At 41.5% G+C, this 49,637-nt stretch carries 32 protein-coding genes, 1 rRNA gene, 1 pseudogene and 1 CRISPR repeat array; of the genes and pseudogenes, 6 read left to right on the top strand and 28 right to left on the bottom strand.

Features of this window, described 5'->3' with window-relative positions:
• Window positions 1-419: ribosomal RNA gene (locus V5G28_RS26105) — 16S ribosomal RNA — on the bottom strand; the annotation flags it as partial.
• 646 nt (window positions 420-1,065) lie between these two features.
• Here V5G28_RS26105 and V5G28_RS26100 point away from each other — a divergent pair.
• Window positions 1,066-1,921: pseudogene (locus tag V5G28_RS26100) on the top strand (IS1634 family transposase); the annotation flags it as partial.
• Window positions 1,922-1,938: 17 nt separating this feature from the next.
• A CRISPR array of direct repeats spans window positions 1,939-3,359; the repeat unit is 37 nt; unit sequence GTTTCAATCCCTAATAGGGAGTTAATGAAATTTCAAC.
• A 212-nt stretch (window positions 3,360-3,571) separates the two neighbouring features.
• Here the strand turns inward: V5G28_RS26100 and cas2 are convergent.
• The 9 genes from cas2 to V5G28_RS26055 form a co-directional block, all read right to left on the bottom strand.
• On the bottom strand, window positions 3,572-3,859 hold the full coding sequence (gene cas2, locus V5G28_RS26095) for a CRISPR-associated endonuclease Cas2 (protein WP_332988368.1): 288 nt from the start codon (window positions 3,857-3,859) through the stop codon (window positions 3,572-3,574).
• Window positions 3,860-4,119: 260 nt separating this feature from the next.
• Window positions 4,120-5,046, bottom strand: coding sequence for a type I-D CRISPR-associated endonuclease Cas1d (gene cas1d / locus V5G28_RS26090; protein ID WP_332988367.1), 927 nt, complete (start codon window positions 5,044-5,046; stop codon window positions 4,120-4,122).
• Between the two features lie 53 nt (window positions 5,047-5,099).
• Window positions 5,100-5,705, bottom strand: coding sequence for a CRISPR-associated protein Cas4 (gene cas4 / locus V5G28_RS26085; RefSeq protein WP_332988370.1), 606 nt, complete (start codon window positions 5,703-5,705; stop codon window positions 5,100-5,102).
• Window positions 5,706-5,825: 120 nt separating this feature from the next.
• Complete coding sequence (cas6, locus tag V5G28_RS26080; protein WP_332988365.1) at window positions 5,826-6,656, bottom strand: CRISPR-associated endoribonuclease Cas6; 831 nt, start codon at window positions 6,654-6,656, stop codon at window positions 5,826-5,828.
• Window positions 6,646-9,399, bottom strand: coding sequence for a CRISPR-associated helicase Cas3' (gene cas3 / locus V5G28_RS26075; protein ID WP_332988363.1), 2,754 nt, complete (start codon window positions 9,397-9,399; stop codon window positions 6,646-6,648). The genes cas6 and cas3 overlap by 11 nt, the downstream gene beginning before the upstream one ends.
• A complete protein-coding gene (locus V5G28_RS26070; RefSeq protein WP_336231340.1) occupies window positions 9,392-10,177 on the bottom strand; it encodes a hypothetical protein in 786 nt (261 codons plus the stop codon). The genes cas3 and V5G28_RS26070 overlap by 8 nt, the downstream gene beginning before the upstream one ends.
• Before the next feature lie 42 nt (window positions 10,178-10,219).
• A complete protein-coding gene (locus tag V5G28_RS26065) occupies window positions 10,220-11,101 on the bottom strand; it encodes a hypothetical protein (protein WP_332988359.1) in 882 nt (293 codons plus the stop codon).
• Complete coding sequence (locus V5G28_RS26060) at window positions 11,098-13,557, bottom strand: hypothetical protein (protein ID WP_332988357.1); 2,460 nt, start codon at window positions 13,555-13,557, stop codon at window positions 11,098-11,100. The genes V5G28_RS26065 and V5G28_RS26060 overlap by 4 nt, the downstream gene beginning before the upstream one ends.
• Window positions 13,558-13,572: 15 nt before the next feature.
• Window positions 13,573-13,821 (bottom strand): DUF433 domain-containing protein, encoded by a 249-nt coding sequence (locus tag V5G28_RS26055; RefSeq protein WP_332988356.1) that lies wholly within the window; start codon window positions 13,819-13,821, stop codon window positions 13,573-13,575.
• Between the two features lie 390 nt (window positions 13,822-14,211).
• Between V5G28_RS26055 and V5G28_RS26050 the strand changes: the two genes are divergently transcribed.
• Window positions 14,212-15,072: a helix-turn-helix transcriptional regulator gene (locus V5G28_RS26050; RefSeq protein ID WP_332988354.1), complete on the top strand. Its 861-nt coding sequence runs from the start codon at window positions 14,212-14,214 to the stop codon at window positions 15,070-15,072.
• A 123-nt stretch (window positions 15,073-15,195) separates the two neighbouring features.
• Here V5G28_RS26050 and V5G28_RS26045 read toward each other — a convergent pair whose 3' ends face one another.
• The 7 genes from V5G28_RS26045 to V5G28_RS26015 form a co-directional block, all read right to left on the bottom strand.
• Entirely contained in the window at window positions 15,196-15,771 is a 576-nt protein-coding gene (locus V5G28_RS26045; RefSeq protein ID WP_332988352.1) for a Uma2 family endonuclease, read from the bottom strand.
• Between the two features lie 69 nt (window positions 15,772-15,840).
• On the bottom strand, window positions 15,841-16,155 hold the full coding sequence (locus V5G28_RS26040; RefSeq protein ID WP_332988350.1) for a hypothetical protein: 315 nt from the start codon (window positions 16,153-16,155) through the stop codon (window positions 15,841-15,843).
• A 418-nt stretch (window positions 16,156-16,573) separates the two neighbouring features.
• Entirely contained in the window at window positions 16,574-18,535 is a 1,962-nt protein-coding gene (locus tag V5G28_RS26035) for an Hsp70 family protein (protein ID WP_332988348.1), read from the bottom strand.
• A gap of 227 nt (window positions 18,536-18,762) precedes the next feature.
• Window positions 18,763-19,806 (bottom strand): hypothetical protein, encoded by a 1,044-nt coding sequence (locus V5G28_RS26030; protein WP_332988346.1) that lies wholly within the window; start codon window positions 19,804-19,806, stop codon window positions 18,763-18,765.
• 649 nt (window positions 19,807-20,455) lie between these two features.
• A complete protein-coding gene (locus V5G28_RS26025; protein WP_332988344.1) occupies window positions 20,456-24,049 on the bottom strand; it encodes a PAS domain S-box protein in 3,594 nt (1,197 codons plus the stop codon).
• Between the two features lie 251 nt (window positions 24,050-24,300).
• Window positions 24,301-26,145, bottom strand: coding sequence for a tetratricopeptide repeat protein (locus V5G28_RS26020; RefSeq protein WP_332988342.1), 1,845 nt, complete (start codon window positions 26,143-26,145; stop codon window positions 24,301-24,303).
• 135 nt (window positions 26,146-26,280) lie between these two features.
• The gene (locus V5G28_RS26015; RefSeq protein WP_332988340.1) at window positions 26,281-29,097 is read right to left on the bottom strand and encodes a hybrid sensor histidine kinase/response regulator; all 2,817 of its coding nucleotides are present in this window, start codon (window positions 29,095-29,097) and stop codon (window positions 26,281-26,283) included.
• Window positions 29,098-29,405: 308 nt separating this feature from the next.
• Between V5G28_RS26015 and V5G28_RS26010 the strand changes: the two genes are divergently transcribed.
• Window positions 29,406-30,941, top strand: coding sequence for a DEAD/DEAH box helicase family protein (locus V5G28_RS26010; RefSeq protein ID WP_332988338.1), 1,536 nt, complete (start codon window positions 29,406-29,408; stop codon window positions 30,939-30,941).
• A 56-nt stretch (window positions 30,942-30,997) separates the two neighbouring features.
• Entirely contained in the window at window positions 30,998-32,212 is a 1,215-nt protein-coding gene (locus tag V5G28_RS26005; protein ID WP_332988336.1) for a DUF790 family protein, read from the top strand.
• Between the two features lie 311 nt (window positions 32,213-32,523).
• Here the strand turns inward: V5G28_RS26005 and V5G28_RS26000 are convergent, their stop codons facing one another.
• On the bottom strand, window positions 32,524-33,213 hold the full coding sequence (locus V5G28_RS26000) for a phosphoribosyltransferase (protein ID WP_332988333.1): 690 nt from the start codon (window positions 33,211-33,213) through the stop codon (window positions 32,524-32,526).
• Window positions 33,214-33,825: 612 nt separating this feature from the next.
• Here V5G28_RS26000 and V5G28_RS25995 point away from each other — a divergent pair.
• Window positions 33,826-34,104: a carboxypeptidase-like regulatory domain-containing protein gene (locus V5G28_RS25995; protein WP_332988331.1), complete on the top strand. Its 279-nt coding sequence runs from the start codon at window positions 33,826-33,828 to the stop codon at window positions 34,102-34,104.
• Between the two features lie 94 nt (window positions 34,105-34,198).
• On the top strand, window positions 34,199-34,345 hold the full coding sequence (locus V5G28_RS25990; protein WP_332988372.1) for a hypothetical protein: 147 nt from the start codon (window positions 34,199-34,201) through the stop codon (window positions 34,343-34,345).
• 184 nt (window positions 34,346-34,529) lie between these two features.
• Here V5G28_RS25990 and V5G28_RS25985 read toward each other — a convergent pair whose 3' ends face one another.
• From V5G28_RS25985 to V5G28_RS25940, 10 genes are all read right to left on the bottom strand, one after another.
• A complete protein-coding gene (locus V5G28_RS25985; RefSeq protein ID WP_332988328.1) occupies window positions 34,530-40,331 on the bottom strand; it encodes an AAA family ATPase in 5,802 nt (1,933 codons plus the stop codon).
• 313 nt (window positions 40,332-40,644) lie between these two features.
• Complete coding sequence (locus V5G28_RS25980) at window positions 40,645-40,884, bottom strand: hypothetical protein (protein WP_332988326.1); 240 nt, start codon at window positions 40,882-40,884, stop codon at window positions 40,645-40,647.
• A 2-nt stretch (window positions 40,885-40,886) separates the two neighbouring features.
• Complete coding sequence (locus V5G28_RS25975) at window positions 40,887-41,675, bottom strand: hypothetical protein (protein WP_332988324.1); 789 nt, start codon at window positions 41,673-41,675, stop codon at window positions 40,887-40,889.
• A gap of 83 nt (window positions 41,676-41,758) precedes the next feature.
• Window positions 41,759-42,835 carry a hypothetical protein gene (locus tag V5G28_RS25970; RefSeq protein ID WP_332988322.1) on the bottom strand — a complete coding sequence of 359 codons (1,077 nt, stop codon included), beginning with the start codon at window positions 42,833-42,835 and terminating at the stop codon, window positions 41,759-41,761.
• Window positions 42,836-42,850: 15 nt separating this feature from the next.
• Complete coding sequence (locus V5G28_RS25965) at window positions 42,851-43,939, bottom strand: amidohydrolase family protein (RefSeq protein WP_332988321.1); 1,089 nt, start codon at window positions 43,937-43,939, stop codon at window positions 42,851-42,853.
• Window positions 43,940-44,071: 132 nt separating this feature from the next.
• A complete protein-coding gene (locus tag V5G28_RS25960) occupies window positions 44,072-44,224 on the bottom strand; it encodes a hypothetical protein (RefSeq protein ID WP_332988318.1) in 153 nt (50 codons plus the stop codon).
• A 397-nt stretch (window positions 44,225-44,621) separates the two neighbouring features.
• Complete coding sequence (locus V5G28_RS25955) at window positions 44,622-44,804, bottom strand: NAD(P)-binding protein (protein WP_332988316.1); 183 nt, start codon at window positions 44,802-44,804, stop codon at window positions 44,622-44,624.
• A 324-nt stretch (window positions 44,805-45,128) separates the two neighbouring features.
• Complete coding sequence (locus tag V5G28_RS25950; protein WP_332988314.1) at window positions 45,129-45,356, bottom strand: transposase family protein; 228 nt, start codon at window positions 45,354-45,356, stop codon at window positions 45,129-45,131.
• 611 nt (window positions 45,357-45,967) lie between these two features.
• The gene (locus tag V5G28_RS25945; protein ID WP_332988311.1) at window positions 45,968-46,405 is read right to left on the bottom strand and encodes a beta/gamma crystallin domain-containing protein; all 438 of its coding nucleotides are present in this window, start codon (window positions 46,403-46,405) and stop codon (window positions 45,968-45,970) included.
• Window positions 46,406-46,871: 466 nt separating this feature from the next.
• Window positions 46,872-49,178 carry a TOMM precursor leader peptide-binding protein gene (locus V5G28_RS25940; protein WP_332988308.1) on the bottom strand — a complete coding sequence of 769 codons (2,307 nt, stop codon included), beginning with the start codon at window positions 49,176-49,178 and terminating at the stop codon, window positions 46,872-46,874.
• Window positions 49,179-49,637 lie beyond the last annotated feature (459 nt).

Raw genomic sequence — 49,637 nt, 5'->3', positions numbered from 1 at the left:
TTCTTCCCTGAGAAAAGAGGTTTACAACCCAAGAGCCTTCCTCCCTCACGCGGTATTGCTCCGTCAGGCTTTCGCCCATTGCGGAAAATTCCCCACTGCTGCCTCCCGTAGGAGTCTGGGCCGTGTCTCAGTCCCAGTGTGGCTGATCATCCTCTCAGACCAGCTACTGATCGTCGCCTAGGTGCGCTCTTACCACACCTACTAGCTAATCAGACGCGAGCTCATCTTCAGGTGATAAATCTTTCACCCAAGGGCACATCCGGTATTAGCAGCCGTTTCCAACTGTTGTCCCGAACCTGAAGCCAGATTCTCACGCGTTACTCACCCGTCCGCCACTAGCTCCGAAGAGCCCGTTCGACTTGCATGTGTTAAGCATACCGCCAGCGTTCATCCTGAGCCAGGATCAAACTCTCCGTTTTGTTTTGAGTTTTCCTAAGCTCCCGGAAATAAATTTCCGAAATCTTTCCTTCGTTTTTTTTGTCTTCGGGTTCTCCCCGTTGACTTCATTATCTTTGACGAGGATTTTTGCTGCTTTTGGCTTTCAAACTATTGTTTTTTCTTGGTTCGGCGTGTGTTTTCTTTCTTCACACTTTATCTAGTCTAGCCACCGCTTTTTTTTTTGTCAAGGGGCAATTCAAACTTTTTTCTGACCCTTGATTTTTCATGGCTATGAGTCGCTTTGTGCCACTGTTTATCCTACATAATAGCTCAAAATTTTCAAGCACGCTGTTTGCTGACCTATTTTTTGGTTCGGCATGTCTTGGAGCTTTGCTTTGTTCAACACTTTTTTACCAGAAATACGCAATTTTTGAATGTTTGGGCTGGAAAGCGGACTTTGGCATGATGGCTGCACGAGTTTTTCTTTTTGGGTAGGTCTTACCACTGTTAACGGTTTGCTCCCTAGTCTTTATACAGAGTTGCGTTCAAAGATATGAGGCAGCTGTTGGCACAATGGGGAGAAGGGCAGGGCTATTTCATTCTAAATAGGTGCATAAGTGTGGTAAGACCAAAAGCGGAACGTCGCTACGCCTGAGCCATGTTCTCAAACCTATTGCAGCGATATAAATAAATGGATATCGTATTACCTCGTGTTGTAACGACTATGGTGAAGTGCAACAACGCTGGCTGGTTGTTGAGAGCCAAGCAGGTAAAGATGCTGATCTCAAACAACTAGAAAAACGTTTAGCCAAACAGCGAATCAATTGCTGAATCTGAACTGAGGCAGTTGTGTAAACAAAAATTTGCCTGCTCCAAAGATGCCGCCACTGCAGCCGAACGCATCAGTCGTAAATTACCTTTACATCAACTAGCTGATATTGAAATCCACGAAGTTAGACAACATACTGGTCGTGGTAGACCTCGTAAAGACCGAAACGCAAATGTTTATTACCAGGTTCGTGGCTGTGTTGTGCCTAAACAAACCGCGATAGATATTGAAATTGGAAGAGCCGGAAGATTTATCTTGGCAACAAATGTTGTTGACGCGAGCCAATTGAGCGCTTTAGGATGTGCTGCTTTGAGTATAAGGCACAACAATCAACCGTTTGCGAAGCATGCGCGAAGCGCGTACGTGGTTTCCGATTTCTGAAAGACCGATTATTCTTTACGAGCAGTGTTTTCCTTAACTCCGCTGAACGAGTTGCAGCGCTAGCTATGGTTATGGGTTTATGCCTGCTTGTTTATAGCTTCGTCGGTCAAAGAGCAAGAAGTCAAGCTTTGCTACGAGCAAAACAGACTATTGATAATCAACTGGGCAAACCGACTGCGACTCCAACTTTACGTTGGGTGTTCCAATGCTTTATGTCGATTCACGCGGGTTTCGATCGCCCAAATCAAGCAAGTTATCAACTTAACCCAGGAAAGGCAATGGATTCTCCAGTTTTTTGGTGCTCCTTGTCGAAAATATTATCTTCTTTCTTAACTAACCTGCGGAATGTGGGTTCAATCCCTAGTAGGGAGTTAATGAAATTTCAACACCGTCCATTGAGGGCGACGGATTGCAATGGGCTGTTTCAATCCCTAATAGGGAGTTAATTAAATTTCAACTAGTTCCGCTGTGGAACTAACTAGTTCCCTCCGGCGCACACTGTTTCAATCCCTAATAGCGAGTTAATGAAATTTCAACTTCTATCCCACGCATTATTCAGATTGAAAGGGCAGTTTCAATCCCTAATAGGGAGTTAATTAAATTTCAACGCTGACGCGTGAGGAAATTTTATCTCCTACTTTGTCAGTTTCAATCCCTAATAGGGAGTTAATGAAATTTCAACCGCAAGACGAACTAGTTCATTGTCTAGTTCTTCTTCTGTTTCAATCCCTAATAGGGAGTTAATGAAATTTCAACGGCGCTCTCTAGTCTTGGTTGTTTCATAGCCGTTGTTTCAATCCCTAATAGGGAGTTAATGAAATTTCAACATCTGAGCCAACCAAGCAACGCCGCCAAAAGGGAAGTTTCAATCCCTAATAGGGAGTTAATGAAATTTCAACTTTGGAGTTCTTGAGATTGCTCATTAATCTGTTTGTTTCAATCCCTAATAGGGAGTTAATGAAATTTCAACGCTTAGTCCGATACCCAACTTCTCTGAAAGCTCCCGTTTCAATCCCTAATAGGGAGTTAATGAAATTTCAACTACTTTACCCAATTTGCAATCCTGGCGAAACAGTGTTTCAATCCCTAATAGGGAGTTAATGAAATTTCAACCCCTCAGCCAATCCCAACAAATCACATAGAATTGCCTGTTTCAATCCCTAATAGGGAGTTAATGAAATTTCAACGAGAAAGTGGAGTAAAGCCAAAAGTTACGGAGTTTCAATCCCTAATAGGGAGTTAATGAAATTTCAACGTCGTATTTTTTGGCATAGGATTAAGCTGCTAGAGCAGGGTTTCAATCCCTAATAGGGAGTTAATGAAATTTCAACTTTTTGTGGACGACTAAAGATCACCTTAGGCTAGCTCTTGTTTCAATCCCTAATAGGGAGTTAATGAAATTTCAACTTATATTTTTCCCAAATCTTAACGGTAGCGGTCGCGTTTCAATCCCTAATAGGGAGTTAATGAAATTTCAACTTGCGGTTTTTGTTAGTCAATGCGTCTACTGTAAGATGTTTCAATCCCTAATAGGGAGTTAATGAAATTTCAACGGTAAACTTCGTAAAACTTCGGTATTCATTACGGAGTTTCAATCCCTAATAGGGAGTTAATGAAATTTCAACGCCGAATGGAGATTGTGGAATTACCTCTCGCTACTTGTTTCAATCCCTAATAGGGAGTTAATGAAATTTCAACCTCTTCTTAGGAGTCTTATGGTTTGCTCTGTTGGATGTTTCAATCCCTAATAGGGAGTTAATGAAATTTCAACAGCGGAAGCCTGAGAACTAATATATATAAGGTTTTCAAGGTTCTTGAGCGCGGATAGAGTAATCATAGCATATGAAATCAGGTTTGATGAAAATACAAATGGCTGAAACCCAGTCTGGGCAAGCAGCGCGGATACTTTGTCAGAGCATATTCCCTTAAAGCCTTGCACTGTGGGAAATTCAGCCATTTTTTTCAAAACCTCTTTACCAACACCTACCCATCCGCGCATTCGGCAAAGAAAATGGTTTCGTCACGAGGTTGTTCACCACCGATACGCTCGATTTTACCAAAACAGCAGACGCATAGAAAGTAAAATCGAATACTATCAGTATCAGGCTTGATGAGTTTGTTTAAGCGCGATCGCAATTTTGCATATTGAGTATCAGTCAACTGGCACTCAAACACACTATACTGCACCCACTGTCCGTAAGACTTGAGGACTTTGTGGATTTTGGTGCGGCGTTTATCTTCAGAAATATCGTAGGACACAACAACATTCATCGCGACTTTTTCCCTCCAGCGCCTACTTCAAAACCAATGGTGGATATTTTTCGATTTCACCCATGAAGTATTTCGCCAGTAAACGGGCTTGCATTTCAAATGCTTCCTCTCACATCTTGCACCAAGGAAATTTGATGGTGTTTAGTCACTCAGTATTAAACCAAAAGTCTTTTATTTAGCAAGAAAAGCCAATAAAAACAATGTAGCTTTATCACGCATATTTTTAACTTGTACGGTTTTCTACGGTGAGGTGCAAGATATCAGTCCTGGTACATACATTTGCGTCCGAGAACTGGATGTTTGAATTCGGATTGCTTCTTTTGGGCGTATAACCGTAAAAATGTTTTTCGCCCTTCTGGAGTGAGGGAAACTGCACCGCTTAATGGTTCTGTTATAAAATCCTTAGGTGTCAAAAATTGCTTATTTAATGTAGATAACACGACTGCATCCACAATTAAGGGACGAAATTCTTCCATTAAATCTAACGCCAGCGATGGTCTACCATAGCGATCGCAGTGGAGATATCCTAGATAAGGGTCAAACCCGGCAATATTAACTGCCCCTTGAATATCATGACGCAGCAAGGAATAACCAAAGCTGAGTAAAGAATTCACGGGATCGGTGGGAGGACGACGGACACGTTTGGGAAAAGTAAATTCTGTTGTCCGCAGAAGTTGATTAAAGCAGCCAAAATAAGCTGCACTACCAGCGCCTTCCAAACCGCGTAAATAATCAATACTTTGAGTTTTGTCAATAGGTGCAATTGCTTGCTCTAAGCGCGTCACATTTTCGGATAAATCCAAGCCTGGACATTCACGTTGACGACGGATGAGGACGTTGCGATAGTTTTTCAGCTTACCACGTACAAACCCTTGGACGGCATGAATTGCTTGAGCCGATTCACCAGCGGCTTGCCATTGTGCTTTACGGACAAAAATGTTTTTGGTGACTTCTGGTTCTAAACGTCCTAAATAACGTCCTGTATCGGTGAGAAAAGTCAGGGGTATTTGACGCTCAAGCAGTTCAGAAATTGTTGCAGGTGAAACTGTAGCGCGTCCTAAAACTACAACACCATCTATTTTAATTAATGGTACATCCAAAATCGTCTTTTTATCAAATTTCACAGTCAGGCGTTCATCAATTTTGCCGATAAAAGCATCTTCTTGAGTGATATAAACTGTACCCATAATTGCATTCTCAATTCATCAAAAGTTAACTGAAATCAAACAGTCATCCAAAATTATTTGGTTTCTTGATAGCGTCCTACTTTTTCAGCAGTCCCTGGCAGACATCGCAATTGAAGGCTGCATCCAGTACAGCGCTTAGTTTTGATAGCTTTTGGCATAGTGCCTGTAAATAGCAATGTTTGAACAGCTTCAATAGTTGCGATCGTACTCTGACGCAGTTCCTCGGTCATTTCTACTAATTGACGTTGGTGGGAGTGTGCGTAGTAAACATAGCCATTGTTGACACGTTGTCCTGTCATTTCTTCAAGACACAACGCTTGGGCGCAAACTTGCAGTTCATCGTTATCCCATTCGCCTTTGCGTCCCCGCTTGTATTCAATCGGATACCATTCACTGTTTTCGGCTTCAATTAAATCAGCTTTGCCGATAAGTTGGTATTTTTCTGATTTCAGCCAAATCGCCCGTATTTGCCAAGTTTCCTGTTGATGTCCTTCCCCAACTGTGTGAACACGTTCGTGTAAACTTGTTCCTTCAATTGTGTATTGATTATCAATAAATTCTCCTACACAAAACCTTCGCCAGCAGCGATGTGGGCAGTAGGCATATTGATTTAATGCAGCGATAGGAATGTATTCTGTATCATTCATGGCTTTCAATATTTGATGAGCGAGAATTAGTTATTGATAAGCTGATGGACATTTAACTTGCATATTTTGGGCGGGCGAGACGCCCACCCCACAAGAGATTTATTAATTTTGTCCATGCAAACTAAATGTGTTTTAGCTTAGACAACGTGTCATACCCATACCCATTGTTGTTTTGCGTCCAACTCCTGCATACAAAGCAAACTCGGCAAGGGCGTTGATTTGCTTGATTGCGCTTGGTTCAACATCCCCAAGAATTCGATAGCTGATTTCGCCAACACAACCAATAAATTTGCTGTCATAGTTGCTAACAACTTCCGTATTTATGTTGCAAAAACTTGGATAAATTGACTCGATGGGAGTGTTGGTAAATTCAATACCACTATATTTGTTCCAGCGAGTCAGAAGACTGTTGAAGAAACATTCTCGTGTTGGCAGAATGGTATCGTATCCTCCTTGGCGGAAGGCTACAGGTGTGGCAAAGGTGAAGTGAAGAGTGCGATCGCGATCGCTTGCTTGTTCATATAATTGAGCATATGTGCAAGCATTTGCCCACGGTTGAGTTGATTGTGGAGTCCCAAAAATACTGGTAATATACAAATCTGCTGAACCCAAATGCCAAGGATGATTGGGGTTGAGATTGAGCCAAAGTGGAGTCAGCTTGCTAAATAGGTTGTCGTCTAGGAGTGAGATGCGCCACCAGCAAGGCGTACCTGCGGGAATTGGGCGTTGATGACAAAATTGCAGAGAGTGGTGTTTGTGTTGGTGGTTTTTATGATTTCGTTGTATTTGTAAGGGTGAAAGGGTGAAGGCTTTCTCTGCGTTGGATTGGTGTAGATAGTCTCCCAAGGTGCGATCGACGGAACTGATGAGGGTGAGGAAGAGGGCGTGGTAGTGTCTACCTGTGAGGAATTCGGGGTAAATGGGAGACTGGGGGATGAGGTTGAGGATTAAACTATGGGGCATCTTCTAGTGCTTTGATGTATGTGATAACTGCTGATTTTTGTTTATCATTGTCATCATATTTATACTGCAACTTCTGCTCAAATCCTGGTGACTTCCACTTAATAAAAACTCCAGGTAAGTCAACAAAACCTAATTCGGAATTGTATGTATAGCCTTGCTTCCCATCGTGCATTGATGCCTCATCATGTAGAGGACTAATTTTGACGATTATATCTTTTTGATATGCATACCCTGTGCGTAAAGGTCTTATCCTCCACCGAGTTTCTTCTTGGTCATAGTAACGCTCATAAACATTGATATTGGCGTACTCATTACTTCCATTTTCATCTTTTTTGATGAATAAGCGGTCAACTGGTACTGTGACTTGAGGCATTTCTGGTATTTTTTCTTCTATTCTGTCTCCATGTTCGCCATTGTCGTAAACTAAAGTTACAGATGGTGTCCAACTGCGAGTTACGACTAAACCTTTTTCATGAGTTGGTTGACAAGTTAAATCTGCACCATAAACATAGTCATGCAGCATTGAGAATAGTTCTACAACTCGGTAATCATCAATCTGATGAGGACGTGAAATACATTGACTAATCAATTCAGAATCAAATAGTGATAGTGATTGCAATGTTTTTTGATATTTTTCCCATCCGGCTTGATCCAAACTCTGAGCATAGAATGGAATGCGATCGCCCTCTATCTTGCCAATCACAATCACCTTTGCATTTGAGATATCTCCCTTACGATTGCAGCGTCCCACTCTCTGGATTAAATTTTCTGGCAAACAAATTTCTGAAATTAAAACCTCACTGTTTAAATCACAACCTACCTCAATAGCACTGGTAGTAATTAAAATGTAAGGTAGACCTTTGTCATCACGTTCTTTAAGTTTTGTATAAACTTCTTCTCTGACTTTACCATCAAGGCGACCGTGATAGAGAAACAGTTCTCTTTCTTCGTTGTCAGTTTTCCAGCCTAGTTGATGCTTTAAACTTTTATAAATTCCTACAGCATCTTGCACAGTTTGGACAACAGTAATAATTCGTCGTTCAGATTTACTTTGTAATTCTTTAATTAAAGTTTGTAAAATCTGCTGTTGAAATGGTTCAGAATTTTGGGAATTGCGTTCAGTGTCATTGAGCAATTCAAAATATCTTTGATTGAGAAAAGGTTGTTTCAAGTGGATTTTTTGAAATTCGGCTAATTGCGTTGCTTGGTTAGAATTATCGATATAGTCAATGCCATCTAAATAATCAAAGCATTTAACATATTGTGGGGGCATTGTAGCCGTCATTAAGATGAGCGATCGCCCTGCTTCATAGAGCGACTTCACCAAAGCATGAAAATTGGTAAAAGAGATATCATCATAACTGTGAGCCTCATCAAAACAGATAAGAGTCTTTTGTGTATGAGTCTTATCTCTATGAATTCTCAGGGGAAAGACAAATGATTTTTGCTTGTCACCAAAAGAAAAATAGCGATAGAGAAACTTATCTAATGTTGTTAAGATGATATCTCCTTTGTAAAGATGGCGTCTGGGGTTACTAGTTCTGGGTTTAGCTTCCTCTTTACCATCACGGTAAACCCAACGATACATTTGGGAACCAGTATCTATAACTAAAGATATTTCACGCTTTGGGTAAAGTTCTGAAAAACGCTTGAGATACTTTTCTACCCGCTGTTTTTGGTCTTCCAGCAGACTCCGAGCAGGTAATGGTAGAATTAAGCGATAATTATTTGCTAAGGCAGGAAACAGGACAGTTTCAAACTTGCCTGAACCTGTACGACCTTTGATTAACAAGCCTGGTGCATCTGTTTGAGAAAATTTCTCAAATATTTCCAATTGCATCGGGTTAGGTGCAAAGCCAGCTAGTTGTTGATACCAAAATTGACAATCTTTATCTTTAAAATTATCTTCTGATTGATAAGGTTTAAGGATTACTTTTTGAGACGGTGCTTCTTCTGGTTTTTCCGGCTGATTTTGCCACCATGCTTTAGTAATTGCATCTAAACTTTTACCCAAATCAGCATCTCGGTTTTCTTTTCGACACTTTTGTAGCTTAGCTTTATCATCTTCAGATAGACGGAATACCCAAGATTTAAAAGTGAGTTCAATCTCATCTTGCGAGAAAATCCAAGGGTCAATCCGATATATCTTTGGATCTGACTCATCTTTACTAATGGTATAATCCATAAATGTGCGAGATTCTGCTTGTTCTTCATCTCCAATCACCCGACAAGCCAATTCAGCTTCAATTTGGTCGCACATCTCTAAAATATAAAGTTCCCGCGCGTAGGCTAAGGGTTCATTAGAAAGAATTTCAGAGTATTGAGAGTATTTCTTTAACTTATAAGCATCTCGACTGATATCTCTGACAGAAAAGTCGTGATGTCCTCTGGCAAGAGTCTGCGCCCAAATATCATCCTTATATTCAACCAGAAACCGATGTGCCTTGAAAGAGTAGATATATTTTTTGAATTTATTCTTTGAATCAGTTTCCACGTTGAGATGAAATGTCCGTGGCTTTCCCCTATCATGGAGGTCTGTTGCTTTAATGACGCGTTTGATAGAATCATCGCCACAAGGGAAATCGGTTGTTTGCCATTTTTTCACTAAAATTTTTACATTTCCTACATGATTGCCAAGAGGTTGGAAATAAATCTCATTAGGAATAACTGGATTGGGATTAGGCTTACTAGGGAAAAAAACGCGACCAAAGTTATAGGGACGCTGACGTTGTGATTTAGACATATACTTCCCCTTTTAAGAGGTTAATCAGAGAGACAGGGATATAAGTTTCCCCATCAGTGAAGTAATCGAGGGTAGGAGCAGAATTGATGTTCTTGGGATAGTAAGCAGCAACAAAAGGAATAAATCCTTCTACTGGGGTTCGCTTCTCGCCTAGAAATCCTTCGTTACTAGAAGAATTTTCTGAATTATCTAACCACTTATAGCGATAGAGATTGTAAATGTCACATCCACCCACAAACTGACCATTTTGTAATAATGCTTCCATAGGTACAATCGTTGATGGAATAGCTGCAACAGTTTCATGTCTTAGCTGGATAGGTTGAGAAACGTCTTCCACGACAGCAAAGCCTTCTTTCCCCAACTTACATCCGTAACCTTTTAGCTTTTGGAAGTGTTCTAACCCCTGCAAGGATTCACTAACGACGTAACCAGTCATTTCTTCTGCAATAAAATATTCCCAAGTGTGCAGCTGAAAGTTTGCTTTGTCCTTTTCCACATATAATCGGGAAAAAGTATAGTGGTTAAACTCACGCATTCCCTTACGGTACGTTTTATGCACAGTACGCAATGTATTTCCAGATGGATATGCGCCTAGTGCCACATAACGATGGGGTAATGTATAAAAAGGCGGGTCATCTTTGTTAATAGAAGTTTCGGGGATGTCCATTCCCACACTCATCATTGCCAATCTTCGCAGGAATCCTGATAGAGTTGTGGGAGGAACAAAGGGATAGGTGGCAATATTCAAGATGGAACCAGGCAGAATGCGAAATGTCATTGCTGCCGTGGGTATGATTTTGAATTTGAGTAAATACATAAATCACGCCTGTAAAGTGGTTTTTACAAAGTTACTGGCGTATTCTTGCAACTTGTCTAAAGCTTTATTACCAATCCACCGCTCGAAATTATCATCCTGAATATGATCGGTGTTAGTGTGTGGGTACTGGGCAAAACGCATAAAGTCTGCGAGCGCAATTTCTGGATTGATCACAGATGGAGAAATAATAGGACGTTTCCCCTTGGGAACTAGATAACGATCTACTACTAATAGAGGTGTTTGGTCTTCAGATTCAGCAATAGAAATACCTTTCGGATTTCCAGCACCAATACGAGGTAACGCATCTAGAAAAGCATATGCAACTGAAGAAAATTCTTTGTCTGTTACGCTCAAAGCGTGGTTAGAGACTGGGTAGAGAATACCAGGTTGGTTGTACTGGCGTTTAAATGGTATTGGTTTGTCTTCCTTCTTCTCCATTTTATTAACTAGCATTGCAGGGTGCATTGCCCGTTGCTTCTCCACTGGGTACAAATCTTGAATAGCAACACCACCGCCATGAGTTACACGACCTATAAGAGTTTTATTTCCTGGATCAAGTGCCCCATATGGAGCGCAGATAGGACACTCAGGTTTAGCACAGGTTTTAGGAATACCGCATTGCTGTTTATCCCCTAGCAGTTCTCCTGTTTTCACAGGTGCCCAGATTAAACAACGTCGTTCAACGCCGCGCCGTTTAGTGGGAGATATGTAACATTTTTCAAGCGATCGCCCATCTTTACTTGTCAGCTTTACCGTCTCCACAACGTTGACGTTTACCTGTACTTCATCCCCAAAGTAAAGCTCTTGTGGACCTTCCAGAATTGCGTAAATGTCGAAATGGAAACGAGGATTTTTGGCATCAGTTTTGGGAAGTCCAGTCGTCATGATGATTTCTCACTTGTAGATTTAAGTTTGCGTACCAATTCAGGAAACCGAGTGTAGAGAGAAAGTTTGAGATTATAAGTCAATTCATTCCACTCACGGTCTTGACCATAGCCATTCTCAGCAAAATAGGTATAAGCTTTCATGACATCATCTGCATACAGTGTTAGCCATATTTGCTGTTTTGCTTCATCCTTTTCTTCTCGACCTGAAATTTCTAATATCTCCAATAACTTCTTTGTTTGCTCATAAACAAAGTAGTTATCCGGGTTGCGATAAAGTCTTGCTTGAACAATTTTCTTTTCCTGGTCTCCAAGAGTGGCGTAGTAGCAAAAAGCCACCGCATCATCTACTTTTTCAATTATTTTGCTCATTTCCCGTTCAGCATCTTCTGGCTTCATTACCTTTTTCGCCGTAGATTCCAGTGACTGAACAAAGGCATAGGTTAAGCCAGTTAACGCTGTAATATGCTGATATAATTTTGCTTTTTTAGCTATTTGTTTTGATGAATCCATATCTTGCTCAAGAATTTGCCAGTAAAGTTCACGAATTTGCTCTAATCGCAACTTGTTGGTGATATTAGCTGACTTAGTAATAGAGTAATCAGCATAAAATGGTAAATCTTGCTCGATATACCGAACCGCATCACCCAAATTCAGATTAATTTCTTTTCCAGCAGATATAATTGATTGACCATAACATTCCATCAATCCCTGAATGAATACTAAATGTCTGCTGGCTAAAAGTATTTCTTGACTTCCTTGAGTAATTAAAGAAAACTCAAAATCGGCTAAGACTTCTGTTGGAAAGATAGAAGCTACTTTTGCTAGTGCATATTGAACTTGACCTAATTTTTGCGATGCTACATCACCGCTTGTTGTTTTCTCAGAAGCTAAGACTACATATCTACCCGCACATAGATGCATTTCCTTATTAGTCAGCATTCGGATATAGTCTTTTAACTTCAACTTAGAACCCTCGTTTTGAAACGGGGCTGATTTTAGTTTCAAAATAATACTTTCATCTGTTACTTTAATGGGTGAAGCAAAAGCTAAAGCTGAACAGGAAGCACAGATATAAGGACGGTCTTCACTAGATGATGATTGGCGGCGTTGGGAGGGTCGCTCAAACATAAATCGAGCGACTTTCCACTTAGCTGTTTTTGGATCAAGAGCGACACCGCAGGAGTAGCAAAATTCTTTACCGTCGTCTCCAGGCGATCGCACCTCCATCATCCTTGGTTTTTCAGTTAATAAAGGTTCTGGTAGTGAATCGTATTGCTGCTGTTCTAGCAAGCGATACATTTCCAAAATGCATTGAGTGAAAATATCTCCACGAGTTGAGTTAATCTGGTCTGTAGCAGTTTTGGTGAAGCTTCTAGAAATTTCAACAATCTTCTTAAATTTGTCTGGTTTGTGTTTTTGGTCTAGGCTAATAAAGTCAAAAGGATTACCTTTTGATTGTTCAAGCAAGGTAAGCTTTTGTTGTACCGATTCATAAGTATACACGATGTGAGATTCAAGCTTATCTTGCTGTTTCTGTAATTTCTTTCTTTGTGCTTTTGTCAAACCTGACTCTTCAAGTTGACTTTTAATCGTTGCTAATTCTTGCCAAAAAGATTGTTGTTCTTGTAAAAATGTACCAAAAAATTTTTTAAAATAGTCTCCATACTTATTAGCCTCCTTGTTCTGCATTTCTTCTAAATCCTGCAGTTTCTTTTCCTTAGATTTACCTTCTTTATCGTTGAATTCCAAATTTGCTAAAACTTTCTTTAATTCATTAATTTGTTTTTCACGCTCAGTTTGACGTTTCTTGACTTCTCGCCAAACTGCCAAATACCAAGCAGCAAGAACATCAGATTGAGCCTGAGTTAAAACTGGAACTTCTAAGGTACTAAAACCACGTCCAGCTAAAGTCACGCTATTGAGCATGACAATAAATGTCTGTGTTAAATCAAATAACTGGTAGTTGTGGTAACCATCTGTTGAAAAAGCGACATTTTCTAGAAATTTCTGCCAATATTGATTAAAGTCTGTTGTCGCTTGTGTCCTGGGAATGAAAACCTGTACATGGTAGTCGCTTTCATCCAGCACAACAATCTTGTATAGCTTCTGCAAATACTCCAAAAATCTGTCAATCGCACTTTCAATCGCTAATCGTGCTTGTAACTCTCCCGGTAGTGGTGCTTTATACAAATTCTGGATTCTACCAAGTTCCTGATTCTGATAAATGGCTCGGTTGGTACTGAAGATTAGTTTTGGTAGTTGACTATCATCCTGATTACGCTTGAGACTTAATAGCCTAACTAGCCGAGAGTCGTCAAAAGTGCGTGCTATAGTTACCGTTTCCGGTTCACTTGCCAAAGTTGTAATTAATTCTGAACAGTCTTGAGGAGAAATAACTTTAGCAGCCAAAGCGCTGAGATAAATTTTTTTTATTTTAGTAACATCAGTAATCATGTGTTTGGATCTGGATCAATTGGTTGATACTCCAGGAATTTCAACAAAAACATCCCGTGGTATTTCTGCTCCATAGGCAATACAAGCTAGTACGTCTTCTCGCTCAATACTTGGATATGCCTCAAGAACCTCCTCAATGATTGCGCCGCCTGCTAAGTAGTCCAGAATAAGGGAAACTGAGATACGATGTCGGCGAATACAAGGTTTGCCAAAACAAATATTCGGATCGATAGAAATTCTCGACAGCAAATTATCTCTAGTCATAACGTCTGACCTCTGGTAGCTGAACTATTCAGGAAATGGGAGTAGTGTTAACTACCACCCTACATATTAAGAAATGCTCGTTAAGCAATCGTTTTCAACTAAATCATCAGTTGATATTTGGGACGCTTCATTCTTAGTTAGGGCAGTGACACTTATTTATGTCTGTCAAAATAGTCAGAATGAAATAATCCCTATCAGGGATTGGAAGCCAGAGTTTACCTCTGGCTTTTTTAGTATTTGCTTGAAGAATGTAATTGTTTTTTGTGCGCTGTCTGTCTTTTTAAACTTCAATGTAAGTACATTAACTGCCTTTTCTAGTAAATGTCAATATGAACAAATTAAATTTGTGTAAGATGATAATAATTGACTAAAGTAATTACATATTAGGGAATGTCACGGAAAAAAGAGACAATTACACTGTCAATTCCATCAGGAACCAAGGAGCATCTAGAAGAAATCGCCCGTCGCCTCGGTATCTTCTGGGGTAAATCTCCTAGTGTCTCCGGATTGTTGGTGGCGATCGCACAGCAGGAATTTGAAGTAGGCGAACCCTTCAGCCTCAACTCAACGCAAGTAGCAGCACTTCAACAAGCCATCGGATTACTCAAGGATTCTGGTTTTGTCGAACAAGCTCAAACCATCTCTAGTCTTGTATTAGAGCGAGGAAAACTTGAAACTCCCATGCGTCAATCACTGCTGCAACAAGTCAGCCAACCTAGTGAAGCATGGCGTCTTTTGGTAGAACAACTCCGAGCAAACCAACAACCATTTCACCTACTCTATGGCAATGCTCAAGAAGAGGATCTCTCATTTACAGTACGTTTCGCTGAGATTGCCTTTGAAGACAAGCGTTTTTACTTAAACATTTGGTGCGATGAGACGGAAGATATCAAAAACACTGACTTCCCAGAACTCATACATAATCGTTGTTTACGTCTAGATAGAATCAAAGGTGTTGTGCCAATAAACGGATACTGGCGGCATGAAGGCTTAGATTCTTTAGAAGTGCAATTACACTTTTACCGTGGAATGGTAAAAGCCTATGAACCAAAACAAAACGACATTGAAAATAAAGTTATTGGAGATATACGCCAAGTCGTGAGGCGTGTTCCGCATCCCTTTTGGCTAATTCGGGAAGTATTGCGGTATGGGGAAGATTGTGTCGTGGTGTCGCCCGAAAATGTGCGATCGCTCGTCAAAGAAAAACTCAAAACCCTCTACCAACGTTACAATCTAGAAATTTCTTCTTAAAACTTCATTGCAACTGGAGTCAAAGGTGTCAGGTTGCTCTTGCACCTACACTCCCTCCTCCAGCTTTAACTTTACGCATCTGCTTCTTTGGTTGTACCTAAAGGAATATTCATTACCAAAGCATTACCAAACTTCGCTCAAGTCCAAAAGAAATCCCGGTAGCACATCTTCTCCTGATACAGTTGTGGGATTGTCTAATACTTCCACATCCCGACCTTGCCTGTATATCTCAACTTTCCGGCTTTTGCGGTCAATCAACCACCCCAAACTGGCTCCGTTTTCCATGTATTCGCGCATCTTTGCCCGTAACGTTTCTATGCTGTCAGAAGGAGAACGCAGTTCCACAACGAAGTCTGGGCATATTGGAGCGAAACCTTCTCGCTCTTTGGGCGTAAGTGCTTTCCATGTCTCTAACTTTACCCAAGAGGCATCAGGAGAACGGTCAGCACCATTGGGGAGGTGAAATCCGGTGGATGAGTCAAATACTACCCCTAACTTTGTTTGACGGTTCCACAGCCAAAGTTGCCCTTCGATGTCTATGTTTCGTTTTCCTGTATCGCTTCCAGTAGGGGGCATGACAATTAACTCTCCAGTCGCAGTTCTCTCTAGCCTTAAATCACGGTTGACGGCGGCAAGTTCCTTGAACTGTTCGTGGCTAACTTTGAATGTTTGGGGAATGGTGATGGTGGGGTTGACCATACGGTAACGCCTCGCTTGATTTTGGGCAGGAGTTGTAGGCTATTACTTCATCTATGGTGTCATAGGTCGCTAAATAAAGCGCAAAAAAATTTGGCGTTGCATATTTGCAGGATGAATTTTGTGTTCTTGTGGGATGGGCATCTTGCCATTAGTGTCAACAATCACGTTTAAACCTTTATTCCACGTTGATTGACCCCACACGCCAGTCGCCTGCGGAGGGAAACCCCTTCGGGTTTGCCAGTTGCCTGCGGAGGGAAACCCTCCTGCAGCACTGGTCTCACCTCCTGCAGCGCTGGCTCCCCTTAATCCCCTCCCCTTGCTAAGGGGAGGGGAGGTTTTGGCGTCAGACAAAACCGGGGTGGGGTGGAGCGAGATTGTGGACATTCAGGAGAGCATGATTTAGCTTATTTACAAGGGTTTTAGCTTAAGTTGACACGTATGGCAGGATGCTTACCCCACAAGAATCATCCCTGGATTTAGCTACGCCAAAAATTTAGCCCGCGTAGGCGGGCTTTGTTTATTTAGCCGAGGTAGCGCCCTTCGGGTATCTCCTCCGGAGAGGCTGCGCCAACGCCAGTCACCTACGGCGGGAAACCCGCTTGCAGTGCTGGCTCACCGTGCGGGGGTTCCCCCCGTTGAGGCGACTGCCGTCCAGACTTCCAGTCTGTGGGCGTATATAGCGCTTCTCCTTTGGATGAAGTACAGATTTATCTGTGTCCATCTGTGTCCATCTGTGGTTCTTATTTCTTGATGTATTTCACTCAACTGAGAACCGCTATATTTGTAAAACTGCAATATTCCTTTAAGCAATCAACAACCTAGCCTTATCCGCTTGCTCTTGCACACTTTCCTTCAGCCATTCACTGATAGATTTACCCAGTTTGACACCTATTGTTGGATCTTGAGTTAAAGTTTGTTGGATTTTTTGCTGCAACTCTGGTTTCTTCTGATACGCTAGTTCGTCAATTTTCTGATCAGGCACCAATTTGCGTATCCAACCAGGTATATCTGTTTCCTTAACTAAGGACTCACCTACAAAGTAAGCTAATATCCCAACAATCGGTGCAATGATTCCAGTAAAAAGTAGGATATGGAATATTCCTGCTAGGACAACGCCTACGATTAAAGCAACAAGGTGTCCAACAAATATAGAAAGTCCGGTTAAATCATCAAGAGATATGGATGTGGGAACTTTTTCTGTGTGATCCCCTAAGTCAATTGTTTTGCTGCTAAAGGTTTCCAATGGTAAACCATACTTTCTACAGATTGAATCTGTTTTTTCCCTCACCTCGTTCTGAACTTTTGACAACCACTCAACTAAACAAGTAGCCATTTTGTCATTGGCATCACTTCCTGTTAGCCAAGCTTTAGCTTTCTGCTCTATTTCCGTCTCAAGAGATGAGAGCGTTATGATATCCCTCTTCCGCCAAGATTGCACGTTTGGCTTTATGACCTCGTCTACCAAACCATTTGCCAGTTCCTCTGCTAATTTTTCCAAGAATACGGGTATGTAATTTCCCACAATACCTGTTAGTTCTTGGTCAAGGAATTGAGTAATTTCTTCGATAAATCCTTCTGTGCGAATGTACACCCGTCCCCAACGGGCAAGTCCTCTGGCAATAGAAAGCTCAGGTTCTCCATCTCGCTTGCAAGGCAAATCAGGAAAGACTTCTTGGCATATTTCCAGAACAAACCCCATTTTGGAAGCACTGCCTGTGAGGAGGATAACGCTGGGTTGAATGCCTATGTGCTCCAACTTTTGTTTGACTGCCTGCAACTCGTCACGGAAAGCATCACGCCAACTTTTCTTGCCAAGTTCTGGTAGAGGTTGGCTGAGGATTGCATTCATAATTTTGCCATTGACCAGAGGCAAAAACTTATATTTTCTTTGAATATCCTCAACGCCTACATTAACAATGCTCTCTTCGTAAGAATCTTGATAGTTAAAATACTCTTCTTTTGCTTTACGGCATCGGAGTTCACAGCGATTTTTGTATATTGGGTTTTGCTCAAAAATTTTTTCCAGCTGTGAAATTTCTTCTAGTTGCAGAATTTCTTCATCTCTGAGAATTTCTCCAAGTCGTAAAATGTCTTCGCGTCCCTCTCTATATTGTCTTTGATATTCCAGGGTTTTCTTGAGGATTTCTTTTTCAATGAGGGATGCACCTAAGTCGTGTCCGAAATCTATTGGGGTGTCAGACATACCCTTGACAAGGGTGTAATCTGTGGTGGAAGAACCAATGTCGATGACTAGCACCGACTTTTGTAATTCTTCTATGGTGAATATGCCGCTTTCTTTGGCATGCATCAAAGCAGCGCGTGACTCTTTGACTACGGTTGCCTTTAGCAAGCAATCTTCAGAAAGGAGTTGTTTGTAAGTCTCAATTTCTTCTTGCCACCATCCTGATGGACAACCTATGAAAAAGTAGTTGTCATCTCCTGACTGAATTTGTTTAGTATCAATCAAATGCTGATAGATAGCATTCACAAATTCTTTAATGTTTTTTTGGTATGCCGGGTCATTAAATTTCCTGCTTTTAAAGGCAATTTCAAAGATGCTGGCATCGGGCATTTGATACGCCATTTCCCCAATGAAAATTCCTTTTTTAGGATGGTGGGCAATGGCGGTGGTTTGGCTTTTCCTGTTATTAATTAGCAGACTTTGAGGAGTTGTTTCTGGATTATCTGCTCGCACCCAGGTAAGAGCCGTTTCTCCGTGCCCTAAATCAAATCCGATGATTTTGAGATTATGATAATCATGCATTTGTAATTCTGTCTCCTAATTTTATACCATGACTCGTTCCCACGCTCTGCGTGGGAATGCATTCAGGAGGCTCTGCCTCCTGAAACCAGAGGCAGAGCCTCTCGCAAGGCATTCCCAGGTGGAACCTGGGAACGAGAGGAACCTGGGAACGAGAGTATTTGTGATAAATTCTGTAGAGACGTTGCATGCAACGTCTCTACAACCGTGAAAATGAATGGGACACACCACTAGGCTGCTGAAGACGATGGAGGCTCAACTACGCTCCCTGGTAAGAGTACTTGGTCATCTTTCACAAAAGCGTGCTTCAGGGTAATGTAATCTGTGATTTGTGGATCGAGACTTGGTTCAAAGTAGAACATTGACCAAGGTTCCATTGCCAAATCCTGTTCTTCTGTGGGTTGATAAACTCGTGTCTCAATTCCGTAGCGTCTCAAAATCGTCGCAGCTTGTTCAATGCGCCTACGCACGGCTGTTGGAAGTTGAGTTTGTTCATCCAGTCCATCCGCCATCAAGTCTTGTAGGTACTCTAACAAGTCTAAATGATTTTCCAGACCGGGTTTGGGTGCTTTCTCTTCCGTTCCCCCGTACGCAGCAACAGTTAGGTCAATTGATTGAAAAGCTTGATAAAGATGGTCAAGTAATTTCTCAATATCTATACCTACTTTCAACTCGTTTTTACGAGGTTCTAACTGTGAGGCAATACTTGCGTTCTCAGACGACTGCGTTTGCTGAAATATTTTTCCAAGCAAACCTCCGGTTATTGCTCCTATTAACCCCCATGAATAACCTCCTGCCAAGGTTCCTGCTATACCGCCAGTAAGTAGGCTGCTTATAACCTCGCGGTTGTTGTGTACTTGTTGTGATAACGTCTGCTTGTAATAATCAAGCGATGTTAAGGCTTTCAGATTTTTTTCTAGCTGAGTAATTGTGTTAAATGACGATAAAGTCTTAGAAGTTAACTCAGTTAAGGCTAGCTGGCTTTCGCTGGGCGAGTTGGTACTGCTGTTAGATTTTTCTAGAGCATTTGGGGTTGAATCTTGCAGTTTGACTAATATCAAAATGCTCGTGTATTGATTAAGCGCCTTTAACATAACTGTAGCAAGGCGCGCCTGTGGTGGAGTCAATCCTCTGATGTAATCACTACTCAAGTCTGCAAGCTTGTTAATCTCTTCTTGGACTATCTTGACAACTTGCTCAGTTGTTTCTACACGTTCTAATTGAGACTTTAGCTTTTCTTTTATTTCTTTGTAATGAGATACAAGGGTTTTCATAATAAATTTTAATGCATCCCATTCCTATAGTATCTCTGCTATTTTACAGGTCGATATTTATGTTTGTTGGGTTTGCACAACCCTTTTAGTAGTATTTTTAAGTATGTATCCTATATGTTAAATATAATACATGAAATTTTCGTTGCATTGTCAAAAGTTATTATATAATAATTATTTAAATTATACGCGTAAATACACGTAGTTTGTCAAACCGCCGTAGCGGTATTGAGCGTCCCGCTTGAATTCCTAGGACGCCTAATTATCACCGAAAAAGAAAAGGCTTTGCCGTGAGTTCAGCGGCTCGAGTGAGCCTTCGCCGAACTCCGAACGGATACAAGCGTTCCGAAGTTCCCTAGGTTGGGAAGCCCCGAAGTTTGCCCGGAGGGAAACCAACGCCAGTCGCCTGCGGAGGGAAACCCTCCTGCAGCGCTGGCTCCTCCTTGCAACTTCTCTCCGCCTGCAGGACTTCTCTCTGAATTTATTCATGGATAGGAAAAAATGCGCGAGCTAATTATTCAAGCCCCCGGATTCATTCTTTGGGGTCTTCAATTTTGAATTTTGAATGAGCGAATTTTGAATTCCCCATTCGCGTAGCGTGCCCGTAAGCGCAAGCGCACACTACGTGTTGGCGCAGCCTGTCCGTAAGGACTTACGCGCAGCGTGTCCGTAAGGACTCAGGGCTTAGGGGTTGACTGTTGCGTCTACAGAGGTTGGCAATTGCGACTGCTAATTCGGCTGGCTCTACAGGTTTAGTAAGGTGTGTTTGAAAACCTGCTGAGATGATCTTGTTATGATCAGTCTCTGCTGCAAATGCTGTTAGGGCGATCGCCGGTAACGTCTTTCCTGAGGCTCCCTCCAAAGCTCTCACTTGACGAATCAGCATATATCCGTTCATTTCAGGCATTGCAATATCGCTTAACAGTAAATCGGGTTGTGTTTGTGCGATCGCCTCGAGTGCCTCACTTGCCGACGCAACTGCCTTGACTTCAACCCCATACTGCTCAAGGATGAAGGCTAGTAAATTCAGCGTATCAACATTATCATCCACAACGACGATTCGCAAGCCCTTAAGATCTAAGGAACGCTCAGGTAACTGATAGTCGTCACTTGTTTGTGAAACACCAGTCGTGAGCAGGGGTAGCGTTACTGTAAAGGTTGCTCCCAGCCCTTCTCCTAGGCTCCTGACTTGAACAGAACCACCATGGAGTTCAACCAGGTTGCGGACAATTGCTAGCCCTAGCCCCAGCCCGCCGTAGGTTCTTGTCGTTGCATCATCCGCTTGTCGGAAGCGGTCAAACACATGGGGCAGAAAGTCGGGACTAATGCCTTTGCCAGTGTCAGTGACTGTCATTTGGGCAAAAGAGCCAACTTGTTCCAGGCGAATTTCTACCCGACCACCTGGGGGTGTGAACTTAACGGCATTCGTGACTAGATTCCAAACCACTTGCTGTAAGCGGTTGGGATCGCCCTCGAGTGTGCTTACAGCAGAAGCAAACTGCGTCTGAATTTGAATTGATTTCGCTTCAGCCGCTAGACGCACGGTTTCCACTGCTGCTTCAATCGTAGCAACCAAGTCAACCGCAGAGACATTCAAGCTGAGCTTACCGCGCAGAATCCGCGAAACATCAAGCAAATCGTCAATCAACCGCGCTTGCAATTTGGCATTGCGCTCGATGATTTCTAGCGCTTGAGTCGTCTTTGCTGCATCCAATTTTCGGCACTTAAGGAGTTGTGACCAGCCCAAAATCGGATTCAATGGGGAGCGCAGTTCGTGCGAGACAATTGCCAAAAAGTCATCTTTCATCCGGTTGACTTTTTCGAGTTCTATTCGGGCAGCACGTTCCCGTTGCAAAGCCTGTGCCCGTTCCTCGATCGCCAACTTCTGATCCTGAATATCGGTACACGAGCCAAACCATTGCATAATTTGACCGTCTCGATCTCGCAATGGAAACGCCCGTGCTAAATGCCACCGATATTCTCCGTTAGAAGCACAACGGAGACGGTACTCAATTTCATAAGTTTTTCCAGTTTGAAGGGAATTTTGCCAAACTTTGATTGTGCGTTGCACGTCGTCGGGATGCAAAATATGTTGCCATCCTTCGCCTTGTGTTTGTTCTAGCGTCGTTCCGGTGTATTCATACCAGCGTTGATTGAAGTATTCATGGTAGCCATCTGGCTTGGTAATCCAAAACATCTGCGGCATTGTATCCGCAAGTGTGCGAAACATTAATTCACTGCGATCGCGCTCTGCTTCTGCCTGCTTACGAGCAGTCATGTCGATAACACAAGAGAACCCGTATTCTGGCGAATCCTTAAATAAGGCAGCAGCAATCAACACAGACACACGGCTGCCATCTTTGCGGAAGAATTCTTTCTCGAATGGTGTGCAAACTCCATACTTTCTCAATTCCTCAGCTGCTTGCTGAGTTCGCTCAACCTGTTCTAGTGGAGTCATATTAAGCCAATGCAGTTTCCCTAAGAGCAAATCCTGCTGCGTGTAGTCAACCATTTGCAAAAAGGCGTCATTGGCTTCTGTAATTTTGCCGCTCATATTGCCGAAAAACACGCCAAAAATATTAGACTCAACAATGTGCCGGAATCGAGCTTCGCTATTTTGCAGTGCGATTTCTATCTGCTTGCTATCTGTGATATCAACATTGACTCCTACCAACCGCCAGGGTTGACCTGCATTATCATAAAGAATTCTCGCTCTCGTTTGCAGCCAGCGAATGCTACCATCCCTCCTAATGATGCGAAAGTCGGCGAAAAATTCGCTTGTACCTGTCGTTAGAGAATGGCTGAATTCTGCTTCTATCTTAGGTAAATCATCCGGGTGAGCCCATCTTGCCCAGTCTTTGCGAGTGCCGCCAAACTCACCAGGTTGCAAACCGTAGATCGCTTCTAACTCCTTTGACCAAAGATTAACATTGGTTTGCATATTCCAGTCAAAGCTGCCCAATTTAGCTGCTGTTTGAGCTAAATCGAGCCATTCCTGCTTTTGACGCAATGCTGCTTCTATCTGCTGGCGTTCTGCCTCTGCTTGCTTGCGTTCAGTCACATCCAAAAATGCTCCGACAACTCCTCTGACAGCACCGGAAGGCTGCCGCAAAGGCACAGCTTTGCCGTAAATTGACCTCACATCATCTTCACTAAAGACAAATTCAAATTCTGCCTCAACTTCTTGCCCAGTGCGGCTGGCTTGCTGCATCGCTAGTTCATCAAGTGGAATATCTTGACCATTTTTCTGGATTTTAAATGGGAAGGGATATTCTCCATTAGCAGGAGTCGCCGTCATGACGGAACCTGGTGACAAGCGCATCAATTCGTAGGCAGTGCGATTGACTGTCATGTGATGGCATTGTGGATCATGAGCAATCCAGACAGCAGCTGGAACAGTCTCCATGATAGTTTCGAGTTCTTCTGCTCGTGCTTTGGCGATCGCTTCACTTTGCCGCAATGCTTCCTCTGCAACTTTACGAGCAGTGATGTCTACGTTGACAGCCACTGCATTTACAACAGTACCTGTGTGATCTCGAATCGGCACGGTAGAATTGAGAATAGTTTTTCGCTGTCCATCAAACGTCTCAATATCAATCTCTTCGCTAATCACCGCCTTACCTGTAGCCAAGGTACGGGCTAATGCCCACTCTTTGGCAGCAACAGGTTTGCCTGTACTTGCCCACCAGCCTTTGTATTTGTGGTATTGACTGGCATCATCCAACAATGGTGCATCCGCACCCCAAATCGCTTTGACGGCTGGATTGATTTCTAAAAGCCGTCCCTTCGCATCAGAAATCAGGACTCCTACAGGTAAAATATCCAACACGCTGCGGAGACGCTGACGTTCGAGATCACGATTTGCTTGTTCTTGTGCCAGTATTTTCTCTACTTGTTTGAGTTCTGTTCGTTCGCTAGCAGTCTGTTGCTCTACATTTAACGAGCTCATCAATAATGCGACTGAACTGAATACGATTAACTCTAATCTGTCAGCCCTACTGGCTATAGCTAACAAGTCAAACGGCTGTGTAAAGAAGTAGTCGTTAACTAAAATAGCCAAGACTGTGGACACTAAACCAGAAGCCAGTCCCCCATACCAGCTACTAAAGACTACAGCAGCAAAGAAAAGTAGTGAAACCTCTTGCTTAAACAGTGGTTCTAATAGCAAGCCCAGTAGCAGTGCTAATAAAACACAAAAAACGGAGACACCGTAGCGCAGTACTTGGGGGCGCTGGACTTTGAGCATACTGCTGGGATTCCTTGCTATAAATTTGTTTTTAAGAGACAGCTTTTTATTTTACTCTGAGCAATAGCTTAAGCACTATTTATAAAGTAAATCTTAAATAAAGATGTGTTGAAGCCGTGTTATGTACCGTTGCTTCAATAAGAGTTTGCATTATAACTAAAGCAACTTCTGTCTATATTTCAGTATGCTTGTTTTAGCTTGATAAAACAAGCATCTTTAGAGCCTCAGACATAGAGCCTGAGGTATAAATACTAAATACTTTGCTTGTACTCATCTAACAGTTGAGGAATATAATCATACCCATCAACACCAATCACCGGAATGATTTTGGAACGATTTTGTTGCAAGAAATTCCTGAAACTTTCTTCCCCTATTTCTCCCTGTAAAATTGTTAGCAATGCTGCTGTTTTCTGCCATTCATTTGAAGCAATTTGGTTTAACAAGTACATTCCCAAGCAGCCTGTGTAAATTGCTTTTTCCTGGTCTTGTAGATGATAATAAGCTTCTGCTAACTTCGCTAAATTCAAAGCTTGGAGATACAAATCGCCAGAAATTTGCGCTGCTTGCAAGCCGTCTTCCAAATATTTAATTGCTGTTTGTGGTTGTTGGATGACTAGATAAGCTACGCCTAAACTACTGACACACAGAGCTTTACTTTGAACATCACCCAATCTTTCTGATAGTGTTAAGCCTTGTTGTAAGTAGTTAATCGGCATTTCATACGTCTCGGGTTCTACTTGTTCGAGCTGCTGTGCCTGCATGACTTCGCTGTAGCCCAAGTTTACCAGAGCGTTTGCTTCGCCCGTACGATCGCCTGTTTGCCGACTCAGTATTAATGCACGTTGGCTGTAATTAATTGCCTCATCATACATTTTTTGAGCAACGTAAGTACGGCTGAGGTGGTTGAGATTGGCAATTTCACAAGCGCGATCGCCTGAATTGCGTGCTATCTCCAAGGCTTGCTGATGAAACTCTACAGAGCGCTTATATTGTCCAAATGCTCGTTGAGAATAGCCTAAAAGTGTCAAAACCCTTGCTTTTTCTTGAGTACCCTCAGCTTGACGCAACGGTTCATCCAGATAATTCAGTGCATCCCGCAAATAGCTGCCAGAAAACGAAGCGAATATTCCGCCGTACAAAGGAAAGTATGGACGCTGTGCAAAAGTTCGCAGAATCTGTAGCATCACTTGAGAACAACCAGCGCTGTACATTGGCGCACTGCTAAAACCATCTGCCAGTTGACTCCAAATCACTGCAAACGTCAAGAAAGTTGAAATTGACAACTTTGACCCTGCTTTGACGTTGTATGGTTGTTGATCAAACCAGTTGACTAACCCTCTTTGCAAGTACTGCAAAACGATTGCCATCTCCACCCAGTCGCGGACGGTGATACCGCGCTGCTGTTGGGCAAATTCTATTGCAGATTGCTCCATTGCCAAGGCGCGAAATAGTGCTTGAGGTAACTCAGTATTCACTTGCTTTGCCCAAGTTGCCCAAGGGCCACGTTCTCCCGGTACGCCGCCAAATCCCAGTGACTCCCGGCTTTGCTCGTACATCCAGCTGATCAAGTGGTCTTGCAGTCGCCCCCATGCAGCTACACCACGGGTGATACCTTCTGATATTTGCTGCAAATCAGAATCAGGCTGAGCAAATTGCTGTAAAGATTTTGACAATTGCTGCATTTGCTGCAAATTTAGTGCATTCTTTCGGTTAAAGTCGATAGTGCGTAAGAATGCAGTAAGACGCTGTCCTGCTTCGGCTGTAGTAATTTCTTTAATTGCAGAAGTAATGGCTTCTACGGTTTTATTTTGCTGTTGAGCACGTTGCCATTGACTTTGAATCGTCTTTATTGCCCTAAGAGTGCGGGTTGCTTTCGCTTGCTTGAGTTCATCTTTTTCGGTGTCTACTTGTTGCTGGGTGGAATTGAGGCGATCGCTCAAACCTAACTCAAAAACTTCCCCTGTGTCAGCAGTCACACCTTTAAGCAACATTTGATACACTTGCTCTTGAGAGCTAATCTTGCCCTTAAGTGTATTTTGGACAATTTCGTCGATTAAGGCGAGATACTTTTCACGCAATGGCAGAGAATCAGACACTTTAGCAACCAGAAAGGGATACGTTAATTTTAATTCCTGTCTCGGTAAAGGTGCATAAGAAGATGAGCGGGACAAATCAATTCAAAATTCACGCATTCAAAATAAGAACTCTGTCCCTCTCTCCCTCCCTCCTCTTCAAATGCGTCCGGCGAGGTTGGCAACAACGGTAGCTAACTCGGTTGGGTTGACTGGTTTGGGGACGTGAAGCTGAAAACCTGCGTTGAGTGCTTGTGTACGGTCTTCTGCTCTAGCATATGCTGTCAACGCCACTGCTGGAGTTCGTCCGCTTTCACCAGGAAGCGCCCTGACTTTACGAATTAAGGAGTAGCCATCTTCTTGTGGCATACCAATATCGCTGACTAAGACATCCGGTTGAAATTTTTGCAGGGCAACAAGTGCCTCACGAGCAGATGACACTGCGATGACCTGTGCTTTATGCTGTAAGAGCACTGTGGACAAAAGCTGACGGGCGTCTGGCTCATCATCTACGACTAGCACCCGCAAGCCTCCCAAGTTTGGAAGACCGTCTTGAACCTCTTTACCCCCAAGCGTAGATAAAAGCTGCTCTCTTTCACTTGTCTTTGTTGCCCCAACTTTCATAGGCAGATTGACAATGAACGTCGATCCCTGTCCAATTCCTGGACTTTCGGCACGAACTGTACCACCGTGCAATTCTACCAAATGACGCACAATGGCTAACCCCAAACCGAGCCCGCCATGCGATCGCGTACTTGAGCTATCAGCTTGGCGGAAGCGCTCAAATACATACGGCAAAAACTCAGGAGCAATGCCAACTCCTGTATCTCTCACCTGAAATTCCACACGTGAATTGATACTTTCAAGTCGTACGTCTACCGTTCCCCCCTTAGGTGTAAACTTAACGGCGTTGGAGAGTAAATTCCACACAATTTGTTGCAAGCGGTTGGCATCGCCCAAAATTACTCCGACACAAGGGTCTGAAAAATATTCAATACAAAGTTCCTTGGCGTCAGCACCAGGAATAATTGTATCGATTGATACCTTTATTAAAGATGCAAGTTTGACTGGACGCACATCTAGCTGGAGTTTACCAGTAATAATTCGCGATACATCCAATACATCATCTATCAGTGTTGTTAGGGATTTCGTGTTGCGGTCAATTGTTTCCAGCGCTCGGGCAGTGGTTTCTTCATCAAATTTACGGCTCCTGAGTAGTTGTGTCCAGCCGAGCATTGCGTTGAGGGGGGTACGGAGTTCGTGGGAGAGTGTAGCTAAAAACTCATCCTTCATGCGATTTGCTGCTTCTGCCGACTCGCGGGAAGCTTGTTCTCTTGCCAACAGTTGTTCGCGTTCTTGCTCTGCGTGCTTGCGATCGCTAATGTCAATCATAAATCCACGCAGTATCTGCGGTCCATCCTCACCCCGCACGACATTGACAATGTCATACAGCCACACGACTCTGCCATCTGCTGCCAACATTCTATATTCAAATTCGTAATTCTCTAGAGACAGCGAACACTCTATGCAATGCTTGATTGTCCACTCCCGATCCTCTGGATGGATATGATCAGCCCAGAAATTATCTGTGTACCAGTCTAACAATGGATAGCCAAGAATCTCAACTGTTTGCGGTCCTACATAAGTAAAATTTCCTGTAGTAGCGTCTGCCTCCCAAGGAATCACGCGCACCTTTTCTGCCAGTTTGCGAAACCGTTCTTCGCTGTCTTTGAGAGCTGCTTCTGAAAGCTTGCGTTCTGAGATATCACTAATTAAGGCAACAAATCCTACAACTTCTCCTCCTTGGCTAAATTGAGGAACGTAAGAGACGTTAACATAACGGGTTACGCCATCTTCATAATCTAAATTTGTCTCGTAGGAAACTTGCTCTCCTGTTAATACCGCTTCCACATATCGACGAATGGACTCATAAGCTGATTCGCCCACAACTTCTTTAATATGCTTGCCGTAAATTTCTGAGGCGGGAATCCCATGCCATTCTTCATATCTTTTATTATTAAAGCGATACCGTTGCTCGGCATCGACATAGGAAATTAAAACTGGCACAGCATCTGTAATTAGGCGCAGTTGTTCTTCTCGTTGACGCAATGCTTCTTCCATCCGTTTGCGTTCGCTCAAATCGAGAGAGAATACAATCATCTCCTGTTGAGTGTCGTAAGGTTCCTGCAACAGTGCACCACCGATGAGAATTGGGACACGGCTACCATCTTTGTGGATGTATTCTTTCTCAAAGGGAGTGCCAACTCCCTGTTTGCTGAGCTCTTCTAGCCGTTGTGCATCCAAATGCCGATATTCCGGCGCTGTTATGGCATCCCAACGTAACTTGCCTTTTGCTAGTTCTTCACGGGTATAGCCCACCATATTCAGAAAATAGTCGTTGGCGTAGTGAACACCGCCACTAAAGTCACCTAAGGCTACACCAAAAATATTCGACTCTACAAGTCTTCGGAACAGCTTGTCGCTCTCGCGCGTGGTATCTTCACACTGGCGTTCTGTCATGTCGTGTTGAGTTCCCCACCCTCGCACTAAAACGCCATTTTCCACACTTCCCACAAGATTGTTCACCAAGTACTGAGAATTTCCATGCTTATCTATCTCATGGTATGCATCGATTTTATCAAAGCGCTGCTTAAGCGTGCGTAACCCTGTTAGCGAGCTAATAAGAATCGCTACAGGTACGAACGTCCCTAACTGCAATATGTTATGCAGAGCAAAATTGCCTAGCAAGTACACAGGTTGTGTAAAAAAGTAGCCCATAGCCAAAGTAGACAGAGCAGTAGCCAGCAACCCTGGTTGCATTCCACCATACCAAGTACTCACTGCTACAGCCGCAAAAAACAGTTGGCACAAGGTTGGCATCATTCGTGACTGTAGCAATAATGTTAGTATGAACGCGCCACCAACAGCTAAGGCTGCCACAGCGTAAGGCACAAGAAGAGGGCGAATTCCTTTCAAAGCGGGTTCTCCTTTGGTGCAGCACTCACAGCAACAATTGCTTGCTCTACTGCTGTAGCTTGTATCAGCAACTTTACTTTGTTAAAACTCTAATTGCAGATAATTTTAAAGAGTTTTAAATTTTTTTCAAAAATACCGAAAATAACTTTATATTTATTTAACATTTTTTCATTTTTCCTTGACCTTTATAAAACCTCGCGGTGAGTGTGGAAAAGAGCGCGACTTGGATTTCTCATGCAGCTTTTACGTTATTCATAGTTAAATGTGAGAGATATCTTGCATTGTAAAAAAGCTGGGAAAAGCGAAAAATGGCTCGCACGTCCATATTAACTTTTGATCGTGGCACATTAATTTTGCATCCACCACCACGCGGCAAAGCTTGGATGGATTTTGCTACATGCGATGATAGAGTGGAAAAATTCCGCATTCCGGCTATTCATTACCGTGCTTTGGTGGAAGCAATGCAAGCGGAAAATACTGACTTTATCGATGAAGCTAAGGCGTTTTATCCTCTGGAGTTGGTTCCCAGTGTGGAAATGGAACCTTATCCCCACCAAAGTGAGGCGCTAGCAGCTTGGAAACTTGCGGGAAGACAAGGGGTAGTAGTGCTTCCTACAGCAGCAGGAAAGACGTATTTGGCGCAGATGGCGATGCAAGCAACACCGCGCACGACGCTGATTGTTGTACCAACGCTGGATTTAATGCACCAGTGGTATGCTCATTTAAAGGCGGCGTTTCCTGATACTGAGGTGGGGTTGCTGGGAGGTGGTTCGCGGGATAGAACACCTGTACTCGTTGCCACTTATGACAGTGCAGCAATTCATGCGGAAAGTCTGGGGAATCTGTATGCTTTGTTAATTTTTGATGAATGTCATCATTTACCAACAGATTTTAGTCGAGTGATTGCGGAATACGCGATCGCACCCTATCGTCTGGGATTATCCGCTACACCCGAACGTACCGATGGCAAACACGCTGATTTAAATATTTTAATAGGCACAGAAGTTTATCGTAAAAGGGCTGAAGATTTAGCGGGAAAGGCGTTAGCAGAACATGAAATTGTACAACTTAAGGTGAAATTATCACAACTGGAACGGGAAAGATACACTCAGCTGATTCAAACTCGCAACGACTTTTTGAAGGAATCAAAGATTTCTTTGGGGAGTCTTCAAGGCTGGCAACATTTTGTGCAGATGAGTGCGCGATCGCAAGCTGGACGTAGAGCGATGTTAGCGCATCGTGAAGCGAAAGAAATTGCTTTGGGTACTGATGGAAAGATAAGAGTTCTTGCTGATATATTGGCTCAACATTATCCGGAACGTGTTTTGATTTTTACTGCTGATAATGCTACTGTTTATCATATTTCGCAAGAGTTTCTCGTTCCGGCTATTACTCATCAAACTCCTGTGAAGGAACGTCATGAGATATTAACAAAATTTCGGGAGGGAGAGTATAAAACTCTGGTTGCTTCTCATGTTTTGAATGAGGGTGTTGATGTACCTGCGGCTTCTGTGGCTGTTATTTTATCTGGGACTGGTTCGACACGGGAGTATATTCAAAGATTGGGAAGGGTTTTAAGGAAGGGGAAGGATAATAATAAGCAGGCGATTTTATATGAGGTGGTGGCGGAGGATACGAGTGAGGAGGGGACTTCGGCGAGGAGAAGAGGTGTGGAGAGAAATGAACCGCCAAAACGCCAAGAACGCCAAGGTAAAGAGGAGAAGAAAGGGAATTTGCGGGTTGTTTATGGGAGTGGACAGGAAAAGAGTCTTAAGGCTGCTGAACAGTTAGAAATAAATTATAAGGTTCAAAAAAAGCCGCCGATCAACACGGATGAAAGTTGATAATGTTTCAATAGTTCTTTGTGTTCATCTGCGTTTATCTGCGGTTTAAAGTTCCAATGTTACCAACAGAGTTACTAAGTCACAGGCAAAATGGGGAAGAGATAATCCCGAAGAGATTGAAGATTGATGATAAGAATTTGGCGATCGCCTCTGAGTTAATGAGTTGTTTTCAGAAGGTTGTGGGGGATACTCAGGGTACGCTGGAGCGTCAGTTGTTGGAGTTGGAGGGGGATACTCCTGATTATAAAATAAAGCGGGGTTTGGCTTATATCCTCAAAAGCGCTTTTTGCACGTTTGAGGTTGTGAGTCCTTTGGAACCTCAAATGTTACGAGAAAGGGTTTTTGCTCTAGCTGCGAAGTCTCCTCCAAGTCGGGAGTTGACTGAGGTTACGTTGACAAAGATTGCTGATGAATTGAGTCATGAACTTGAGCGCGAAGTTTTGGCGAAACAAGTTCGTGACGGGTTATATGCTGATTTGTCTGAAAATAAGATTTTAACTGCTTTTGATACGCCAGATTCTAAGGAAGTTTTGCATCGATACAATTTATCTCAGGTGCAAGGGGTGTTTTACAAGGCGAGTCAGCTGATCATAAATGCTCATCGCAATGTTCCAGGGCAATATAAGCTTTTATTTCGCTATCTTAAGTTGTTTCAATTAATGTCTTATATTGAGGGAGATGCTGACCACGGGTTTACAATTACGATTGATGGTCCGACGAGTTTGTTTACTCCAAGTACACGGTATGGTTTGGCTATTGCTAAGCTAATTCCAGCGTTACTTCATGTGACGAAATGGAGCCTTTCGGCGACTCTGCAAACTCGTGATTTCTACACAAATACATGGAAAACTGGGCGTTTTACTCTCAATTCTGAATGCGGTTTGGTGTCTCATTATTCAGCAGGTAAGCCATATGATAGTATGTTAGAAGAGTCATTTGCTAATAAGTGGGAGTCAATGAAAACGGATTGGGTGTTAGAGCGAGAAGTTGACCTCATTCCTATTCCTGGAAGTGTGATGATTCCCGATTTTAGATTAGTGCATCCTGATGGTCGCACGTTTTTATTAGAAATAGTTGGTTATTGGCGACCAGAGTATTTACAAAAGAAGTTTTCACAGGTGCGACGTTCGGGATGCGATAACTTAATTTTAGCAATTTCTGAACGATTGAATTTGGATAAAGCAGGGGTCAAATTAAATGATGTTCCTGCAAAAATTGTTTGGTTTAAAGATAAGTTGTTGCCAAAATCAGTGTTAGCGGTGATGGAATAAAAATTCGTGAGGTTCCAACTGAATTATTCTTGATTAACTGAAAGAACTCAGAACTCAGGAGTCAGAAGTCAGAATGAACTTCTGTACGACTGGGTGACTCGTCTTGGGGTTTAAATAACGACAGTTAATACGGGAGCCAGTACTGCAGGAGGGTTTCCCGACAGCAGGCAACTGGCGTTGGCGCAGCCTCTCCGCAGGAGATACCCGAAGGGGTTTCCCGACCTAGGTATCTGGCGTTGTCTACAATTGGTTGGGGTGCTACTTTGATCGAATTGATTCTGAGTTCTGCGTTCTGACAACTGAGTTCTTCTTCAATTCATCTTTTCTTCGTTTTGTTGCAGCAGATATTCCAAAGCTTCTCCTGTCTTTAGCTGGGGAAATTCGGAGTAAAAATGACTCACACTACAGAAAGGTTCTGGTGTTGCGAGGACAATCACGCGATCGCCCCACTGATGTAACCAAGGTAGCAACTTCAAGGGCGCTACTGGAGCACATAACCAAACTTCAGCCGGAGAAAGTGCCTTGAGAGATGTTGCCGCTACTGCCATTGTCATACCTGTGGCAATACCATCATCAACTAAAATGAGCGTAGCACCTTCGGTATTCACCTGCGGACAACCAGGACTCAATTGAGCCTCAAGAAACTTCGCTTGAATCGCAGCTGTATCTAATGCTGCTTCTCGCCACCCTGAATTGGGCATATTGCGAAAAGACAGCTTGTGCTGATCCCAAAGAACATTTCCGGAAGCAGTAACCGCACCAATAGCCAACTCGGGATTTTCTGGATGGCTAATTTTTTTCGCTACCTCTATCGTCAAGGGACAGTTGAGGAGACGCGCTACTGGTGCTGCTACTGGTAATCCTCCTCTTGGCAAAGCATACACAATTGTCTTAGGCTTTGCTACCGAGTTAGCAGTTTGCTGGGTTAAAATAGCCTGAATCGCTTGCGCCAGTTGCTCACCAGCTTGAATACGGTTAGTAAAAAGCGGGGTTTTTGTCATGGTTCCCCCAGCATACGACAGCGTCTATGCTTCTATCATGACTGATTTTGACCGAATCAGTTACCATGTACCCGCAGTACCAGTTACCAGTTATTAGACAAAAATTTTGGTACAAGCCCGTTCCGTTGTTCCCTGGGCCTGGGAAACCCCAACGGGAGAGCCAGTTGCCTGCTGCAGGAAACCCTCCTGCACTTCTGTTGTCGTCACCGCCTACAGGACTTCTCTCTGTTTTTAAACATGGAAGTACATAGAAAGATGTCGGAGCGAGATACGTAGTACGAGAAATACGGCGTCCTTGTTTAAATCCCCATCAGGTATTGATGGGGATTAACTGGTCACTCGTCACTGTTCACTGTTCACTGTTAATCAGGATAATTATAGGACTTACGCAAGAGCTCTGGTGAAACTCTTATTTCTTCTGTCTTTTGCGTAGGAGTGCGGTAGCCTGCGGCACGCCAAAGGCGAACGGGTAAGCGCAAAGCGTCCCGTGAGGGATACGCGTCTACATTTTTTCATAATTTTGCCTCAGTCCTGAATTATGGATTTAGCGAAATAACGATTTCGCTACAGAAATCGGTTACAGTACCTACCAAGGTTGAGGGCAAAGTCATTGTGACTGCTGCTGACATGGCTGTGCCAAGCACAGTCCTTCAAGGCAAAATATTTAACCAGAATGAGGAACCTGTCTTGATGGCACAAGTGCAGTTTGGTAACACGGTAAGCACATTTAGCAATGACCAAGGTCAATACTCGCTCTTTTCTATAGAAGCATCAGAAATCCAGCGTTTGGTGCGGGTTTCTGCACAGGGCTATCAACCTACCTCCCAATCGGTAGTCATCAACCAACCTGGTACTTTACAACCTCCTTTGAACTTTGTCTTACAAGGATGATGTTCATGACTTATTTCTTTTCTATGCCCCAACTTTAACGAGTCATTCGTTCCATCCCATTAACTTAATTATTGAGAACTAAGGAGTAAAAATAATGCCCGTGTATCAAGCACCGGGAGTATACGTTGAGGAAGTATCCTCAGGTATTAAGCCTATTGCTGGTGTTGGCACCAGTATTGCTGGCTTTATTGGTCGCGTAGCCGATAATGTCACAATGCCAGAGAAGCCAACAAGACTCTGATAACAGTTTTGGTCTTATCTGAACCGTATTGGATTATAGCGGTTCTCAGTTGGGTGCAATACAATAATTACTGCGGTTGGAACCAACCAACAATGTCACTTAAATTAATAGTTTCTAAAGCTTCTGTAATAGCTTGTTTTTATGTTACCTGCGTTTGTGCGGTGAGGTGCAAGATATCAGTAAATCAAACAAAAATCAATTCATAAATACGGTTCTGAACTCTCAAAGTTCCCTGTTGCTTGACTACTAGCCCCGACAAAAGCAATTCTCTTTCCTCTGAACTATCAACTGCAACAATCTCTCCTTGATGCAAAATTTGTCGATAGAGTTCTAGTAGCCAAACGGATTGTTTGCTATTAAGGAGGCGATCGCGAATGGTTCTTAAATGCTCTGGTTCATCCTGTGATTCCCAATTCTCTATTACCTGAGTTTGCACCAAATTTTCAATCCATTCGGCTTCTCTGTTAGTAGGGATAGGAGATGAAGAATTGCGGATAAGTTTACAAAGCTTTTGAGTCAAAAAAGGCTGACCATTAGTCCAGGCTAACACTTCTTTTAAGACTGTTTGAGGATTACTCACTTTCTCTGCCAATCCCTGAAGTAAAGGTTGCGCTTCATGCTCTTTAAAGCCTTCCAATTGAATAGTCTGACCAATGTTAAAGGGCGTTCTTTGGTGGTCAGTAATTAAGTCGCTAGGGGTAACGACTCCAAAAAGAGCAAAGGTTAAACATCGATACTCTGGATTAATACTACGCTGATTATAGCAGGAGCGAATCAGAGCAAAAAAGTCATTAACTGGGAAATTCAAGCCCAAGACGTTATCAATTTCATCGATAAAAATTATCAGGTTTTTAGAGATAGTGTCATCATTTTGAGCAACTTCAACTAGCAAAACTTCTTCAATAAATTGACTCAACCTCTGAACCGGAGAAATATCTCCTTGCTCTTGCCACCAAGTTTTTAGATTAACCTTTCTTAACAAACCAAAACTTCGCCATAGCTCTACTGTCAATCCTCTGTACCATTGGTCAGGCGTGACATTTTCGCTACCAATGCGGGTTAGATCAATTGCCCCGCAGCTAAATCCCTCATGCTGGAGATGGTGTATCATGCGTACCATTAGGCTTGACTTGCCCATCTGCCGAGGATTGAGAATGTAACAAAACTCCCCGCGCTTCAACGCCTTGTAGAGATAACGGTCTGCTGAACGCACAACATAAGTGGGAGCATCCATCGGCAAACTTCCTCCCACTTGATAGTCAAAGGTAGAGGGTTGTTCGGCACTTTTGAGTAACTCGTTTTCAAAGAGCAGTTCGGCTTGGGTGGCTTTGAGAACTTCTAGGGTTTGTGAGAGTTCATGAGTGCGCTCTTCTACTCTCAGCTCTAGATTTCGGTTATAATCTTCTAACTGTCCGTAGAGACGGGCATTTTCAATGGAGATAGCAGCTTGAGCAGAAAGAATTCTTAAAACTTCAATGCGATCGCTGGTAAATGCATCTGTGGTTAAATTGTTTTCTAAATATAAAATACCGCTTAGTTTGCTTTGATGTAACAAAGGAGTACAGAGAATCGATTTTGGTTGAGTAGCGACGATGTAGCGATCGCGGATAAACTGTTCTTCTTCGGTAGCGTTATTAAGAACTACATTTTCTTGAGTACGGACAACATAGTTAATGATCCCAACTGGTAGGATAGGTGTCTGCGTATCGCCATCTACAGAGTCAATGGGAAGCGATCGCACTAAAGTAACGTCATCAGAATCTACTGTCCCTTCAGCTTCGATCACCCATTTATGTTCTTTTTCCAGTATCAGAAAGCCTTTTTGAGCACCTCCATTTTCAATTACTGTTTTCATTAACTTAGCCAGCAGTTGGTCTAGTTTAATTTCGCTAGCTAATATTTGAGAGGCTTTGGTAACTGTGACGATATCAAGGGCTTGGGGATTTGTACTAGCAGTAGATTCAGTTGTATTAATACTTTGGTTTTCTTTTCGGTCGTTTATATCCATTAGAAACTGTGGATACTCCAATTCTAAAGCTTGAACTTTGGCTTTTGCACCCCAGCGACTGTAACAATGATAAGCATTTCTCAGATATAGTCGTCCTATTTCTTCTCTACCCAGAGAGAGATAAAATTCTGCTGCGCGTTCGTAAGCTATGGCTTCTTCGTGAATAAATTCAGATTTTTTAGCACCTTGAATTGCTTTTTCATAAAGTTCTTGAGCTTGCCAATTTTGTCCTAAAACTCGTGCTTTCTCTGCTTCTACTAAATCGTATTTATTTTGAAAATTGGCAGGGCAATGACCAGCCCATATTTTCATGTCTTGCTGATTTATTTTTACTTTTTCTAGGATTATTTTTTTTTGCTCTGACTCGCAATTATGATAGTGAGCAAGAAAGGAGAGAGAAGAATAAAAACTATGTTGTGGAGTAGGTAAATATGCAGCACAAGCATTGATAAATTTATATGACTTAATACTAAAATCAATACTTTTTTGATAATCTTTACCGAAAAAATACAAAATTAATTTGGCAAAATAAAAAATGAAAAGTAGCCATTCGTTATTAGTTGTTATAAAATTCTCTAAATACTCTTTTTCTTCTTGAACGTTCTTGCCAATAACACAATAACCATTATTGTTACTTATTAAATTCATGGAAATATTTTTACATATTTCTATATAATAAATAGAATAATTTTGTTTATTTTTTTTTATAAAATGAATATATTGTTGATAAATCGTGTTAGTTTCCTGTAAAGAATCGCCTCGAAGAAATTTCAGCAAACAATAAGTTATAGCCACATAACAAACATACTCATTACTTCCTGTATCTATGCCTTTTTGAATGCCATGTACTAATTGTTCTTCTACAATTCTATCTCTTAGAAATTCCTTCCAATGCCATGACATTCCATAGTACATATGGATGATTAATGATTCTAATTTTGAGAGCCTAAATTTATTCTGTAAATTAATAGCAATTTTACCAAATTTATATCCCGAACTAATATCCCGTTTTTTTCCACATAAAAACATCGCATAATAACTATAAATGCTAGGAGATTGCGGAGGATTACCGTATTTAATAAAAAGATTAATTTGGATTAGTATAACCAGAATAAATAAGAGAAAATTTGTAGTCGATATAGAAGTCATGAGTTGCTGTAATATTGATATAGCTGCCAGCTTATCTGGTGCAGACATATTGGGAAGCTCGGCTAAATCTTCAATAGATTTTTTTCTCAAAATTACTTTAAGCTCTTCTTTTTCTTTCTTAATTTGCTTTTCTATCTCATCTACATTAAGGGACAGATATATTCCTAGTTCTGCTAAAAACTCTAAGGCAATTTGTATTGATTTATCTTGCTGAAACTGAGCATAGTATGATAAAATTTTAAATTCATATAACTTTACTTTATCTAGCTTGCTCTGAGTCTTTTGCAGAATAATTATCGATAGTTCTTGAACTCGATCAAACTGGGTATTTAAGTAGAACAATTCTAAAGTTTCTTCATGAATTTCTAAAGTTAATAGATATTGATGCTCCCAACTATTTGAAGATAATAACCCTAACCCAGTTTCTAAATATCTTAGAGCAGGTTGATAGGCTGTTGAGTCTTTCGCTTTTTTTCCAGCTTGAAGATTTAATTTCGCTAAATTATCTTTTTCAAATTGCTCGTCAATTAATTCAGATCCTTCATTTAATTGATTAACAATAGCAAAGATATTTTCCTGTAACTCATCTTCTGGAATATTTTTCAGAAGCAGACGACCTACTTGCAAATGAACTATTTTTTTCTCGTCTTCAGGAATTAAAGCATAAGCTGCTTGCTGAACTCGGTCATGTAAAAATTTGTAGGGAATATAGTTAGGAATTTTGGGAATAAAAGCATCAGATATTTCTAAAGTATTCGTTGATATTTCTTCCTGATTCCAAAGCACAGGTATTTTATAGTCATTACTCAGGGGTAAAATTAAACCTTCTTCTAGTGCTGAATGAAGTTCTCTAGCTGTAGTTATTTGAGATTTATTATTTACAATAGAGAGGATTTCTAAATTAAATTGATTGCCTATACAGGCAGCTAATTGCAAAATTTTCTGACTTTTTTCATCTAGTTTAGTAATCTTGCCGATAGTTAAGTCAACGACATTATCAGTTATTCCTACTCTTTCAATTTCCTTAATATTCCACTGCCAATCATTTTTAGGATGGTCAAATGACAAAAGCTTTTCTCTGTACAGATATTGAAGTAATTGAGTTAAGAAAAAAGGATTTCCTTGAGTTTTATTGCTTACTAACTCTGCTATAATTTTTGACTTTTCTGTGGAGCAATTTAAAGTATTGGCAATTAATTGGTTGATATATTGCATTTCTAAAGGTTGCAGCAAGATATTATTGACCCTAGCACTTTCTTTTTGAATTTGCTCTAAGGTTTGCATCAAAGGATGAGTAGCATCAATTTCATTATCTCGGTAGGCTCCGATTATCAATAGATATTGGCTGTCAGCATCGGTTATTAATAGCTCAATTAACTTCAGGGATGCTAAATCTGCCCACTGTAGATCGTCGAGGAAGATAACTAAGGGGTGTTCTTTTTGAGCGAAAACAGTAATAAATCTTTGAAAAAATAAATTAAATCGATTTTGAGCCTCAGTTGCTCCTAATTGCTCAACTGGTGGTTGTTTGCCGATAATCTGCTCCAATTCAGGAATTATATCGATGATAACCTGAGCATTAGGATTCAATGCTGCTAAAAGTTCCTGTTTCCAAGTTTGTAGTGCTGCTTCAGATTCGGTAAGTAATTGGCGTGTTAAGTCTTGAAATGCTAAAGCGATCGCCGCATAAGGAATATCTCGCTGCAACTGGTCAAATTTTCCGCTAATAAAGTACCCTCGCTGGCGTAATATTGGTTTATGAACTTCATTAACCAAAGCAGATTTGCCAATTCCTGAATAACCAGAAACCAGCATCATCTCACTGCTACCTTGACTGACTCGCTCGAAAGTAGTTAATAGTTGTGTAACTTCTTCTTCTCTACCATAAAGTTTTTCAGGAATGACAAAGCGATCGCAAATATCCTGAGTTGCTAAACAAAACTCGTCAATTTGCCCTAAAGTCTCTAAGCGATCGCGACAGGTTTCCAAGTCGGCTTTGATTCCCCAAGCACTTTGGTACCGTTCTTCTGGGGTTTTTGCCAACAATTTCATCACAATGTCTGAAACGGCTTTAGATATTGGTTGAGACGTTGAATTTAACGTTTCTACAAGTTCATGTGGGGGAACAGGTTGTTGAGCAATATGACAATGAACTAATTCTATAGGGTCAGTAGTTGCAAAAGGTAGTTGATTGGTAAGCAATTCGTAAAACGTAGCACCCAAGGAATAAAAATCGCTACGGTAATCTATCCCTCGGTTCATTCTTCCAGTTTGCTCTGGAGCAATATAAGCTAAAGTTCCTTCTAAGCGCTCAATATTGCCAACTGTCTGATTTTCCCGAGATAAAGAAGTGGAAATACCGAAATCGATGATTTTAAGTTGTTCGGTTTCTGGATTATAGACGATATTAGAGGGGTTAATATCTTTGTGGATGATATTGGCAGCGTGAATAGCCCCTAAACTCTCAGTAGTTTTGATGGCAATAGAGAGAAATTCTTTAAGAGTAAATTGGCGTTCGGGCATTAACAATTTTAAAGATTCACCGCCAAAGTCTTCTAAAAACATGACTAGACTATTTTCATATCGCTGCAAATTGTATGCTTTAATAACTCCATTGGTATTTAAGGAGCGGGTGATTTCATGTTCCTGCTTGTATCGAGTTAGTTCTGAAGGAGTAGGGTAGTTTTCCTTGAGAATCTTTAAAATAACGGGTTGATTATCAGGCTTGAGAATGGCTCGATAGACTAATGAATTAGCACTTTCATAAATTTTCTGAATAATCTGATAGTCTGTAGGACTTACGCATTGACAAAAATCGATTTTGTGCATCAGACTTATTTGCTACCCTTCCTTCTTTAATTAAGTGCAACAAAATCAACTTATGCACCAGTAAGATAGAATTGGGAAATTCTTGCGAAATCTGACTATTGCAGAACCGCACGGAAGTTGGCACTCTTTCCGTTCTGCACACAATAGTTTATTTGTAAAGTGCGTAAGTCCTAGTCTGTTTCAATCTTGTCTGGTTGCCGATCCATAGGAAGCTTGAAAAAACCTGGAATCCTTTTTATACAGGCTTTCCAGGATTTTATCATTGTGACTAGATTTTAGGCTACAATCTATTTTCAAGGAATAACTTTTAAAATTAACTAGAACTGAGGGGAATATAAGGATAGGGAGGAACGACGAACTTCAATTGCTTATTTTTCCAGTCAGGAGAGTCGAGTCGGGGATAAAAAGGTAACAACTTGTCATATTCACCTGCCAAAGCCCAATTTTCAACTTGCTCTTCTGTTACAGTGTATTTACCTAATGTTGGTCTTGGAGGATAACCTAAAGTAACTTTAGTATAAGGAGGATTTGGGCTAAATCCTGCTTGAGCCATATCTACCATACTAGAATAAATGTATCCCAAGATACGTCAAAAGCGTGCCGCCAAACCATTTCATAAGTGCTAAAAATGGGTTCCCAAATTCTGTTGCATCGTGAGTTATCTTTGTATTTGTAATAAGCTTGTCCGCTTAATAAAAGAGCTAAACGTATTGAATTATAATTTGCGTATTCAGGTTTAATCAAGTAATCCAAATACTCATTTTCAACATCTGATAGACTTCTAGCTAGTTCTTTCGACGCAAGTTTTGGAGATATTTCGTTATTGTCTCTTAACCAATGAGTATCAGTAACAATATTATACGAATTCAAGATTCCTCTGACCAATCCTACCTGTTCTGGAGTGTATTTCTTGATTCGCTCTGCTTCAAGCCAGGTGACAGCCATCATCTGAGATATCTTGCGACCTTGTAACAGAATACGTACTGTGTGTTGTATTGAATTGTCCTGTTCATCATTGTCGGATGAGGATGAAGTTGAAAAATTGGTATCGATTTTTACTCCTTGTGAAGGTAAACAATTAACTCCTAAATAACGGCTTATTAAGTCTTTTTTCTTTCCATATACTAATTTTGTAGTTACGTAACCAGATTGCTCCATTTCAAACAAATTACTAAAATCAACATCTTTAGAGTCTTTGTTAATCTCAACTAGGAATATTTGGAAATATTTCTCATCAGTAACACGCTTCTTAGATGTAATTTGAGAACCCTCCACTTCCCTAGTGACTGAGGTAATACTATTTAAGTTTTTTAAGTTATTAATATCTACAGGTTTAATTTGCATTATTCTCTCCTTGCTATTGAGTGAGTCATCTAAGTTTATTTTTTAATCAAAACCAGCTATGATTTTGAGAAAAAGAAGATTTTTTAACTTGTACTTAGCGGAATATAGGGATAGGGACACCTGAAATAATCCACATCTATCACATAAGTTTCGTCTTGCTTGTTATAAAAAGGAAAATCTCCTCCACTCTCTTCTGCCTCTGCCCATTTTTTGATGTAATTTCGAGGTAGCTGTTCTGAAGAAGGTATGGGAGGATAAGGCATGACAACTTGGTAAACGATCCAAGGTGATTCTTGACTGATAATTAATTCCTTGAATTGTCCTTGAAATATACTCCAATCTGATTCTAAGCTGTAGTTAAAGACTATTTCACCTGTACTGAGAACGGATTCGGCAATTTGGTGGTATTTATTTTCTTTGTTGTTAAGATAATATGCCTGTCCCGAAGACAAGAGAGACAACGTAATTCCTTGCCAAGCCCTACTGGTAGGCAAAATCAAAAACCTTGCTCCTTTGTCAGTTAAACCTTTGGATTGTAGTGGATTGTAAATGCTCGGATCTTCAGAATTAGGGTTGTCAGGAGGAGCTCCTCCTGCAACAAGAAAAATTTCTCTAGCTATAAGACCATCCAAAATCTGAGAGGGAATATCGTCCCACTTCCCATCAATAAACTTATCCCACTCACCATTTTCTTTCGCTTCCAAATAAGTCCACCAAGTTCTAGCAATTAATTGAGATAGCTTACGAGTCTGTAATATGACGCGAATTGATGGATAGAAATTACCTAGTTCAGTTTGATTAGAATTACCATTGGATAAGGTTTCGATAAAACCTTTTGGAAAAACAACTCCTGGAAAGGGTAAATATGAAGATAGCTTATTATTATCGCCTTTTCTAGGATAATCTTTCAGTTTTTCTATTGTCTCGCGATCCAGTTCAAAATCATTGAAACTATCTGGTTCGGGGTTGCCAGTATTCCCCAAACCTCTCTTTCGCGCTAATATGGTTGTGCTTATATGTTGACCTTCTCTCTTTTCTTGTTCTTTAGCAGCAGGCTTGACCTCTAATATTTGGTAATAGGTATCGGGTTGATACCACTGTCCTCGGTAGAGTGGATCTCCACTACCTCGGCTAGTTGGGCTAATTGGTGTTTCCGCCATTGTCTTTTCCTCAATTTAAGATAAGTTGTAAAAACGACAAGGATTATCCCAAAGAATCTTTTGCACAGTTTCTTTCGATAATTTTTCCTCAAGCTTTACCATGTCTGCAACGATGTTCGGCTTGTGATCCATATGGGGATAGTCCGAACCAAAGATTAAGTTGTCCATGCCGATATATTCAATCACCTGAGCCAGTAATGGTTCTGAAGGCTCAATGGCAATAAAGCACTGGCGACGAAAATACTCAGATGGCTTGATTTTGACATTATCATTAATTTTATCCTCCCAATGTAAATTTTCGTATTCTTCATCTAGTCGCCACAGCCAATAGGGAAGCCAGCCACAACCAGACTCCAGAAAAGCCACTTTCAGTTTTGGATGACGTTCTAATACCCCTCCTTCAATCAAGGCTAATAAAGCCATCATCTGTTCCATCGGATGAGAGCAAGCGTGGGTAGCAAAACGAGTGTTAAATCTTCCTGTTCCAGTAGTTGGCAAGCGACTGTGAGTCCCTTCGTGAATACCTACTGCTATTCCTAGTCGATCGCATTCTGTCCAAAAAGGCTCGTAAGCAGAGTCGCTCAATAGTCTTCCTTTGACGGGGTTAGGGCGTAAAAACACCGCTTTCCAGCCAAAATCGACAATCCGATGCAATTCATGCACCATTGACTCTGGCGCGTGCAGATTAATTGCTCCTACCCCCTTCAATCTATCTGGAGCGTAGCTGCAAAAATCCTTTAACCAATTGTTGTAAGCGCGGGTAAAAGCGCCAGCAACTTCCGGTTGCATAGTATTGCTCGCCCAAACCCACAATCCATAAGTTGGGTAAAGGAATGCCACATCGATCCCCATCTGCATCATCTCTTGAACGTGAGACTCGACATTGTAGCCTTGGAAATAAGCATTAGGATGAGCTTCCATCATCTGCTTATTCGCCTTATCTCGAACTTGCCTAGAGACTTTTCTTACAATGTCTACCCCTTGAATTTTCATGTCTGGTGAGGGGGCAAACTGTTTAAATTCTGGTTCGAGATATTCAGCCCACATACTGGGAGGTTCAATAACGTGGGAATCCGCATCAATAATCGAATATCCGTTTAACATGATCTGTAATCAATCTGTCTCGGAATTGGGAGTCGGTGCGTGACGCTACAAGTCTGATGACTACGCTGAAACTTTTTCGTAGCTTCACACATCCTACAGTTTTTCGTGTCCGTTGTGTAAGTCCTATTTTTATCAAATAAGCGGTGAAATAGCCTTGATGGTACTACCAACAATTTTTAAAGCCTTATCTATCTCTGATAAAAAACTATTAAAATCATCAATTTTCCCAGCCGACTTGTTCAATCTATTTGTAGCTTGTTCAATTTTTGAACGAGGACGACTCATTGGCGATCACTAAAATTCAAAGGTTGCGTTGGGAATATCCCAAAAGCAGTGAATTACCTTTGATATTAGTTTTTCTCTCAGTCTCTGAAACTCATAAAAGTTATCCCAGAACTCATAGAAAAACTCATGAAAAATAACATCACTAAGTAGGGAGAACCTCACATCCACATCGGAAAAGAATTGAAAAGCGCTGACATTTGCACAAATCGCCTAAAATTGAAGTTAACCGCGTGTTAGACGAGTTAAAGGTAGAAAAACATCCGGTTAAAACTTTTATCGTGAACTTCCCCCTTTGACAAAAGTCGTATGCGGCGAACTTTGACTGCAAGTGAGGTTGTCAGGCTCATAGACATTGACTGTACTCACTTAGAAAAGCGTTAAATTTCGACAGCCTTGTTTAGTTTTGCGTCCATACAGAAAAATCCCTCCAACACTGCTTCTTTAATTCATAAGCTGCTGCTAGACCAGCCATTCCGGCTCCGAGAATCCCAATCTTTTGACGCTCCTTACCATTATCGACATTGTTGATCTCTTTAAGTATGCTCTCAACAGTCGTCCAGGGTTGATTTATACTTGACATTTTTGACCTCCTAATGGCTAATTTTTTAACGGGACTTAAACAATTTTCAAGCCAGAACTAGCTTTACTCAGATCTTGCACCTATCCGTATAATCCTGGGTTTAGTCAAAAGCAGCGCAATAAAGCGGAGAGCGTTTTTCTTGGCTTTTATCAGTAGAATAAGGATTTTAGGATTAGTACTGTGTGTAAAAAGCATATCAATTTTTCTTAGTGCAAGATATGAGCTTTAATATTAGTTTTTCTCTTAGTCTGTGAAACTCATAAAACTCATCCCAGAACTCATAGAAAAACTCATGAAAAATAACATCACTAAGTAAGGAGAACCTCACATCCACATCGGAAAAGAATTGAGTCGCTCTTCTTTTCGTGACAGCACCGCTAGTATTGCGATGGTTAAAATATCACTTAGTTGATGCAAACGAGTCCGTTCCACTCGTGGGTCTTGAAGGGAGGCAAAACAATCGTTGAGGCGCTGACTCAAGGCGATCACCTCAAGAGTCTTTGAACGGTTCGCCTGTTGAGCAGAAGCGGGAGCAAATCCTTTGGACAACATTAACCTTGGAATTTAGGGGGACAAGAATGATCATCGCCAAGAAACACTCTGCGAGTCATTTCGCCTGACCAATTGTGATGCCTCTCCTCAGCACTAGCATCATTCGTCTTAAACGTCTGTACAATTAGCTACATTTTTAGATGCGCTTACCCTGGTTTAAATCAAGAGTCGCACTTATATTTTTTGCCATAAAAGGTAGACGTTAAAAGCCTGGAAAGATTACTTAACCGGAATCCTACCTTGTTTTTGACCCTCATCAATTTTTGCACACATTACCACACTTAAAATTTATTCACAATTTATGTATTAATACGGCTATTGATGTGATGAATATTTTTTAGTACTGAAGAAAGTTGTTAGCGATCGCTGGTTTTTGATCCTACCTCACTAAATCGCGTTGCTCCCCTTTACCAACCCCACATCAATTTAACGCACTACCGGATGGGGTTTGTCCATCAGTTTTAATCCCTGTAAAGGGTGTAGGCTTTTTGGAACCCTGGTTGCAGGTACTGCCCTGCGGCTCGGGTCTACAGAGCAGTACCTGATCGCGTGTGTTGACATAACCGATGAGGATTACGACCTGCGGCTGGATGCCAACCACCGCTATAACATCAGTTGATATGGATGGTATTAATGGTCACAGTGCCAACCGTGTTGATGAAGTCAATGACCTGCTGCCTTCCGAAATTGAAGTCTCCCTTGTTAGTCTTAACAAAGCCTTCATTGTTTCCAGAAAACAATCTATGCACGTCAGCGATACCAACTAGAATCTCGCCAGCATTAGCAAAGCACATTGTGGCGCTGTCGCCTCGAGGTCCTTGAAAGATGTTAAAGGTTGCAGGCTCGCATCTGGCACGGCCGAGGCCGACCGCATGAGCTGGCATAGCCATACCAACAAAGATCCCTACTACGAGTACAGCCACGGCAGCCCACCTGGCGACCTTACCTCGCAACGAGAGGTTTTTTAATAGGTCGTCAAGTCCCGCTCTCGCTTCTAACTCCTCATCCTTGTGATCAGTGGGTATCGTTGAGAATATTCTAAAAGCCATCTTTATGTCCTCCTTAACTCTTGTTTTTGGTAATTGAGTTTTTTGTTGAATAGAAGATAATAAGTAGTAAGGCGAAATTAATTACACACAGTCTGGGCTAAAATTATTGTCTAATCTAGAAACAGTGTGTAATTAATTCTGTCAAGTTACTTAGCTTGTTCGTTTCTATTCTGTTTCTTAGTAGTTGTAAGTAATCCACATCCCGTGAAAAGTCAGGTGATCGATGGGTGGATTACCTTGTTTTCTAGCCATGTTTTTCTCCTTAAAAGATTGAGATTTGCATCAAATTATGGTTCTAAAGCTTTTATTCTTTCCTTCAGTTTGTGACACTTGAGGGTGCAGAATGTGAGCTTCAACCGCATTACCTTTGATATTAGTTTTTCTCTTAGTCTCTGAAACTCAGAAAACTCATCCCAGAACTCATAGAAAAACTCATAAAAAATAACATCATTCAGTAAAGAGAACCTCACATCCACATGGGAAAAGAGTTGAGTCGCTCTTCTTTTCGTGGTTCTTGCAACCAACCCATTTTCACCGGAACCTCGTAAAGCCGTCCAGGTGCTAACCTTTTCCACATATGACGCATTCCCGGAACGATTACCTTGGCAACGTGAAGTCCAATATCGGGACGAGTCTGATCTAATACCAGCATTTCTAAACCATTGTTCTCAACGATTTGTTGACACAGCTTGACATCTTCGAGTAAATCGTCACTTGCCATATCGCGATAATAGCCACTGACTTTAGCAGCAATTCTCTTGTCTGGAACTAGATAAGGTTGATCGCTTAAAGTTGCGGTTTTCCACCAATCTACCGCCAAGCGATCGGCTGATGGGGGATATTGAGTACTTCCATCAGCTTTTGCAAATAAAACGTTGGGTAAAATTTGGTTAACTTCAGTCAAGGCTCGACTAATAGCAATCTTGGCATCGAAATGAGCGCCATAACCCAAAACAATATCTTCTACTTCGCTATCCTTTCTTCGACTAACAGCAGCAAACACAGGAATATCCAGATCGCTGGTAATATCTAAAACCCAAAGTTCCCGATTAATAGTTTGATAATATTGTTTCAGGCTTTGAAAATAAGGCTCGTCGAAACTATCTAAATCCACTTGAGGCTTTTGCAGCGAATTATACCACCATAACGCGACAGCATCCCGCTCTACTAACTCCATAAACCCCTGCAAAATCGCTTCTTCAATAGTATTACCCGCTGCACATCCATTAGAATCAGCCCAACAGTCGGGTTTATAGTCCGGTCGATAGCCATAATAACAGTAAGCCGTTGGCAGATACTTAAATTCCTGATGGGTTAAAGACCAAACGGGAGTCCAGTCAATTTCTCTTTCTTCATCAAAAGGTTCAGGGACTTTTTGAAACCAGCCTGGACACTCAACATTCCATTGCTCTCTATTGTGATATTGCTGTTGGCTGAAGTTCATACAAACATTGGGATGGATCGCCTTATCTCCCATTTGTTGGTAACTGCCTTTTTCTCTAATTTCATCCCCTTGAAACACCCCTGAATATCGCTCGATCGCTTCGCAGAAACCACTAGCCATAGCTTGAGAGTCAGTCCTACCTTTCCCTGCACTTCTACCCCCCAAATTTTGCCGCAAACTAGCTGAATCGTCGAAAATACTGAGAAAATGATGTTTGGCAATGTAATTATGAGTTAATCCATTCCCAGGAATTTTATTTAGTTCTCGCACAACGCCAGTAATGGGGCTAATATGATGTTGATATTTCCTGAGAGTTTCTTGTGGCGAACAAGAACGATGTCCTCCATCGGCGGTAAAGGTTTTCTGGCGGTGTTCTAAAACAACAGGTAGGGGGTTTTTAGTTAACCCATTTACCATTTCTCCACAGCTAGAACATTGAGGACGCTTCACCCACCTATGATTTTGAGTTTGCAGTGCGATCGCATCGTAAGTCATCAAATTGCTTTCTAATTGTTTATTTTCCCCTTGGACAATCCACTTAAACACCTCTGTGGCTACCATTCCTAAAGCAGTTTGTACTGTAGATGGCAAAAATCCCAAAGGAGGAGTTAAAGGGGAAGAAATGTGCTTCTGTCTCTGAATAAACCCTTCAATCGGTCTATTATCTCGCAAACGCTGGGCTAAACAGTTCCAACAACCTGTTTTCTGAGGATGAAATAAAGGACCAATCCAGACTATTGTCCCTAATGGCTTAACCAGTATCCAGGGAGATTGGGATTTTAAGGCTTGTTGATTGAACTTATCTAGCTCAAGATTGAGATAATCATCGGTTAAAACTACTGTCAAATCACCTTCGTCTGCTACTTGAATTTGGAGAGACTCAAGCACAGCAATGAAGTTTTCAGCAGAAACTGAATCTAATGCTTTTACTGCTACTTTAGTTGCTCGCAATCTTTGATAGGCTACTGTGGGAGCAATATTAAGATGATGGCAAAAGATGTCTAAGTTCGATGGGAGAGAGTTATCTTCTTGAACAAGATAGCCCTTTTGTTGCATTTGTAATAAAGCATATTGGGCTTTAATACTCAGATTGAGAACTTCTTGGAAGAAGGTGGTAGCTGACTGTAAAGATTTTGGGTCTTGCAGTAGCGACTGTTGAATAGTATCAATAATTTCGTCAATATTGCGATTGCCATCGATTAAAGCAGCTAAACTATAAGAAAGGCGATCGCTTAACCAGACTTTATCTCTCTCAGACAACAAAAATACATTGTCTGTTTCTATAGTTTCAACAGAGTAACAAGGATTGAATTGGGGTTTAGGTTGCATTGATCGTTATTAGTTGTTTGTTTACTAATCCCAGTGGGATTCTAGCGCAATACGGTTCAGTTCAAGATCAAGTATTTGTAAATTATGTATCTTTTCCAAACTATCCCGTTAATAATTCTGGGTAAAAAGCAGATATCTAAATATTGAAAAAAATGTATTTTGTTAAGCAATTCACTACTTTGGGCAATGTTTTACTATCAGTTAAAACTGGGAAATTTGCTGTACTAACGTTATCATAATTTTATCATGAGAGTGATCAAATAATATCGAATCTTCGGAGCACAAAACTTTTTCAAAAAACTTGATTTCAGCTATTTACTTAGAAAATAAACTCTCAATTCCTAGGCACATCTAAATTAACAGTGAACAGTGAACAGTGAACAAGTACCAGCCGCACCCATCAATACCTGATGGGGATTTAAACAAGGACGCCGTATTTCTCGTACTACGTATCTCGCG

Source organism: Scytonema sp. PRP1, from assembly GCF_036697665.2.
Classification (GTDB): domain Bacteria; phylum Cyanobacteriota; class Cyanobacteriia; order Cyanobacteriales; family Nostocaceae; genus Kalymmatonema; species Kalymmatonema gypsitolerans.
This window is presented reverse-complemented; position numbering and strand designations above follow the sequence as displayed.

Bases quoted from the DNA above. Each gene is read 5' to 3' on its own strand.
- cas2 (WP_332988368.1), bottom strand. From the start codon at position 3,859: ATGAATGTTGTTGTGTCCTACGATATTTCTGAAGATAAACGCCGCACC.
- cas1d (WP_332988367.1), bottom strand. From the start codon at position 5,046: ATGGGTACAGTTTATATCACTCAAGAAGATGCTTTTATCGGCAAAATT.
- cas6 (WP_332988365.1), bottom strand. From the start codon at position 6,656: ATGCCCCATAGTTTAATCCTCAACCTCATCCCCCAGTCTCCCATTTAC.
- cas3 (WP_332988363.1), bottom strand. From the start codon at position 9,399: ATGTCTAAATCACAACGTCAGCGTCCCTATAACTTTGGTCGCGTTTTT.
- V5G28_RS26070 (WP_336231340.1), bottom strand. From the start codon at position 10,177: ATGACATTTCGCATTCTGCCTGGTTCCATCTTGAATATTGCCACCTAT.
- V5G28_RS26065 (WP_332988359.1), bottom strand. From the start codon at position 11,101: ATGACGACTGGACTTCCCAAAACTGATGCCAAAAATCCTCGTTTCCAT.
- V5G28_RS26060 (WP_332988357.1), bottom strand. From the start codon at position 13,557: ATGATTACTGATGTTACTAAAATAAAAAAAATTTATCTCAGCGCTTTG.
- V5G28_RS26055 (WP_332988356.1), bottom strand. From the start codon at position 13,821: ATGACTAGAGATAATTTGCTGTCGAGAATTTCTATCGATCCGAATATT.
- V5G28_RS26050 (WP_332988354.1), top strand. From the start codon at position 14,212: ATGTCACGGAAAAAAGAGACAATTACACTGTCAATTCCATCAGGAACC.
- V5G28_RS26045 (WP_332988352.1), bottom strand. From the start codon at position 15,771: ATGGTCAACCCCACCATCACCATTCCCCAAACATTCAAAGTTAGCCAC.
- V5G28_RS26040 (WP_332988350.1), bottom strand. From the start codon at position 16,155: ATGTCCACAATCTCGCTCCACCCCACCCCGGTTTTGTCTGACGCCAAA.
- V5G28_RS26035 (WP_332988348.1), bottom strand. From the start codon at position 18,535: ATGCATGATTATCATAATCTCAAAATCATCGGATTTGATTTAGGGCAC.
- V5G28_RS26030 (WP_332988346.1), bottom strand. From the start codon at position 19,806: ATGAAAACCCTTGTATCTCATTACAAAGAAATAAAAGAAAAGCTAAAG.
- V5G28_RS26025 (WP_332988344.1), bottom strand. From the start codon at position 24,049: ATGCTCAAAGTCCAGCGCCCCCAAGTACTGCGCTACGGTGTCTCCGTT.
- V5G28_RS26010 (WP_332988338.1), top strand. From the start codon at position 29,406: ATGGCTCGCACGTCCATATTAACTTTTGATCGTGGCACATTAATTTTG.
- V5G28_RS26005 (WP_332988336.1), top strand. From the start codon at position 30,998: ATGTTACCAACAGAGTTACTAAGTCACAGGCAAAATGGGGAAGAGATA.
- V5G28_RS26000 (WP_332988333.1), bottom strand. From the start codon at position 33,213: ATGACAAAAACCCCGCTTTTTACTAACCGTATTCAAGCTGGTGAGCAA.
- V5G28_RS25990 (WP_332988372.1), top strand. From the start codon at position 34,199: ATGCCCGTGTATCAAGCACCGGGAGTATACGTTGAGGAAGTATCCTCA.
- V5G28_RS25985 (WP_332988328.1), bottom strand. From the start codon at position 40,331: ATGCACAAAATCGATTTTTGTCAATGCGTAAGTCCTACAGACTATCAG.
- V5G28_RS25980 (WP_332988326.1), bottom strand. From the start codon at position 40,884: ATGGCTCAAGCAGGATTTAGCCCAAATCCTCCTTATACTAAAGTTACT.
- V5G28_RS25975 (WP_332988324.1), bottom strand. From the start codon at position 41,675: ATGCAAATTAAACCTGTAGATATTAATAACTTAAAAAACTTAAATAGT.
- V5G28_RS25970 (WP_332988322.1), bottom strand. From the start codon at position 42,835: ATGGCGGAAACACCAATTAGCCCAACTAGCCGAGGTAGTGGAGATCCA.
- V5G28_RS25965 (WP_332988321.1), bottom strand. From the start codon at position 43,939: ATGTTAAACGGATATTCGATTATTGATGCGGATTCCCACGTTATTGAA.
- V5G28_RS25960 (WP_332988318.1), bottom strand. From the start codon at position 44,224: ATGAGTCGTCCTCGTTCAAAAATTGAACAAGCTACAAATAGATTGAAC.
- V5G28_RS25955 (WP_332988316.1), bottom strand. From the start codon at position 44,804: ATGTCAAGTATAAATCAACCCTGGACGACTGTTGAGAGCATACTTAAA.
- V5G28_RS25950 (WP_332988314.1), bottom strand. From the start codon at position 45,356: ATGTTGTCCAAAGGATTTGCTCCCGCTTCTGCTCAACAGGCGAACCGT.
- V5G28_RS25945 (WP_332988311.1), bottom strand. From the start codon at position 46,405: ATGGCTTTTAGAATATTCTCAACGATACCCACTGATCACAAGGATGAG.
- V5G28_RS25940 (WP_332988308.1), bottom strand. From the start codon at position 49,178: ATGCAACCTAAACCCCAATTCAATCCTTGTTACTCTGTTGAAACTATA.